The following is a 57671-nucleotide window of genomic DNA, read 5'->3' as shown; positions in this document are numbered from 1 at the left end:
CCACTTCAGTAACTAATGTTTGCATATGCCTAGGTTGGCTAATAATGTTAGGTGAAAAGTCAGCTTGTTTGCATTGCAAAATGGTTTCATCAAAAAGACCAAGTGCTTCCTCTCTATTAAAAATAATAAATGGCTCATTTTTTAGTTTAGCTAAATCAATATTTTTATAATTTGCCAGCGCATGGTTTTGATTAACGATGGCCACCAATGAATCTACATAAATAGTATGACTTACAAATTCATCATTAATTGAATCAGGTAAAGGCCGTGAAAAACCCACATCAATTAAATCATTTTTAAACGCATGTATTTGCTCAGTTGCAGTCATTTCAAACAATGTAACGTGTACGCTTGGGTATTGCTGTTTATATTCTCGAACCAGTGCTGCCATAAAGGTTAAACATGCCGAGCTTAAGTGCGCAATATTAAGTGTACCTACCTGCCCGTTGTGGGCACGTTTAACCTGAGTTTTAGCTTTGTCAGCTAGAGCCAAAATAGCGCGTGCATCTTTTAATAGCTGCTCACCCGCTTGAGTTATTGCAACATCGCGTGAATTTCTTATAAACAGCACAACATTAAGCTCGCTTTCGAGCTGTGCAATATGCCTACTTATTGCAGGTTGCACGGTGTGTAGCTCTTTGGCCGCTTCTGAAAAACTCTGATGCTTAGCCACGCTGACAAAACTTTTTAATGTTTTAATATCCATTACGCACCTTAAATACATTTTTTGTATAGATTCTATAAAATAATATCATTTTTGTTATAGGTAAAGAACTCATACCATAGCGGCATGAGTTAACAACACAAGACAGCTATGACCAAACCTGAACAAAATCAGTCATTAAGTCGATTTATTTTATTACTAATGACCACTGCAATTGCCGCAACAGCAGCAAACTTGTACTACAACCAGCCTATTTTACCGCTTATAGCTAACGAATTTAATTTAACTGATTCGCAACTAGGGAGTATTCCCGCGCTTACACAAATTGGTTACGCGTTTGCGTTATTATTTATTTCTCCGTTGGGTGACTCGATTGCTCGCAGGCGTTTAATTACTATTTTGTCGAGCTTATTAGTAGTGGCTTGTAGTGCAGCAATGCTTGCACCTAACTTACCTTTATTACTTATATCGGTATTTTTAATTGGTGTAAGCGCCAATATAACCCAGCAATTAATACCCTTTGCAGCATCGCTTGTATCGAGCGAGCAAAAAGGTGCCACATTAGGCACATTAATGATGGGCTTAACCATCGGTATTTTACTTTCAAGAACGTTAAGTGGGTTTGTAGGTGAGCAATTTGGTTGGCGAAGTGTATTTTTAATGTCGGCAGTACTCGCGGCATTATTTGGTATATTACTGCGCGTGTTTTTACCTAGCAATAAGCCACACACTAATTTGTGTTACTGGCCTCTCATTAAAAGTACGTTGGCGTTGTTTATTAAACATAAATCACTGCAGCACTTTACACTTTCGGGTGCATTTTGGTTTGCATCATTTAATGTGCTTTGGGCAACACTTGCAATTTATGTAAGTAACGAGCCATTTAACTACAACGCTCAACAAGCCGGTTTATTTGGTGTAATAGCATTGGCTGGCGTAATTGGGGCTAAGTCATCGGGTAAATGGGTCAGCAAACTGGGATCTAAAGCTCTAATTATGATTGCACTTACGCTTGCGGCAATCGGCTTTGCTATTACAGGTTTGTTTAATGGCAGTTTAGCGTCGTTAGTTATTGGCATTATTCTAATCGACTTTGCCATATTTAGTGCGCAAGTGGCTAACCAAGTGCGTGTTTTTAGTATTGACCCCACTGCGCAAAGTCGCATAAATGGAATTTACATGCTGGGTTATTACATTGGAGGCGCTGTTGGCTCAATGGTTGGTGTTAAAGCATTTGCACTTTATCAATGGCCTGGCGTTGTTGCTGTAAGCATTATATTTATTTTGCTAAGTGGCATTTTTAATTCATTTGCTAAAAAGTAATCGCTTAAAACTTAAGGAGTAAAAATGGGTATGTTAAAAACAGCGGGTAGCTTTACATTACTGTGTATCGCCAGCTTAACTATTATGGTGGGAACCCTACTTGCGCCAGGTTTAGTAAGTATTTCACAAGGATTAGGTATAACCGATAACACTGTACTTTTAATTACGTTGCCATCGTTAGGCGCTGTGGTTTTTGCGCCGCTAGCAGGAAAATTAATAGATAAATACGGAGCTTATAAACTTTTAGTAATTGGGTTATTTTTATATGGGGTTGCAGGTGCCAGTGCTTACTTTTTAAAAGGCCCAACGCTTGTATTTGCTAATCGATTTTTACTCGGCGGTATAACTGCTGTGGTAATGGCAAGTTGTACGGTTTTAATTTCTGCGTGGTACACAGGCGAAGCACGCCTTGGCATGATTGCAAAACAAGGCATGGCGATAGAGTTAGGCGGTGTTATATTTTTATTTTTAGGCGGATTATTAGCGTCGCAATTTTGGGCGCTGCCATTTTCACTTTATTTAATAGCGTGGGTATTTTTGGCCATGCTTTTATTGTTTGTGCCAAGTAAAAACTCACTGGCTAGTAATAGCGATGAAGTGTCAGAACATCTACGCCACAAAGCTAATAATGGTCTCTCGTTAAAAAGCGTTTATGTAATTTCAACACTCGCGATGACCATATTTTTTACGTCTACTGTGTTACTACCCATTACAATGAACGAAGAAAACTTTAACGAATCACAAATAGGCCAACTACTCGCATTTATATCTTTAGTGGCTGTAGTTACCGCAGGCTTTATGCCTAAAATAACAAAGAAGCTTGGTGAGCCCAAGGTTTTGGCATTTGCCTTTTTAGCGTTTAGTTTATCGTATATTTGTTTTACACAAGTAAGCACTCTACTTTTAATTTTAGGCGCAATATTAATAGGTATAGGATTTGGTTTTAGTATCCCGCTTTTAAACCATATGACGGTAGAGCTCAGTGATGTGAAAGTACGCGGCCGTAATTTATCGTACTTTACGATGGCTGTATTCTCGGGTCAGTTTTTTACCTCATTTATGCAATACATACCTGGTGGTGAGAAAAACGTATTTATAATTTGTAGCGTTTCAGCATTTATAATTGCACTGGTATTGTTTTTTAAACCGATCAAAGCAAAGTAGTAGTAACTTAAAAAAGAGCATTTTTATAAATGCTCTTTTTTACCTAAACCTCCCGCTTTATTATTTGCACTACCTTACTGATTACTTTTTTTAATTTGACTCTATTGCTAAGTTTAGCATTATAATAACATTTAGTATGATGTGTTCTTTTATTATAAAGCCACCAGCTAATTTATATTAACTGCATTAAGAGTGTAAAAAGATGGTGAAATTATATTGAAATTGCAAAGTACTTACACTGCTTATCACTGATCACAAAGCTGATTAAAAGCAGTAACAAATAGATGTGTATATGCTCATAGGTACTGACTGCATTCTAACTCAATAGCTGCGCACTGTATATAAACACAGTGAATATATTTCCTGTCAAAAATAACTTAAACCAACTTCCCTTTGTAAGTCGTTAATAATATTAAACTAAATAAAGTGCTATAAAACTGATTCGTTATCATAAATAGATAAAACAGCGGCACTGTATATACATACAGTTACCATTTAAACCTATCTAACCTACTTTTTAATAAACGCACTATAACCAGCTAATGCCTTTGATACACTAAGTGGTGGATTATCTGAATGCTCAGCACCTTCGTTTATAGCGCTTTGCCACGCGAGGTTATTATTAGGGTTTGCTTTTAAAGCAGACTCTAAATTATTAAACGCTTTTAACATTAACGGATGCTCTGCTCCACCCACCGAAAGATATAAATAAGTAGGCGCCTTAACTTTGTTAGCTTGAGTAGTTAAAAACGCTTCTACATTATTAACCACTGTCATGTCGTCATACCAAGCCGCTGGGCTAAATGCAAAGTAGCCATTAAACAGTTCAGGCCTCGTATGCAGTGTATAAAGTACAAAGCTACCACCGGCCGAAAAACCACTTAATACACGGTTATTACTAAGCTTATATTTTGCCGATAAATACGGGAATAACTCAGTTTCAATAAACGCTAAAAACTTGTCGGCTTCACCATTAGGCTCTATAAGTGTTTCGCCCTCAGGGCGCGCTTGTGTATTTACATCTTGGCGAGCATAAGGAGGCACTAAATCGCGATTACGTGTATCTGTAAAAAACAAATTAGGAATAGACACCAATATAGCCTTATCCCCTTTTTCGCTCTTAGCTTGTTTTGTAAGTGCTTTATCCCATGTATCTAAATTAAAGTTTCCATCGGTTTTAATAATTAACGGATACGCTTTTTTAGGATTGTAATTAGCGGGTAATCTTATAAACACTTTGCGCGACTCATTAAGCACGCTTGAGTTAATTGTTACATCTGTATAGGCCGATACATAATGGTTGTAATAACGTATGGCTAAAATACCTATAGCAAAAATGACTACGGCTAAACTTAAATTAATAAAATAGTGTTTTGTTATTTTTATTGCCATCCGGCATTCCTTTAAATGTTTAGGAGTTATTTAATCGAGCTTAACCCATTGTTTTATTTCAAGCGCGGTCATAATAAGCTCAACCGAAAACGCGGCTAAAATCATCCCCATCACACGCGTTAAAATAGACGCGCCGCTAGTACCAATAAGCTTAATTATTTTACCCGAAAGCAGCAATAGTATTAAAGTAATACCCAACACACCAATTGTAACAAGCGCTGTGCCTATTTGAGTCGTAATTGGGTGTATATGGTTGTCGGTAAGTAGTATCACCGCCAAAATAGCGCCAGGGGTCGCAGTTGCTGGTATAGCTAGCGGAAACACGGCTATATCGTGATCGGGGTCTTGTTTAGCTTTGTTAGAATCGTTTCCAAATATCATTTGCAGGCCAAACAAAAACAATATAATTCCGCCTCCTAACTGAAACGACACCAACCTAATTCCCATCGCATTAAGTATTAGCTGCCCTATTAAAATAGAACCCAATAGTACGCAACCAGCGTAAAGCACCGTTTTAAAGGCTGTTTTACGACGTTGCTGATCTGTTAAATGAGAAGTAAGCGCAGCAAACAGCGCCATAGTGCCTATTGGGTCAATGGTAGCCCAAATAACAAGCGCATCTTGAGATAGTTTTTCTAGCATATAAAATCCTTGTTAAGCGTAAATATTTAATAAAACACGGGTAACAAATTCATTTGCTTACGCTTAACTATAATAGAAAGCCGTTATTTTTTGTATTTTATTTACACTTGGAGGCGTTGACCTTTCAGGATTGAAAAAAGATAAACACTTATAATTGCCGTCATTCGTTAAAGTGATTTATGCCAAATAGAATTTTCTCTTAAGCTAAAACCTAACTTAATAAGTAAATTATGTGAACGTGCATTGTGTGCACTCACCTCAGCCGATAAATGTTTAAGCGGAATATCCTTAAGTAGCGCTTCAATAAAACCAGTGACTACTTCAAACATTACGCCTTTATCCCAAAAGTCGGGGTGCAGCTCAAATCCTATAAACGCACTACTTTTACACGGTGTTAAATTATAAAGCCCACAAGTACCCATTAACTTTCCAGATGTATTATGTTCAATTGCAACTCTAATCACTTCGCCTTCGTAGTAGGCACTAATATCATCTTGTATTAATTGTTTGATTTGTGTTTTGCTGAGCGGTGTTTCGTAGTCGTTAAATTCTGACACATGCGGGTGGTTTAAAATATTAAATAAACACGCAGCGTGTTTGTGGGTAATTAAACGCAGCGTAACGCGTTCAAGCTTTGTGGTATTAAACATTTTATTTAAGTGGTTAGTTAAATTAGCTCTTTATGGGCAGGCATTATTAACTTACCATACCCCATTAACAAGCATTATCTTTAAAGCAAAAAGAGTAGATAACGTAATGAGTGACGATTTTAAAGTAATACAACCCACTACCACAGTATATTGCCCAAAGCGCGGCGAAGGCTGGACCTTAACAGGCATTACTAATATTAACGAGTTTACCTCAGTAATGTTTGACGGCACACGCTATACACTTCCAGCACGCGAAATAGTAGAAGAACTTCTTCCTAACCAATTAGCGCGTGAGCAAAATAGCTAACCAAACACATACACAATAAAAAGGCTGCAATTTTGCAGCCTAATATCTAATTAACTAGTTAAAATGCTTCGTCTTCACTGTAAACATTAACGTTTAACTCGTCCTCATCTTCAAATACTACAAACGAAATAGGCTTACAGCATACTTGGCAGTCTTCTATGTATTGCTCATCAATATCTGCTGCATCAAGTAATACTTCTATACTTTCTCCACAATAAGGGCAGCTTATTGATTTTTCAGTTAACTGGTTCATTTATCACCTGCTAATTTATATCTCGAATGTTGTCACTTTAATGAACAAGCCAGCATAATTCAACACCCTATTAAATAACGCTTATTTGGCTAAACTAATTAAACAATGCTGCTAACTAAAAAGTGATCTAAATACCAGCTTTACGTTTATAAAACATCATAGGCACATTAGTTTGCACCATATATAAGTTAGCCAGCTAAAACTATGCCTCTACAATGAAATAGTATTAGCACTTAGCGGGTCTAACTTCATAAGTATTTAAACTCACACTTCAGGTGGATAATTTTATGAAAAAATCACTCGCACTCGCATTAACATCTGCCGCAATATTGTTTAGCACATTAACTCATGCAGCTAAAACCGAAAAAGCCGTTTTAGCTGGAGGTTGTTTTTGGTGTATGGAAAGTGACTTTGAAAAGCTAGAAGGCGTAACCGATGTAATATCGGGCTTTACAGGCGGCAAACTTAAAAACCCGACATACAATGGTAATCATAAAGGCCATTACGAGGCCGTAGAAATCACTTACGATCCAGCCATAGTAAGCTATAAAGGTATACTTGATCATTACTGGGTTAATATTGATCCTTTTGATGCCATAGGCCAATTTTGCGATAAAGGCCCTAGTTACCTAAGCGCTATATTTGTACAAAACGACGAACAACGTAAATTAGCTGAAAAAACAAAAGCAGCTGTTGTAGCCGAGTTTCCTAATCAAACTGTGGTTACACCTATACTAAACGCAAGTACCTTTTACCCTATTAAAGGGAGGGAAAGCTTTCACCAAGATTATTACAAAAACAACCCAATCCGATACAACACTTATCGTTGGCGTTGTGGTCGCGACAGCCGCCTAGAAGATATTTGGGGCGACAGAGCAACCCACTAGTATTTATTAAGCAACTTAAATTACACCAACAAGAGGCTGCATATTGTGCAGCCTTTTGCTTATCTACAAAGCTAGCTTTCTCTGCTTCAAAAAGTATACAAACCTTCATTATCAATAAATAGTATATTCTGTTTCCTAAAGCTGGCTGTTTATCTACTAAATCAAATGCAATAAATTGCACTCCTAGATTGATATAAACCAAATTCAACAACTGGAGTTACACAAAATGTTTGCCAATCAATTACAGCTAGCGCGTGCTCTAGAGTTACCTACACGCCAAGCCATGCTTTACCGTGAACCAGCAGTACAACACTTTTGGAATAGCAACACCGACCTAATTACAAACGCGTGGAGCGAATGGGAAACAACATCAATAGATGGCTCAATGTTTACGCTTGACGACACACTACTTGATAAAAACCTACGTGAAGCAGTAAAGCAAGCATGGGAAGATCCATCAAAAGAGCTGGCCGTAAAAGCGTTATTACACGAAGTTGCGCCTGATGTATTTCAATTTCAATTCTTTGATCCAGAGCGCCTTGCCGTATTACGCGGGTATTTAGAACAAGTATGGAATTCGAAAATTCCTATGCGCCCACCATATGGCATAGTGTTAAATCGCCGTGGTGCCATGCTTGATAGCCGATCAGAAGGTTATTTAGCAGCGCCAAGCTTTCAAGCGTTTTATAACGAAATACTAAACACTTACATGCGCCCTATTTCGCGTATGCTGTTCCCGGAGGTTACGGGGTTTGATACACAAACATTTGGTTTTTCTATTTATTATGAGCCAAACACAGATTCGTCAATTCGCCCACATACCGATGCATCGGCCGTAACGCTTAATATTAACTTAAACTTACCAGGCGAAGAGTTTACAGGGTCAGAAGTTGACTTTTATCACCCCTACACAGGCGACATTAAATCACTTACGTTTAAGCCCGGCACTGCCATGTTACACCGTGGCAATATTGCACACGCAGCAAAGCCTATTACCAGTGGTGAGCGAACTAATTTTGTTTTGTGGTTGTATGGAGAACGCGGGCGATTACCAGCACAAGGTGCACCACGCATTCCTATTGATGCTAAACAGCGCTGGATTAACCCTAAAAAGACGAACGACGGCTATGCACCATTTTAATCGAGTTATTAACTAAGTTTTTAACTAAGCAAAAAGGCTGCTTAATTTAAGCAGCCTTTTCGTTAGTATCGTTTTAGTTTACGTTTAAAACTTATACGTTGCAGATAGTCTTACACTTCTGGGTGTGCCCGGTTGAACCCATGCATCAGCAAATGAATTAGTGTAATAGGTTTCATCAAACAGATTATCTACCTCTGCACGCAAGCCAATTGCCTTAGTTACATCAATATCTATAAACGTGCGCGCTGTTGTATAGCTTGGTAACTCAAAATCGGTACCAAAAAAGCCGTTTCGAGAGTCTACATAGACTAAACCTGCGCCAAATTTAATTGCTTTGCCATATAACTCGGCTGATTTAACAAGCTGTAAACTAAGTTGATGTTTAGGAATATTTAATAAAGAACTACCCGCTTCAACGGTATAGCCAAAGTTAGCATCAAAAAATGAGTTTTCAATAGTTGCATCAACATACGCATACGATAACCATAGGTTTACATCATTCGTTAGCTCACCGTTTATATCAATCTCTATGCCTTTGCTTTGTGCTTCCCCTATTGCAGCAAAAGTAAATGCAGTGGGATCGTCAACCACCAGCATGTTGTCTTGCTCTACTTTAAACATCGCGATAGTGCCAAATAAAGCGCCATCGTTTAAAGTAAATTTAACTCCCAACTCTGTTGAAGTAGATTGATTTGGTTCAAACCCATCGCCATTTATATCAGTGCCTGATAAAGGCCTAAAGTTTTCGCCATAAGCGGCATAAACAGATACAAACTCGCTCGCCTCATACACAACACCTAACTGAGGGCTAACACGTGACTCATTTTGTTTTGATTGTGTATCAGCTAAACGATTATTGAGTGTTTGCTGGTAGTCATCAAAACGTATACCAATACGTACATCAAGCTTATCGGTTAGGCTTATTTGGTCTTGTATAAATACACCTAACGACTCTTGCACTTCTAACTTATCGGTATTGGCCGTTGGCGTAGGTAACTCATACGCTCCATATACAGGATTAAAAACATTTATATACTGATCGCCACGTACACGAAGAACAAATTGATCATTTTCGAACTTATCAGAATCAACCCCAATTATTAAACGGTGATCCAACCCTGCAGCCTCTAAATTACCTGTCACCTCTGCTCTAAATACCTGATATTTTGCATTGTAATCACGGTAGCGCCTAAAGCGATTTACTTCGCCATCAATCACGCCATCAAAACCAGTTTCGGTAGCAAACCCTTCCAGCGAGGTATCACGGTAGTTAGCGCCCAGCAATACGCTCCAATTATCATTAAAGTCATGAATAAACTCTAATTGATGGCCAAGTACGTCAGCCTCTATTGGGCCATCACCTGGCTCACCTAAAAAGCGGCTCTGTGGTATTAAACCAAGTTCGCCATCTATGGCTAATACGCCTCTATCAAAAGGGACCTCTTGGTCGCTGTATTCAAGCTCATATATTAGCTGGCTATTATCATTAATATTCCATGTTATTGATGGGCTAAAGCCTTGTTTAGTTGTTTCTATCGTATCGCGAAAGCTTTTTGCGTCTTCATAAAAACCAACCAGTCTAATTGCTACGTCGTCGCTAAGGGGCGTGGTGTAATCTACATCAGCGCGGTAGGTGTCAAAGCTGCCTACGCTTAGCTTTAGCTCGCCGCTTGTATCAAACGTTGGGCGCTTAGTAACGAGATTTACTGTACCGCCAGGTTCACCACGGCCAAATAAAGCAGCACGTGGACCTTTTAACACCTCAACCGATTCAATACCCGACAAATCACGTGAGCCACCAAAACCACGCCCGGCATTAAACCCATTAACAAGGTAATTGCTTGGTAAGTTTTCATCGCCTACAAAGCCACGTAGCGCAAAGCTATTCCAAAGTCCGCCAAAGTTATTTTGACGCGCTACCGATGCCGATAAATCAAGCGCTTGATTTAAATTTATAGCACCTGCGTTTTCAAGCGCTTCTAAATCTATTTTTAATTCTGATTGCGGTGTTTCTAAAGGGCTAAAATTGCCTTGATAAGCTTGGCGCGAGCCAATCACTGCCAATCTTTCTATAGGGCTATTATTTACGCTGTCATCCTTTGAGGTTTGTTCAGCAGCCATAGCGTGGCTGCTAAACAAACTGACTAAGCATGCGCTTAAATAGCTGAGCTTTAGCCCATTTTTATTGGTATTCATTATAAACCTTGTTAATTAGTTGACTCATAAATTTTCTTTTAGCTTAACGCCTGTAACGTCAGGCTCATCCGTTTCATTAAGCATTGTTTTTTTAAAGCTAGGCATACTCTTAAGCGCAGCTTTAGGTGGGTTGCCTTTTATAAACAGCCAAGGGTAGTAAAACTCCCTCAAACTTTTATGAAATCCTCGCATACGGTATTCATATCTAAATGCAGCTAAAGCATCAGTGCTCGCCAATCGGGTAAAACTGCGTTGTAGCAAAAGTGGTGGTGAAAACCACGATACAATCCCCGCTAGTTGATACTTTGTGTGCGCTGCATCACGATAAGCATGTGAAAGTTCACCTGCTTTTTCGTCTCCAACTTGCTGAAATGCGTAATACCATTTCCATTCAAACTCGCTTTGCATATCAACATGATCTTTCCACTGTGGATTTGATGCTACAAAAGCATCCATTGTGGTTTTCTTTGGTAAGTCCCATGCATCGTTAACCGCCTCACGCTGAGTAAGCACAATGTCGCCGCCCTTTGGTGAGTGAACCATTTTGTTTATAACTAAATCGCCTAAAATAGGAATAATAAAGGCAACTGACACCCAAAAACCGATTAATGTTGAAGCAACACCCGGCGCACTGTTGGCATTTTTGCCCCACCACACACTAAGCAAAGTCCAAAACGCAATGTAAATTACACATATAAAAGTAACAAACCCCACATCAGCAAGGGCCGAATGACTAAGCAATGTACCTACATAAAATGGCAACATTAAACACACTATTACTGCTATTAACCTTACAGCTATACGTGCCCCCCATAATGCAAAGTAAGACCTAGCAGTAGTTACTAATAAATCATGCCTACCACTTGTTCGCTCATTAGCAAATAAATCATGAAATAGTAAAATAACTATCAGCGGTGCTAATGCACTAATTACAAATACAAAATCAATTTTACCTGCCTGCGCTAGCTCTGCGTTTTGTGAATCGCTTTCGTAAATTTGTCCCTCTAGGGCAAGTAAATTTAAGCGGTGTTTCCACGGATAAATATCGCGCTCGCCTAAAGCAGCAAACGCTAAATTTGAAGGTGCTGAATACGTTAAATGAAAGCTGTAATAGGCAAGCGAACCAGCATCACTGTATTTATTTTGTACGTTAGCTAATTCAGTTAAATCAGCCGTTTTTAAACGCTCAATAGAATGTTGTTGCTGGCTTACTTCACTAAGGCCGCTGAAAACTGCAAACCCCGATATAGCAAATGTACATGCTAGTAATATCACTAAATATTTTTGGCGAAGTAAAAAACGCCATTCACGAATTAGCTGTGAAAATACATAACTCATAACAAACGCTTCCCTACAAATTTAATACCGCCTAACAGCACTGCAATCCAAAGAAATAACTGTAAAAATGCAGGGATACTTCGCTGCGCTCTTACTTGTGCGGTATCTACATTAAAAGTAAAGTTTTGCAGTACTTGCCAATTTTGTGCACTTACACGAGCTTGCTTAGTCGCTTCGGTACTGGCATTGCGGTTCATATCGTCTTGGTAGCTAAGCTTTTCTACATGAACTTTGTTAAGCCCTTGCACAAAGTCAAAACGCAACTGTTCGGTTTCACGCAAAAAGCGGTGATGAGTTTCAATACTCGTCCCTACTACTATCATCGATAACGACCGAATAGCCACCATAGGTGAAACCCAGCCAAAATAACGAGATACCTTCGTTTGTTTAAGCTCAGCTTGCATACGTTGCTGGGCAAATTTGTTTAGTACGTTAGTCAATTTTGCTTCAGATTCGCTGGCTACTAATCCTCTAAAATTAACGGGTAGCTCATCTATACTTTTAACGTTGTACTTTTTAAGAAGTGATTGTTTAAATTGCATAAAGGCAGGATCGTTTGCGTTATGGCCGTCGCCTAATTTTCTAAGTTGTGCTTTTACAGCAAAGTCTGTTTCTATTTTACCGGCAGATGGCACAGCCGTTGAGGCACTGGTACTTGCTACGCGTGGCATAACAATACACAGTAAAATCCACACAAAGGCAAGTGCGGTAAAGCTACCACTGTTTTTACTAAACACGCTCGATGCCAGTAAAATCAGTAATACCCACACAGTTAAATATAAAGCGTAGCCAACAACAAAACTTACAACTGCCAGTAAGCTTTCGCCCGCAGCAACCGTAAATAAAGCCGATACCGTAAGCGGAGTTAAAATTAAGCCCACAACAGAAAGTAGCGCCAATCCTTTACCTGCAATTAGCGTTACACCCGATGTACCTTGCGATAACAAATACGAAAGCGTTTGCGATTCGCGCTCTCGGCTAATACCGCTGTAGCCAATTAATATTAATAATAACGGTGCGAGTGTTTGCACAATAAATGCAGGCGTTAAACTGCCTAATTTAGTTAATGCAGTCCCTTGGCGACTATCTGCAAACATTGCGCTGTTTTGTCTGTGCCCTTCTAAAAATATAGAGTTGCCTGTGTAGGCATCAATACCCGGGTCAAGCGTACTCAGTGGTGAAGGCGTTCTAAATGCATAATGCCCATAATGCACCATTCTGTGTGGATGGCGGTCGGGTTGATCAACAAAGCTCTTATCGCTTGTTGTTTGTAACTCATGACGAGCATGGCTTAGCTCCATCATGGTAATAGCCGTTACAATTACCGAAGCAAGCGTGAGCACCAAACCAATAGCAAGCACGGTCATTGCTAGTTTTGAGCGTAGCCAATAACGCCACTCATCTTTGGCAACAATCACCACCTTTGAAAAGTTATTTATACTCATTAAGCACCTCTTTTAGCGTGATGCCCAAACGCAGCGTGTACTTGCTCGGTATCAATACGCCCACTTTGGGGCGCATCAAACTCTCCCACCAGCTCACCGTTTTTAAGTAAACCAATTCGATTAGCGACTTGGCAGGCACCGAATACATCGTGGGTAACCATTAAAATGGTCGCACCATTTAATGCAAGCTCTCGTACAAGTTGATTAAATTCATCAATAGCAACAGGATCAAGACCAGAGGTTGGCTCATCAAGTAAAAAAATGGGTGCTTCACGCAGTATCGCAAGTGCAATTGCTGTTTTTTGCCTCATACCTTTTGAATAAGTTTGCATGTGGCGATCCCACGCATCGTGTTGCAGTGCAACACGATTAAAAGCCGCGTTAATTTGCTCATCTGATTTTTTAATATCAGCGAGTGATAAAAAATATTCAACATTTTCACGAGCAGTTAAATGCGGATATAACGTAGCCGACTCTGGCAAATACGCTGTTTTACCTCGCACAAAATCAAGCGCTTTACTCACCTCTTTACCCGCTACTTTTACAGAGCCTTCGGTTGGTTTATTAAACCCAAGTAACGTTTTTAACGTGGTTGATTTACCTGCACCATTACCACCAAGTAGCGCATAAACCTCACCTGCAGCCACACTAAAGCTTAAGTTTTTTAAAATAGCGTCATTTTTAATACTAAAATTTAAAGAACTCACTTCAATCATCGCATCACTCAGGTCGGCTTCTGCATTGCTAAGTTGTTTATCAAAAGTTTTAGGGGCAATTGTTGGTGTTTTATTAATCGCGGTAGGTGTTGTCACACTCAAACTCTATTTAGGGAAATTAGATGGCGTGAATGTTATACTATATCAAATAGTAATTGCAACAATATAACATCCCAACAGTTAACAAATAATATAATTATGGTTACTTAGTTAATAAATTATTACTTTAGGAGGTAAAATTAAAGCAACTTTAATTACCCCTTTTATATGGAATTTATGATGGTGTTATGTGTGCTTATTTACAATTTAACGTAAATTAAAAACCAAGCATAAAGAGTGTAATTTTTTTAGCTTTGCCATGCTAACGCCTTTGGTAAAATCTTATGTTGAGTAAGTTGGTAATTTTAAAAAATGTGCTATCTTTTTATTATCCATATCATAAAAATAAGCGCTAACATGTTGTTCCGAGGTACAATTGCCATAGCTATATTGGTAATTTCTGCTGCTAATAAAAGCGATGCAAATGAAATAGACGTGCAATTTAGTGGTTTTGCATCTTTAACACTCAGTTACACTGACGATTCAGATATCGCCTTTGCATCTAATTATTTAAACGAAAACGATACCGGTTTTTCAGTAACGCGTGATTCAATTTTAGGTGGGCAAGCTAATATATCGCTCTCAAAAAACTGGGACTCTGTGGTTCAAGTAGTAGTACAAGATCATAGCTTCAAAAGTCTTGATAACTTTTTAGAACTCGCTTTCGTTCGTTATCGCCCCTCACGCCATTGGGCTATTCGTGCTGGCAGGCTAAACAGCGACCTTTACTTACTCTCCGAATATCCTTATGTAGGATACGCCTATTTGTGGATCCGCCCTCCTCACGAATACTACTCTTTTGCAAACATTGCAGGAAATTACGACGGTGTGGATATTGAATACAGTAAAGCCATTGATGAAGGTTTTTTACGTTTAAAGCTCGCATATGGAAGCTCTACAGCAAAGTTAAAAGCCTATAATGATGACTTTTTTATTGATTTTGATAATTTAACCACCTTTAGTGCCACCTATTCTCTAGATGCATGGACCGCACGTTTCTCTTTATCTAAATCAGATTTTGGAGGCTATAAGTTAACCTCATTGGATGAGTTTTTAGCCTTACTAGACGCAGTACCACAAAGTATATGGCCACAAGCACAAACGATATCTAACAAATTTAATACCAAAGGCCACAGTATAGAATACGCGGCTTTTGGACTTACCTACGATCATAATAATTGGCTTATTCAATCTGAAGTAGGTATTTCGGAATCCGATTGGATAATAGCTCCATCAGTATTCAGCACTTATATTAGCGCTGGTTATAGGGTAAATAATGCAATATTTTACACGAGCTTTTCAGCAGCAAAAAATCGTCACGATGTTATACAAGTAAACGAACCTGTTTTTTCACCAGGCATACCCGATCAAATTTCAGAGCCAATACAACAGCTAGCACTTGCAACACAAGCTGCTATTAAAGTGCCTTATGTTCATCAGCATTCAATTAATATAGGTGTAAAGTGGCAACTATCGGAGCGCTTAGCGCTAAAAGCCCAACTAGACCGCTTTGATATAAAGCCCGTAGGCGCGGGGTTATGGAGCCTTAGTAATCCTGCCGATGTAGACAAAGGCCACAAAGTACATATGCTAAGTTTGAACGCTAGTATGGTGTTTTAACAATGATGAGCTATCGTAACTCACTCCTTTATGTGTTGCTGCCGCTTTGCCTGCTCCTTGTTAGTGTTAATGCAAAATCTACAGAGTTTGTAGTGGTGGTAAATAAAAGCAATACAATTAACGCCTTGTCTAAGCGCGAAGTTATTGATATTTACATGGGCCGTTATTTAACGTTTCCTGATGGTGAAACCTCTAAGCCACTTGATTTACCGGCGCAATCAACATTAAAAAATGATTTTTACCTGCAACTGGTCAATAAAAATGAGCAAAAAATTAATGCTTATTGGGCAAGGTTATTATTTTCAGGGCGCGCAAAGCCCCCATCACCGTCAACATCCGTTGAGGATGCGTTAAACAAAATAGCTGCATCACAATTTGCAATTGGCTATATTCCTCAATCGCAAGTTACAGACGCAGTAAAAGTGGTATACACATTTGATAAAAATTAGCCAAGCACTCTACGTACGCGTTGCTCTATCAATCTCAATTGTCGCTATTGTAGTTACGTTAGTATCGTCAACACTTTCTTATTACTCGGGTCTTAAAGAAAAGAAAAACACCAATTACCTACTCGTGCAGCAGTTAGCTCAAACAATGGGAAAAACAGCCGCCATAGCAGCCTACCTAAACGACCGTGAATTAAGCCAAGAAATTATTAATGGCTTATTAAGTAACGATTTAGTGCAAGGCGCAAGCTTAGAAGGAGAAGTAAACCCAAAAGGAGAAATGGATTTATTTATTGCAAGTGGCTCTACTAACAAGAAAAAAGAAGCTGTTTTAATTAAATTAGTTCACCCTTTTATAGAAGACACTTTTATAGGTGTACTGGCCATATACCCCGACGATAACTTTATTGAACAACAAGCACAGTCATCACTTATAAAAGAATTTATTTTAATGCTGATTCAATCAATCGTCATCGCTTTTTTTGTGTCACTAGTAGTACGCAAATGGCTCACTCAGCCTATTCAAAACCTAACAGACAGCTTTGCGACAATTGATCCTACCAATCCCGAAACCATGACCATGCTAGAGTTTAAGCAAGGTAAGCGAGACGAAATAAGCAGGCTAACGCAAGGTATAAACGCCTTAATGCATGAGTTAAAGCTAACCATTAGTAATGAGCAATCCCTTCGTAAAAAAACTCAAGAACTAGAAGCTAAATTTAGACTTATTTTTGAACAAGCCAGCGCCGGAATTTGTTTATTAGATGACAAAAATATTATCACCACCTTTAATCCCGCGTTTAAACATTACTTTACCGTACCCGGCGAAGAAGAGTTATCAACATTGCACTTTCCTGCTCTATTAAATAACGTTGATGAATTACAAAGCCTGCTTGCAGATATTCGTTGTGATAAAAACCCACCACAAGCAACCCTAGATATAGAGTGCAAAGTGGGCTATAAAACCATTTGGTTGCACTGCTTATTTGTAAGACTAACAGAGCAACGTGAAACAAAGCGAAGCGCTCATCAAGAACATTTCGTTGAAGTAATTTTACATGATGTAACTGAGCGCGCCGAACGCGAATTTCAAACCCGCTTTGAAGCCGATCACGACCCACTTACCGATTTACTTAATCGTCGAGCCGGCGAAAAGCGTCTTAAAAAAGCGCTGCGCGAGTGCATTAAACACAATCAGCACCTAGTACTAATGATGATTGATTTAGATAAGTTTAAACCCATTAACGACACCTACGGCCACGAAGCCGGTGATAAAGTACTTATTGAAATAGCACACCGATTTAAAAAGCACTTTAATCAAGAAACCGACATATGCATCCGCCTAGGCGGTGACGAGTTTATAGTTGCAAGGCAGGTTAATACCTACAACAAAGCAGCAACGCGTGAGCAATCAATCGCTATGCTAAAAGAGTTACAACAAGACATTTATATTTCACAAAATAAAACATGCGCCGTGGGTGCAAGCATTGGTATTGCAGTAGGCCCTAATGATGGTGATGAACTACTCGAATTAATGATCAATGGTGACAAAATGCTCTACCACGTAAAAGAAACAGGTCGAGGGCAAATTGCATTTTATGACGAGTTTAAAAAGTAAGATGGTTAATTGAGCTCTTTCAACGCAGTTAGCACTAAAAATGGCTACTAGAGAGTGATTTATAAGCAGAGCTAAGGTTATTTAAGCCCAATTTTTAAAGAACATTGAACAATAAACTTTTCAATTGTTAGAATGCCCTACTTTTTCCCATCAAGAGATACAATGGCAAACTTCAATACTCATCTTAATACTGCCGTAATCATCACAGGCTTAGCCTCAGCCACCTTATTATCTGCAGGACATATTGAATTAAAGGGCGCACTCTGGTTATGGTTTTTAGGCTCAATCGGCGGCTTATTACCAGATATAGATTCAGATAACTCAACATCACTCGATACTATTTTTAACTTATTCGCACTCAGCGCTGTATTACTGGTACTGCATTACATAACCACCGAGCTCATTATTGAAATTAGCTTTATCGAGTTAATCGTAGTGCCATTATTGGTTTACGGATTTATGAAATATATTATTAGACCAATTTTTGAATGGATCACAGTACATAGAGGTAGTTGCCACTCTTTACTATTTATACTGTTATGCGCGCTATTAACGACTCAAGTAACATGGAAACTGAATGACCAATCAACCACACAAGCAGCTGTCTTTGCCTGGTTAACGGGTGGGTTTATTTTATTAGGCGGATTAATTCATTTATTGCTGGATGAAATTTACAGTGTAGATTTAAGTAATGTCAGAATTAAACGCTCTTTTGGCACCGCTTTAAAAATAGCTGACTTTGATAATAAGTTAATTACGCTAGCTTCAATTATTGCCATTGCAGGTTTAATCTATGTTGCGCCCCCTACAGAACAAACTATCACAGCGTTAAGTGATTGGTCTCACTTTATATTTCTATCTTAACAAAGTAGGTTTTAAGCTCTTTTACAGCATTGCCCGACTACAATAAGTGGCTTTTACAAAGTCACTTATGTCCATTGCTAGAATACGTGTAAAATGCCCTCTTAGTAATCTAAAGTTAATTCATAAAGAGAGTGTGAGACCCTGCGTTTTTAGAGGCATAAATGGCTTGAATCACAACGACTTTGCCGATTTAAGTTTTAATTAAAATCCGTAGCTTGAGCCTATTTGTTATTAATTATTACTTTTGTAGGTTTGAGTGAAATAATTAAATAGCTTTACCTGTCTTCTACCCAAGTATGAGAGCTATTACAGCTTTTTAAAGCATAAAATATAAAATTATAAGAGGTACATAATGGAACTTACGAATAAACGCACCATGCTAATTACGGCATCTTTATTGTTGGTGTTAGCGTTAACACAGGCTGTTTTTACTGCCCTTTACAGTGCAGAAATTAGTTTTTCAAGGCAGTATGTATGGGGGCTAGAAGCCGTGGTTTTCACTCTACTTGTTGCCTTTGCGGGTTCTGCTATGGTGCAAACACAAAACTCTCAGCTAGGATGGTCGGCTATAACATTTAGCGCGATTCTTAACATAGTGCAGGTGAGCATTGGCCTTACTTTATTTTCAACATTTGGAAAAGTAGCGGGTGCCGTAGAAGGCGCACAACCTTTAATAAGTGGCGTGGTATCTTTGTCATTCATGATTTACTACGCAGCTAAATTATTATTGGGATTAGCAGCTCTTGTTTTTGGCCTGTCTTTTATAGCTAAAGGTGGCAAAGCAATTGGCGGGCTTACTGCCTTAGCAGGCGGAGTTGCAATACTTGCCAATGCTATATTAATCATCTTTGGCCGTGATGGATTTATGCCATCAGGTGTTGCTGGCGCTTCAGGCATGATTGCTACATTACTTTTAGCAATCTGTTTGATTAGTCTTAACCGCAAACAAGACTAAGGCTTAATACCTTACTAATAAGGTAGTTACTTAAATAAGTTATAAACATCGGCGTGTATTAGAGTGCTAATTCGCCGATGTTTTACGTTTAAAGTATACGCTCAGCGCATTCCTAGTTTGTTCCCTCTTAGTAATCTAAAGACTAATTCACAAAGAGGATATGAGGCGCTTCGCTTTTAAAGGGTAAAATAGCTTATATCAAAGCGATTTAACTCAGTTAAGCTTTGGTGTGTGAAGTCAAGATTTGACTTCATTTATTCTCGTAAATTCTTGTTACTTACGCTTTTTAATAAATCGAATTTCGTAATGATATAAACAGGTTCTTTTTTACATTCGACTTTATAAAGATATTGATTTTTAAGAAAATTAGTTTTTTCTTTTATTAAACTAATTTGCTCCCATGGTATTAAAAAACTCCTGGGAAATAGTAGAATCAACATCCGTTTTTGGCTTATAAATATACCTTGCTGAAATGATTTGATATTTAGCCAAGTCCGATATTCACTGTTTTTCTCACGAGAAATATCTGCCACATTCGTCAAGTACATACTGCTTGATTTTAAAAGTGAGGAATCAGAAATAATTAAATCCGTTTTATATTCTCTAGCTAGTTTAGAGTAATACCCAATAATGCTTTGGATATAATTGACTAAAATATAGAACAATAAAAATAAAATTAAGCATATAACAAAGTCCATTTTTTAATACTCCGAAAACTTGCTCTGCACTGCTGACTAAGCTGAAATTTAAGATGGGTGTCTTATTAATTGTTGGACTAAGTGAGTGTGATTACTCATAACAGCATAAGCACACACATCAATACAAAATACCTTCGCTAATTCAAGCAGCTTATCTTCAACCCACCCTCGTCGATGCTCGTAAGATTGACCAGTAAAACGGTCTTCTCCACATAAAAATGCACGACGAACACAGCGTGAAATACAGTGATAGTATTTTGTATCAACCAAACTTACTTGACGCTTTCTTGCAATTGCCATAAGACACCCTGCTCGTTTTTTGCACTAACTAAAACGTAGACCTAAATTTTGAAAAGAGCAAAATTTAGGATGGGTGTCACTGTTAACTTGTTTGAATAAAAAGATCAAGAAAACACAGCTGCCTGCTTGGCCGGAACTTTCTAATGGGTGACCCCATTAAAAGCAACTTGCTAAAGCGCTATCCTAGGTGATCCAAATATGGGCTACAAAGTCTAATAAATGTAGTTTTCCAATCATTTGGTAAGTCACCAAACTCGTCTCCCCAATTTTCTTCTATAAAAATGTGAGCTTTATACGGTTTCTCATAACTTGGAGCTGGATAACCTAATAAATCTTCGATGCACTCTTCAATCATAATCCTTCGGTCTTCACCAGTTTGGGCTAATATAGGTGCATTCATTGCTTCCGCTCGTGCTGTGCCAGCATCACGGTCATGCATAAAAATATACTCTACATCCAAAGCATTTAAATATTTAGCAATAGATATTAATACAGCCTTTCCTCTGGCGCGTAAGAACTCACAATTTCCAACCACTTTAGCCTTATCTTCTACTGATAGCCTTTTTATTGTTTCTCTAACTACAACTTCCTCAGTGTCACCTTCAACAAAAATACATTTTTTAGTAAAAAACATTCTAGATATGTAATCATCTACTTTTAAAAGCATTTTTAAATTTTGCTTCTCATCTCCTTGAAGAGTTAAAAAAGCCTCTTCAAGGTTAAATGAGCTTGATGTAGAAAAGTTAGTCTCAGTTAAGCTGAACTTTGTGAGGCTCACGCTCTTTTCAGAACCAAGGTTTACCATGTAAGGTGAATGAGTGGTTGCAACGATTTGGCATCTAGGGCCAGCTAGATCATATAAGGAATCCCTCATTTGATTTGCAGCAGCTGGGTGTAAAAATATTTCAGGCTCTTCAAAACAAAATATTGTAGCTCGTGGGTTTTCAGCTGTTCTGTTTATAAAATCTTGAACGAATCTCAAGAGCTGAAAAGCCGTTGCTCTGATCATTCCATGACCTTGATAATTAACGGCAGTTTTTACGTTGCTTTCCATTTCTACATTAAATTGTGGTTTTATAGATTTATCAGGCACATCTAAAGTTGCACTTAAATGAACAGATGAATCTGGAAAGAGATTATCAACCATACCATTAAGACCATTAATTAACTGACCAAAATCGGTTGTAGCGTCGTTTGGGTTTAGTTCAGAGGCAAGATTATTAAGAAAATGTTGGGCTTGTGTATAGTTTTCTGAGCCACTTCTAACTTGTTCAAAAAGATCACCTAATAACGAGAACAATGCTCCGCCTGAACTGGTTAATTCTGAAATACAGGATTCGGCAGGTATTACAACGATTCTCGGTAACTTTGATAATACGTTTCCAGGTATCCCACCAGGATTTTCAACCCAAGTTGCCTCTTCATCGGTTTGTACATCCCAGCACTCTGCCAAATCCGAAAATTTTGATTTAGTTACAGCTGTAGTAAGTGCTTTTTCATAGTTACTTTCACCAAAATGTTCCTTTAAAAAATCTTCCGAATAATCTTCACCAACTAAATCTGAAACTTTTCTACATTCTGCGTATTGAGGGCTTCTTGTTCTAGGGTGCTCTTTCATGAATATTTTGGGTTTACTTTGAGTTAAACTCCAAATCTTCTTATAAATAATTGAGTTCCCAGTTTCTCCTTCAAGCCGCTCTTCCGATCTAATAATACGACCTTTAAAGCCAAGCCAACTATTAGCTTCAAATGGAACATTATGATATTCAGCAATAACTTCTACTTCACTTTCATAGGAATAACTTTCTTCTTCTGCATTATATTCTTTAGAATAATCTTCTCTATCAAGATTTGAGTTTTTATGAAGGTGGTTTAATGCGGCAAACACACTGGATTTACCTGCATTATTTGGCCCGATAAGAAATGTTGTATCTCTAAATTTAATGCAGCAATTTTTTAGTTTTCTGAAGTTATTTATGTGTAACTCATGTAATCTCATTTAAACATCCATATTTAAGTCGGGCTGAAGCCCTTTAACGCCGTTTTAAGCTGAAACTTAAGGTAGGTTATAATCGCCAAGTGCTTTAAGTTTTCGGATTGGAAACTCTTGTTAGTGGGCTTTAATCACGCATGAATGATTCTTTAGAATGAGCATCGGCAGATGCTTGAGCCTCGCAACTTTCACAATATTTCCCTTGTTCTTGATAATATTCAACAAGATCTTCATCATCTAAAGTAGCTTCACATTCACGATGAACCTCTTCAAACTCATGTGTATAACCAGAGCATTGGACATCTTCTATTAATGGTCTGATACAATTATCAAAGTAATATTTTTGTGAATCAGATAATTTCTCATATCCATTTTCAGCAGCAAACGAAGCAATTCCAACAATCGTTTTTTCGTCAGCTTTATTATCCCTTGCTGATTGCTCTAATATTTCAGGGTTATTCGTGCTTATCTCTTTTAGTGCTTCTAAGTTCATTGCAAATTCCTTGTAAAGTTTGATGATGTAGACTCAGCTTGCCCACTAACGCCTTGCTAAGCGGCGAAAAATAGTTGGCTAAAATTAGCGAGGAACGAGCAACAGCCAACTGTTTTTTGTCCGTTTAAGCAAATTGTTATACCTTTTCTACACTGAAGTTAATAGCTCTGATATTTCTTGAGCAATTTCCTCAGTAGTGTGAGTCGCGGTACTTCTTGCCACTTTGTCAGCTAATGACGGACTAAAATCAACAACTTGTTGTTTCGTGATGTTATGCCAAATAGGAAGTAATATTTGCTCACCAGAAACAGTTCTTGTAACCATTCCATCAAGCTCGTAGTTAGTCCAACCTTTTTTGATAAACGAAGGGGATAAGACAACTAAACCCACGCGACTATTAGCAAGACCTTTATCGATTTTTTGTCTTAAACTATCGCCAAGTCTTAATGTCATTTCGTCATACCAAACATTTAAGCCTAACTCAATTAAAGCGTTTGCTAACGGACGAACAAATTCATCCTTATCTTCAGATGCATGAGATATAAAAACATCATGTGTTTCTGCACCTGTCTCTGTAGATGGTGGAATATTGTCTCTGACAAGACTCGGCACTTCACTAAGAGGTCTTTCTCGAGTTTCAGGTAATGCACCAGGAAGTACTTGAACTGATGCTCTGGTTCCATTTCTTAAGCCTTGAGTGTCGACAGCAACATGCCAATGACCTGAACTTGGAATTTGCATTCTGTATGGCGATTGTTTTACTAGTCCACCAATATACTTATGTCTTCTGCCATTCTTATAATTATTGAAGTTTGGCGAATCCATTAAACGCACATTCGCGCCACTCGTCAGAGTAACTTGTACTATTTCACCTCTTGTCCTTTGACCAAGGTCATTATGTATAAATTGCAATTCAAATACTCCATATTCGCAAAAAGGTATAGCAGCTTATTGAACCCTACTTTGGTGGTTTATAACACCCCAAAACGGCGTATATTACGTTGTTCGATACTTACACCAAATAACTCTATCAGTAACAACTAACTACAAGAGTTATTCAATGACCTTTGTTATTTAACCCCAAAACGACTTTTAATAATGTTATGGGACAAACCTTACATCGCTGTATTTATACACAGCAACTAATTCTATTTTTATTTAAAGCTTTATAGCCCTAGCCTTTAAAACCTTGTATCCCTCTCACAAGGGTCACCATCTCCGTCGCCATCCATTTTTGTATTCGGGCAATTATTAATAAAAAATACGGCTTCGGCTCGCGAACTCATTTGAGTACAATACTGCCTGCCATCACACGTAAAATTTTGCGTGCTTTTAGGAGTAACGAGTTTTGGGTATTTTTCATCAAAGGTAGCTAAATCGTCATTAGTGGCTAAATCGTCATTGAAGATAATGGGAGTTTGACTGCTTGAGTGAGTGTTGTATTTATTAATCGCATAAAAACAAAGTGCAGCAATAAGCGCAATTGAGGCAACTTTACCTAAAAAGCTATTGGCAAAATTAGATTTTGCTATGCGGTATGGCTGTTGTTTGTGTTTTTGATAAGGTGCTTTAAGCTCTGCAACGCCTTCTATGCGGCAGTTGATTGCTTTGGTTTTACCGTCGGGCTGTGTTGCCACTTCAAAGTAAATGGTGTCGCCTACTTTGGGCTTGCGGTTCATGTGTTTGAGGGCTGATATGTGTATAAACGTGTCGTGCTCTAGGGTGTCTGATTTAATAAAACCAAAACCTTTGTCGGTTTTCCACGTCTTTAACAATCCTTTGTGCATGTATCCGCCTATTATGCTTAAGCTGCGTTTTACGCAAATTCCATTTAGTTAACACTTGTTATTATACGTTCCTAAATTAAAACCATGCAACCAATTATTCATATTGCGTTAATTTTCACGTCTTATCTATTAAACTTAGCTGAAAAATAAGCGTGCTAAAAACAACTAAACCTCAACTTATTTTATTTATAATTTACGGCCAAATGTCCTTTAATTCACATCAACCATTACGCACTCACCTACCAACTTAACAGCTTGTTTACACTAGGTTTTGTCATTAGCTATTTCTATCTGAATTAACCGTTTTTAGTACGATTTTTCATTCGTTATTTACTTAATTTATCTATACAATCCACACCTTATTTTTACGCACGTATTTTAAGTGATTATCTCATGCTATTAACGATTGTTTATATTATTGGTATTACCGCAGAAGCCATGACTGGCGCACTTAGCGCAGGACGAATGAAAATGGATTGGTTTGGCGTAGTGCTAGTAGCCAGCGCCACGGCAATTGGCGGTGGTAGCGTACGAGATATATTACTAGGCAATTACCCGCTTACGTGGGTACAACACCCAGAGTATTTATTAATTACGTGTATTGCCGGTATTGTCACTACGTGGCTGGCTAAATGGGTAGTTAAATTTAAAGGCATATTTATGCGCCTAGACGCCCTGGGTTTAGCTGCCTTTAGCATTATTGGCTGCCAAGTGGGGCTAAATATGGGGCTGCATTACGGTATTTGTGTAGTGGCCGCCGTTGTTACTGGCGTATTTGGTGGATTACTGCGTGATTTAATATGTCGCCAAGCACCGTTGGTATTACATAACGAGCTATACGCGAGTGTATCGTTACTTGTAGCGTGTTTATACTTAGTGCTACACCATTACAATATTGACGACAACATAAGCATTATTGTAAGCCTTGTTGCAGGCTACTTAATACGTATGGCGTCAATACGCTTTAAATGGCGCTTACCTACCTTTAGTTTATTAGAGCAGCACGCTAAATAAAAATAACCTTCAATACAAAATAAGGCAGGTAATATACCTGCCTTAGTTAATATAACTATTAGCGTATTAATTTAATGCCCGCTTACATCGCTTAACGCGGTTTTTAACCCGCTGTTATTTTGCTTAAGTACGCTAAAACTGCCATCAGTTTCTAGCACTACGGCGGCTACATCTTCTATTGCTAATATTCCCGCACCACGAATAGCGGCGCGAATTTCTGATTTTGTTACGCGCTGCGATTTAAGTGCAGCCGTGCAGTATTCACCATCACTCAGTAAAAGCGTGGGTTCTGCTTTTATAAGCGCTGCAAATTTTGACGAGCGCACACTAAGCCACGTAATAATATATTGCAGCCCTATTAATACTACAAAGGCGAGTATGCCCTCAGCTAACGGAACACTTTTTGAAATAATAACAGACGCTAATATAGAGCCCAGCGCAATGGTGACTATAAAGTCGAACACGTTCCACTTTGAAAGCGTACGTTTACCCGATACACGTAACCAAAACACCAGTGCAATATAACCCAGTACGCCTATTGTAAGTACACGTAATAACCCCTGAATATCATCGTAAAACATAGTGGCTCCTTTTTTGTAAGTGCTCGTTATTTACTTACACTTTTTAATCTAATTAATTGCTTAATACCTAAAAACGTACCAAGTGGAATAAATAAAATCCACAGGTAGGCATAAAATTTTGAAATATTTATAAACATGGCTGAGCTGTTTATGTTTTTATTTAACCTACTATTTAGCACGTACGTATTTATAAAAAGCCCAATTAAAGCAGGGATAATTTGTATAAGTGATACAACAATGGCTGATGAAATATGCCCCGCGATTAACTTAGGATCGCCACCAGCAAATACTGTATACGCATTATAAAACCCACTAAAAAAACTCGTGAGTGCGAGTAATAAAAAAGCCTGTAATATTAGACTTAGTAAAGGTAAAAGTGTTTTCAAAAAAACGTCCTAGTTTGTGTTAATCATATGCACAAGAAATGTTTAACAGCCCATTAGTTTTAATTATACGCTTTGCAAATACTGTGCAAGTAATTTAAAGGCAATTATAACGCGTTGAATTACCTAGAATGGTTTTAATTTAAGTGGGGGTTGATTATGATGGAACACGTAATACTTACACCCTTTTTATAATTTTCAGTAAGGATCACCATGTCTAACTATAACGAATCTCCAGAACAAGTTGAACAGGCCACTCAAGGCTTTGTTATGCAACAAACTATGTTACGTATTAAAGATCCAAAGCCGTCGCTTGAATTTTACCAAAATGTATTAGGTATGAAGCTGTTAGGTAAGTATGATTTTCCTGGTATGAAGTTTACGCTTTACTTTTTAGGCTACGAGCAAGAATTGCCACAAGGTGATGATAAAACTAAAGCAGAATGGGTGTTTCGTCGCCCTGCGCTAATTGAGTTAACCCATAACTGGGGCACTGAAAACGACGACAGCTTTGAGGGATACCACAGTGGTAACCAAGAACCTAAAGGATTTGGGCATATTGGTATTAGCGTACCGGATGTTTACGAAGCCTGTGAGCGCTTTGCAAAATACGATGTTGAGTTTGTTAAAAAACCAGATGATGGCTCAATGAAAGGCTTGGCATTTATTAAAGACCCTGACGGCTACTGGATTGAAATACTATCTGCTGAAGGTATTACTGAAATTATTCTTTCTCAATAACAATGAGCTGCTATAAAAAGAGCTTAGTTGTAATCTCCACCAGCAACTAATTACCAATTTAGAACCACTGGTTTTGTTACCTTGCTTTTAAGTGAGGTAACCCATTTAAAACGTTTTAGGTAATTAGTTACCCGCCCCGCTGTATTTTAAGCATAAAAGGAGATTTAAATGCTCATTGGCATCATAGAAGATCATCAATTAGTAAGAGACAGCTTTAAAAAGCTTTTAGAGTTACAACCAGATTGGAAAGTAATTATTGAAGCCTGCAGCGTGACAGAAGCCAAGCTGGCTGTAGAACTTGAACAACCTGATATATTTATTGTTGATATATCGCTTAACGACGCTGAAACCGGCCTTTCTTTTTTGTCGTACCTTGAAGGGTCTTTCCCGCATATTAAAAGTATTGTTGCCTCCATGCACGACCACGAACCTTATGTAAGCAATGCTTTGCGATTAGGTGCTTTAGGTTATGTGTCTAAGCGCTCTGCCTCTGATGAGCTAATAGATGCAGTTAAAGCGGTCGCTTTAGGTAAAAGGTACATTAGTGAAGACGTAAATTTTTCGATGAGTAGCGAAAATTTAGCATTAACTGTGCTTACTAACAGAGAGCTTGAAGCCCTTCCGTTATTTTCTAAGGGATTAAACGCTAAACAAGTGGCGCAAATACTAGAAATAATGCCTAAAACAGCGCATGTACACAAAGCAAACATATACAGCAAGCTTAATGTTACGACCTCGTTTGAACTGCTAAAAATTGCAATTGATGCGGGAGTAATACAGTTAGATGAACTTACCTAACGTTTCTTCTTTATCTAATGTTAGTTTTACTACCGCATACAAAGAGGTAGCTAAACAGTTATTGGTGGGGCTAATTTACTTTATTGCTTCTCTCGCCGCTTTTTGGGTTAGCCAAAACCTTGAAACCGTACCCGAGAGTAGCGCGATATTTATTCCCGCAGGCGTAAAAATTGCGTTTTACTTACTCACTCCAACACGCTATTGGCTCACCTTATGGGTTGTGTCGCGCGCTTTAGCTGCACAGCTTGGTTTAACATACAGCGGGATTTGGGAGTTTGATTTATTTCATGGCTTTTGGCAGGAGCTTTGCTTTATAGCGCTTGTTTATGTGTTTAAAAATAGCCGCTGGCCGCCAAGCATTAACGACAGCCTAGGTATACTTTCGTTAATACTGCTTTGTGTTGCGAGTACATCTATAAAGTGGTTTTTGTTTGCCAGTGCGTTTGAATTTACAAATGTATTGGTTGCAAAAGAGCTACTGCAGTATCAGTTAAACATGTGCTTGGGCGATATTACTGGCTCGTTGTTAATTGCCCCTTTTATTATGTTAATTTACGATTCTAAATACAGTTTTAACACAGTCAGGTTCACTAAGTTATTTGGCCTAGTAGCCACTTTAGTGTGTTTTATATTAATTGTACTTTTTGTCTATGCGGTTCGCCCAGACACCTACCCGCTATTAAGGCTTGCATCGTTATTACCTATTATTTGGTTTTCGTATAAGTATGGCTCGTTAGGGGCTGTAAGCAGTGCAGCGCTAATTAACGCGTTATTAATTGTTGAAGCAAGCATTACGCACGAGCCTAGCAATACCTACATTAGCCAGTTATTTATTTTAGCAAACGCAATTACCAGTATGGTTTTAGGCGCTGCAATTACTGAGCTTAAACGTAAAAACAACGAGTTAAAGCAAACCAATAAAGAGCTTAAAAAGCAGCTAACTCAAAACACGGCGCTGGCTGCCAAAATGGTGTCGGTGCAAGAAAACGAGCGAAAGCATCTTTCGCAAGAGTTGCATGACGAATTAGGGCAAAACCTAACAGCATTAAAAACAGATTTAGCTATTTTGTCGCACCTTAGTAACGAAGATACCCAATCGTTTGTGACTACATTAAAAAACAATGCTAATTCGATGTATGACTCTGTTTATCAATTAATGCATTATCTTCGCCCGCGTGAGCTAGATGAACTCGGTTTAGAAAAGGCAATAACACAAGGGCGACTAAAAAGCTTACTGCACAAGGCAAATATTAAGTATCAGCCACAATTTAAGTTAGATAATAGCCTTTCAAAAGATCACGAAATAGCTATTTACCGAATTTGCCAAGAAGCAGTAACCAATTGTATGAAGCACAGCAATGCCAGCAAACTGGTTATAAATATAATAAACAGCGACGAATTTATTGAGTTAACAATTAGCGATAACGGGACTTTAGTAACCCCAACAGATAACTCAGGTCACTACGGTTTGGCGTTTATAGAGGAGCGAACTACGGCATTAGGCGGAACTTTTAAGGTGTTTAAACAAAATGGCTTTACCATTAAAGTAAAGCTGCCTTTGAGTTTTGATGGCGCAATTAATTAGCAAACATGAACTTGTTTGGTATAAAACTTTTGCCTTAATTGGCCTTCGTCAAGGTGGTCGGAATTAACTTGAATCTCGGCTTGATTACCTAATAGCTGTAATAGCATTCCTTTTGATATTAGATAGTTGCCTAAACTTGATTTTACAATGACTTCTTTGCCTATGGCTTCTTGTAAGCGTGGCGTAGGTAGGCTCGGATGGCTAATTGGTTTTAAGCCCTCAGCTGAGGTAAATAAGTTTATGCAATGCTCTTTAGCGGCAACAATGCTTTCGTTTTTACTTTTAATTACATCAACATTATTTAAAAAATGAATTAGTGCTTGGTTAGCCCGATCAAACTCTGCTGATACGTCATCTATATTGCGGGCGGTTGCCCATTTGCGCACAACTATATATTCGTTTTTTTTAACACGAATTAAGCTTATTGAGGCTCCGGTCATTCTGCTATTCCACTCAATGCGGTAGCAATCAGTCCCTAGGCTGTGAAGCAACACGCTCATGCTTCCAAAATCCTTTGTACTTTCATCAATCAAGCTCATTTTCGTTCCCTCACTTGCAAGTTACAAGGAGTGTATAAACGATTGCTTAAGTAATAAATCATCCATATTCTTAATCGCTCTAGGAAAATGGCTTATATAAATTTTGGATTTAGTGGCTTGCAAGTTAATAACTAATATTACAAACAAAAAAGCGAGTGGTTTGGCTAACTGCTAATAATTAATTTGTAAGTGATTTATAGCTTATTTATAAGCCCAGGCATCGGTTATTGTTACTTGGCAATTGTTATAACTGGCCGCTTTTTTTGCGCAATACCTCTTACTCTAAAGTTTGTTGAGTCATTAGGAAGTATAATTAGGTCTTCGTCGGTTATTGATAACGTATCGACTAGCGTGTTTTGCTCGGTTAAAAAATCGACCTTAAACTTTATATTTTTAAAGGTGAAGTCCGACTCGTTTTTTACCTGCCCTATGCATGCAACATACAATGCATCGTTTTCATTTTTAGTATGAATTTGGCTAACATTAGCGATTAAGTTTTTTTGTGCTTGCTCTTCAAGCCCTGCTACATAAATATTTTGATAAAAAATAAACCCAAAAATACCAACAATACTAAGTGCTAATACACCAATAATAATGGGGTTGTTTTCTAAGTTAGAGTATTTGGCTTGAAGTGAGGTGCATTGCGGGCATTTTTTAGCCCGTGAATCTATGGCGCTAAAGCACATAATACATTCTTTAGTGTGTTGCACCTTTTCCATTACAATAAGCATCCTTGTTAAGTATTAAATGTTAAGTATTGCTGACTTTAAAGTATTTTACTTTACTCGTACCTAGTAACCCCGTAAACACATATAGCTTAAAAAAGTAACGATTTTATAAAGCAATACAAGGCTCTGTATATAAACACAGTGCATGCGTGTTTTGGTATTTTAACGTAAACATAAAAAAGCCAGCAATTAAGCTGGCTTAGAATATTAACTATTTTACATAATTACTTACGAAGTGCGTCGATTCGAGCATCAAGCGGTGGGTGCGACGAGAACAACTCAGCAACACCTTTCCCACTTGCAATACCAAAGGCCATCATTGAACCTTCTAATTGCGACGGATGGTTTTGCTTTAAACGCTCAAGGGCTGATCGCATTTTATCGGCACCAACTAGTTTTGCCGCGCCGCTGTCGGCTGCAAATTCACGTTTACGGCTGTAACTTGCCACTACTATACTTGCTAGCACACCAAATAATACTTGGAATAACATATCGAATAAGAAGTATGTCCAGCTACTGCCACCCTCTTCTTCATCGCTATTAATAAAGTTATCTACTATGCCAGCCAGTACTTTTGCGGCAAATATTACAAAGGTGTTTACCACGCCTTGTATTAGCGTAAGCGTTACCATGTCGCCGTTAGCCACGTGCGATACTTCGTGGGCAAGTACGGCTTCGGCTTGATCTTTGGTCATGTTGTGCATTAAGCCTGTGCTTACTGCCACTAATGAGTTGTTTTTACTTGGGCCCGTTGCAAAAGCGTTCATTTCTGGGCTGTCGTAAATAGCCACTTCTGGCATTTTAATACCTGCTTTTTGTGCTTGCGCAGATACCGTTTGTACAAGCCAATGTTCGGTTTCGTTTCGAGGCTGCGTAATTACATGCGCGCCTGTTGATTTTTTAGCGATCCATTTCGACATAAATAACGAAATAAACGATCCACCAAAACCAAATACGGTGGCTATAAGTAAAATTCCGCCAAGGCTACGATGGCTTAAGCCCAGCGCACTCATTATTATTGAAAGCACTACACCTAATACCAACATAACCGCTAGGTTAGTTAATAAAAACAAAAATATACGTTTCATATTGTCCTCACAAAAATAGGTTTGATCACCGAACATAAAATTAAATTAGGTTAAAGCAATCACTGCGTTATGACACACTATGTCATAACGTTAGCGCTATTCTGTGACAAACTATGTCATAACACAAGTGTTATTTATGTGTTTATTGATAATTTTTTTAAGAAGGGTTTTACAGCAAATTTAAGTATGAGGTTTACTTATAGATCAACTTTTAACAAGCTGTTATTTAGCTCTGCCATATCAATTGGAAAACCACGCTCGTGTGCCAACATGCGTGCAACTTCGTCAATTTTGTCACCGCTATTATGTTTAAGGTACGACCATTGGTGGGTACTGCGGTGATGATTTACAGCAGGATCGCTACTTATTATTCCTAATTTTATAAACTCACTCACTATTTGATCTGCCGCTATTAACGTTGACGATGCTTTAACATTTTCGGCCCGCGCATAATTAATATGCGAATATAAACTTACATCGGCTACGCGCAAGGTGTCGTCATCACCCGGGATTTGTTGCCCGCCATACAAGGCATTATTTTGTGTGCTAGCAGTTTTAAACGCAGGGACAAACTCGGCTACATAATCAATTGCTGTTTGGGTACGTGTTTGCAATGCTGCTTCATCCCAGCCATCTTTAATATAATGCAGGTATTTATTGGGAAGTTTAGGCTGTGCGCTCATTGGCGTGGCATCAGCTAAGCCATCATTAAACAATGTAATGTTGTTAGTCATGCCATGTATTTGAAAGTAACCATTAGGGTAAGGGGTTAGCTGCGCCATACCTTCTGGCGTACCACGGTTACCATAAATAATTATTTCGGGTATTTGCCCACCAGCACCTTGCCAATGAGTAATGTAAGAGGCTTTAAATTCAACCATGCGTTTTACATCTACCCCAACGAGGTCGTCAATAATACCGGTTTGAAAACCACACGCATTAATAAGGTAATCTACCTCAATGGTTTGTGTATCGGCTTGTGTATCGGTTTTAGTATCAGGTTGTTCATCAAGGCTTGGCTCTGATTGGTATTCAATGTGCCATTTAAGTGTTTGCTTATCATTATTGGTATTTATAACTGGCGATACGTTTTTAACACTGGTGCTTGTTAAAACATGAGCGTGTTTGTACTGTGCAAGGGCGAGTTGTGCACTGGCTGATAAACGAAATATATTCCAGCCATATTCTTGTGCAACAATAAGCGGAAACTTTAACTTATCTAAATCTAAATGCTTAGCAACGGGTATCATCCACTCATCTAACGACGTGGGCTTGGCTACTTGTTTTTGCTTAGCAAGCCTTAGCATTTGCTCATAACTATATAACTGATAATAATACTCAGGCTCGCCTAATACTTTGTTAGCGCTGTCTTGCTCTACAAGCTCGCTGTAGGCTTTTACTAATTTATCTAAACGCGGAAATAAGTCCTCCGGTGAGTCGTCATCACGTTTAGGCACTGCAAATACTGTGGGGCGAACATCGATGGTGTGAGGATAAAGGCGCGCAATATCTATACATTGCTTGAGTAAATCTATGCAGTCTTCGTCGGGTATTTCACGATATAAGTTGCCACCCGAATGCAAATGGCACATTGGAGGGCCATCAATTAACGACTTTTTCTTTTCAAGCACATAAGTTTCTAGCCCTAACGCAGCAAGTCTAATGGCTATTGTGGCGCCAGCTGTGCCTCCACCTATTATACCTACGCGTTTTTTAGGTAAGCCATAGTTTAGTGCTTTTGGCTCAGCGCTTACGTGCGCATCTGGGGCGTAGTTTTCAATAAATGGGTGCGTCATATAGTCGTTATGTCCTTAGTAACATTGTCTTTAAGCAAGCTATGTATTTATAAACGTTTATATGTGTACTAAGGCTGACTATTTCAAGATTTACCTAAAAAAGTAACTTTTTTTAAAAACCACTTAAGTGTTTATAGATAACGCACTAAGCAAGCTTTTGTATATTTGTAACTTAGGAGTTTGCTCGCTGTAGGGGCTTATAGCAAGTATTGGAAACGGTAAACGTGCTTTAAGTGAATCAAGGTTTGCTTGGTACTCGTCCATGTTTTTATCTACTTGGTTTGCAATCCAGCCAACGCAGTTTATTCCTATACTTTGCATATGCGCAGCGGTTAGTAATGCATGATTTAAGCAACCTAGCTTCATACCTACAACGAGTATTACCGGCATTTTTTCTGCTTTAACCCAGTCGTATAAATAATCGTTTTTATTAATTGGTAACGCCCAGCCACCAGCGCCTTCGGTAAGTATGTAATTAGCGCCCTGCTGTTTTACATCTTTATAAGCATCACTTAGTTTATCTACAGTAATACTAATCCCAACTTGCTCAGCGGCTATGTGCGGCGCAATAGGTGGTGCAAACGAAAACGGATTTACTACGTCGTATTTAGCGCTCACTGTTGCGCTTTCCATTAGTATTAGAGCATCGGCGTTTACTAGTTGATCGAACGCCATTTCGCAGCCAGCAGCAAGAGGTTTAAAGCCAATGGCTTGTTTTTTGTGTTGGGCAAGTAACTTTAATAGCAAACTGGTAACGTGGGTTTTTCCGGCATCGGTGTCGGTGCCTGTTATAAAAAATTCTTTCATGCGTTGCCTTTAATGTCTTTGGGCTTATTTAGTGTTTTTCTAATGATAACAGCACCACATGATAAGACACACATGCTTTGTTATTTATAAGCGGATACGCACTGCATACTTTTTGTAGCGCCGATTTAGTAAGTAACCCCTGACGTGTATTGGTATGATTTTGCGTAGTTGCACCTATAGCTTTAATTGAGGCAATAGCTTTTAAAGGTGTTGTGTATTCATCGGTGTAAATACGTTTTTGAGCGCTGTTAATAGTAAACCCTGCTTTTTGGACTGATTGGTTTATATGCAACTCACTATTAAAGGTATTTATGTGGCTGTTAGAATCAAGCGCTGCAAAGGCTGTTTTTATTTCGTTAAGTGAGCCCTCTACCACAGTGCTTATATACGCCTGCCCGCCTGGTTTTAATATGTTGTAAAGTGACTGCATTAAAGCCGAAAAATTAGCAGACCACTGCACTGCAAAGTTACTGTAAATAACATCAACACTGTTTGCTTGTAGCGGTAAGTTATCCATATCGGCGCATATTTTTGGTGCGGTTAAATTACTACTTTGCAGCATGCTTATGCTCAAATCCATGGCAATAACGCTTGCAAACATACTTTGTAAGGTATGTGTATTAACAAGCGGGCCTGCGCCTAAATCAACACAAAGCTTATTTTTATTAAAGCCTGGTTTTATGAGTGAAAATAGATCGCTCGCAGCATGTTTTTGTACATTTGCATGGGTGTTATAACGCGCTGCCGCCTTTGAAAACTTACTTTGTGTAGACTTTCTAAGCTCCTTGCTTAAATCCTTGTTTAACTCTATATCCAATTCGCTACTTACTAGGCACGGTTTTACAAGTTGTGTTTGCACTAGGTCTGTTTTTAATACTGGCTGAGCAGTCATGCTATTGCACCTACTAAATGCTTAACTAAGTGCGTTATGTCTTGCTCGGTATGTGCGGCGGTTAAAGTAATGCGTAAACGTGAGGTGTTATGTGCAACCGTCGGCGGTCTAATTGCAGTGAGCCAAATACCCTGTTGTTTAAGTTTATCTGCCGCTTGCAACGTTTGCTCAGCGCAGCCTAATACAATGGGTTGTATGGCTGTGTTTGATTGCATTACAGCAATATTGTGAGTTTTAGCAAGTTGCTTAAATAACGCAATATTGGCATTTAGCTTATCGCGTTTATAATCAGCTGTTTTTATGCTTTTAATACGCGCAAATGTGTGACTTGCCATAAGCGGCGACATAGCGGTTGAATAGGTGTAATCGCGATTAAATTGCAGCATATAATCAATAAACTGTTTACTGCCTAATACACACGCGCCGCTACTAGCCACTGCTTTACCAAAGGTAATGACTAATATATCTGGCAGCGTTTGAGTAATAAACGCTTCGCAACTGCCCAAACCGGTTTTACCTAATGCACCAAAGCCGTGTGCGTCATCAATCATCAGCCATGCGTTGTGCTGTTTTGCAAGTGCGAGTAATTCTTTAAGAGGCGCGCTATCGCCATCCATCGAAAACACGCCTTCGCTTATAATAAGCTTGTTTTGCGCTTTTGATTTTTCGAGCCGTGAACGTAAATGGTTCATGTCGTTGTGATTAAAACGCACTAAAGCCGCGTTAGAATGCAGAGCACCGTCAATCAAGCTTGCATGATTTAACTTATCTTGAAAAATAGCGCTGCTTTGCGCAGCCGCTTTATCTTGAAATAACGCTTTAATTACGCTGCTATTAGCGCTAAACCCTGAGTTAAATAGCATAGCTGCGCCATAACCAAATTGCTCACACAAGTATTGTTCGAGCGTTTTTTGTTGCGCCTGATAACCTGTAACCAATGCTGAGCTGTGACTCCCTAATGCGTGGGAGTCATTAAGGTTAACAGCCTCATCTCCAAAGCCTAAGTAATCGTTACTGGCAAAGTTAAGGTAGGTTTTATTATTAACCGTTATGGTGCGCGCTGTTGCATGTTGTACTACGTGGCGTTTACGAAGTAACGCATCTTGCTGGCGATCCTGCAGATGCGTATTTATAAAATCAAAAGGCATTGATATAAGCCTACGCTTCGTAAAACAATTCAGACGTTGCTTTGTCGGCTACTTGCGATGAAAGCGAAGCTTCTACTGCTTCGTCTGAATAGTCGTGACGCTTTTCTGGGTTCATGCCTAATTTTTTTATTAGGTTCATATCGGCATCAGCGTCTGGGTTTTCGGTGGTAAGAAGTTTGTCGCCATAAAATATTGAGTTAGCGCCTGCAAAAAAGCACATTGACTGCATTTGCTCGTTCATGGCGTTACGCCCTGCCGATAAACGCACATAACTGTGTGGCATCATAATGCGCGCTGTTGCAATGGTACGTACAAATTCAAAGTGATCTAAATCGTCTGCGTTTTCAAGCGGTGTGCCTTTAACTTTAACGAGCATATTAATAGGCACGCTTTCTGGCTGTTGTGGCAAATTAGCTAGCTGCATCAGTAACCCATAACGGTCGCTTGCTTGCTCGCCCATACCGACTATTCCGCCCGAGCATACTTTCATACCAGCATCGCGTACGTGGTCAATGGTATTTAATCTATCTTGAAAAGTACGGGTTGATATAATTTGCTCGTAATACTCAGGTGACGTGTCAAGGTTGTGGTTATAGTAATCAAGCCCAGCGTCGCGAAGCTCATGAGCTTTTTCGTTAGTGAGTTTACCCAGCGTCATGCAGGTTTCTAACCCTAGCTCTTTTACTTCTTTAACCATTTGCGAAATGTATGGCATGTCTCTGTCTTTTGGATCTGACCATGCAGCGCCCATACAAAAACGGGTCGCGCCTTTTTGTTTTGCAAGGCGCGCTTGCTCTACTACTTTTTCTACTTCTATTAAGCGTTCGCGTTCTAAATCAGTTCTGTAATGGCCCGATTGCGGGCAGTACTTACAATCTTCTGGGCAAGCGCCTGTTTTAATTGATAACAACGTAGAAATTTGCACTTCATTTGGGTTGAAGTTAGCACGGTGAACCGATGCGGCTTTAAAAAGTAAATCGTTAAATGGCATTTCAAATAATGCTTTAACTTCAGCGTGGGTCCAATCGTGACGAACAGGTGCAAGTTCCATAATACTCTCTTATTTTTTCTCAACGGTGATATTGGCTTAGTCTACGAGTTGAAGTAACATTGTCAACGAAGCCCATCAAGTTAAAGTTTACATATGATTAAAAAGAATACGATTGACCTTGATTTTGATCGTGAGCACATTTGGCATCCATATACATCTATGACTAAGCCAATTCCGGTATACCCTGTTACACATGCAAATCACAACATTATTCACCTCGAAACTGGCGAGCAATTAATCGATGGCATGGCCTCGTGGTGGAGCGCAATACATGGCTATAATCACCCTGTTATAAATAACGCCATGATTGAGCAAATTAATAATATGAGCCACATTATGTTTGGCGGAATTACGCATAACAGCGCGGTAGAGCTGTGCAAAAAAATAGTAAATATAACGCCGCCTAGTTTAACTAAAGTGTTTTTAGCCGACAGCGGATCGGTAAGTGTTGAAGTAGCAATAAAAATGGCGCTGCAGTATTGGTTAAGCCAAGGTATTACAACAAAACAAAAATTAATGACGCCTTACAAGGGCTACCATGGCGACACCTTTGCAGCCATGAGCGTATGCGATCCCGTTAACTCAATGCATAGTTTATATTCAGGCTTTTTACCTGAACACATTTTTGTACCTGCACCGGTTAGTCAATTTAGGGGCGAGTTTAACAAAGCTGAAGCCAAAGAGCTTGAAGAATACTTTAAAGCAAATCACAGCCAAGTTGCCGCCTTCATAATTGAGCCTATTGTACAAAACGCGGGTGGGATGAACTTTTATCACCCTGATTATTTAGCCTGCGTGCGTAAGTTATGTACGCAATATAACGTATTGCTAATTTGCGACGAAATTGCCACAGGCTTTGGCCGTACAGGTAAATTATTTGCTGTAGAGCACGCCAATATAGAGCCCGATATAATGTGTATTGGTAAAGCATTAACTGGCGGCTCAATGACGCTATCGGCCACTATCACTAGCAATAAAATAGCCATTGGCATAAGCGAAGGTGAAGCAGGTGTTTTAATGCACGGCCCCACTTTTATGGGCAACCCGCTTGCCTGTGCTGCGGCCTGCGCAAGTATTGATTTATTACTTGAGCAAAACTGGCAACATCGAATAAAGCAAATAAACACCCAGCTACAACAACTTAATAAATGCAGTGAACTAGATGCGGTTGCCAATGTGCGTACCTTAGGTGCAATAGGCGTTGTTGAACTAAACGAGGCTGCTGGCAATGTTGATGTTGCTAAAATTCAGGCTTATTTTGTAGAGCAAGGTGTATGGATACGTCCATTCGGTAAACTAATTTACCTTATGCCACCGTATATAAGTGACGATGCAAGTATAAAAACACTGTGTGATGCCATTTATAATGCCATTAAAGGCAAGCATTACGCTTAATAGTCGGTCTCAATAACTAATCCTAATACAGGTTATAGCGCTATTTACTGTAACCTACCGCTACATTTAGTGTTTTTATCTATTAAGCGAGTTTGTGGTTATTGATCTCGTTAACTATTAGCTATATGATAATGTCTATCATTTACAATTACCTTTTTGGACTTCTTTGCTATGAAATTACTATTTAAACCAGCCAAAACTTTAGGTGCAAGCCTTTTACTAGCCTCGGCGTTTATGGCTCAACCAGTATTAGCTAACGGCCCTATTGGCGAGCATGTTAATCATCTTCAAGCTAACCTTAAAAGTTACGCAGAAGAAGTAGAATGGATGGTAGGCAAAGTTGATACCATGGTAAGCGACTACGACACTAAAGGCGCAAAAGCTGTAAAAACTGATGATTTAATTGAATACTGGGAATCAGTTAAGTTTCACAGCGCAATAGAAACTAACTTTGTACCGGTATACGCTTCTATTTGGCAGGGTCTTTATGGCGTAAAAATGGCCATTGATAATAAACAGCCTGCTGAGGAAGTTCGTAAACAGCAAAAAGCGATGAACATAGCCTTGTGGCAAGGCCTTGGGGCTGTTAAGCTTGCTGCAAAATTCCAGCAAAAAGGCTTGTTAGACACTGTAAAAGCAACCGCTACAACTCAAATGACACAAAGTGCCACAATTGATGAAATTAAGCACAAATTAGACCGTGTAGTAGCTAAGTTTGCTGAGCGTTTACAAGACGAAGCAACTGAAATTGTTCACGATACTTATCTACACCTGTTTGAAGGCGTTGAAGGTACACTTATTGAGCAAGACGCTAACCTAGTTGAAGTGCTGGAAAAAGACTTTAACGTAACACTGCCACTAGCAATTAAAAACAGCAAAAGCGTAGATGAAGTACGCGATGTGATCAGTGATATGCAAACAAAATTAGACCGCGCTAAGGTTTTAATAGAAAAAGCCGAAAAAGCCCGTAAGGATGTATTTTAAGTGAAGCGTAGGACCTTTATTCAAGGCCTAGCTGCGTTAGGGGTGGTTGGCTCATTGCCACTGCCTCTTTCTCGTGCGCTAGCCGCTGATATAGCAAACCCAGTTTCTGTTGATGATTTACCAAAGCTTAAAGGCGAGTTAACCCTTTATTTAGGCCGAGGCGAAGGTGGTTTGTATGAAAACGTATTACAAGCAATCCAGAAAAAAAATCCAGACTTTAAACTCGGTATACGCCGAGGTCCTACTGCTGCTTTAGCAAATACGATTGTTGCAGAAGCTAAAGCCGGCGTTCGCCGCGCTGATTTATTTTGGGCGGTTGATTCAGGCGCGATTGGTTTAGTAACCGATGCAGGCCTTGCACAACCTATCCCAGGTGATTTATCTGCTCAGTTACAACCACAATTTAGATATAAAGAGTGGGCTCCAGTAACTGGCCGTATTCGTACATTGCCATATAACACGTCGCGTTTGACCAAAGATCAAATTCCAACAAGTATTATGGAAATTGCCGACAGCGATTTAAGTATTGGCTGGGCACCCGCCTACGCTTCTTTTCAATCGTTTGTAACCGCAATGCGAATTTTAGAAGGCGATGACAAAACCGCTAAGTGGCTTAAAAAGATTAAAAAACGCGCTAAAACATACGCTGGTGAATTAGGTGTTGTTATGGGCGTTGAACGCGGTGAAGTTGATATTGGTTTTGCTAATCATTATTACACATTGCGTTTAAAATCAGGCAAGCCTGATGCTAAGCTTGATTTAGCATTTACACAAAATGATGCGGGCTGTTTAGTTAATGCATCGGGTGTATTAGCGCTTAACGACGATCCGCTTGCTACTAACTTTATGCGTTACTTACTAAGTAAAGAAGTACAAGGTTACTTAGCCAGTGAAGCGTACGAAATTCCGTTAGTAAATGGTATTACCCAACCTGAGGGTCTACCATCACTTGCTAATATTTCTCCACCTAAAGTAGATTTAACACAGCTTGCTGATTTACGCCCTACTATAGATTTGATGCGTAGCAGCGGCGTATTGTAATGAGAATACCTGCCTCTTATCCAATGGCGCTGCTTGCAGCGCTTGTTGCGCTTACCCCTGTTTATGTATTAATAGTGCTTGCAAGCGATGCAAGCTCAGTGTTTGACACCCACAATCTTCAAATTTTAGGTAACACGTTATCGTTAATGGGTTTAACGGTACTCGGATCTATTTTAATTGGTGTGCCACTGGCGTTTATTAGCGCGTATGTGCATTTGCCATTTAAAAAACTCTGGCTGGTTGTATTTGCAGCGCCGCTGGCAATCCCCAGTTATATTGGCGCGTTTACACTTTATGCTGCTTTTGGCCCCGGTGGCGAAATAAACACCTTAACAGGAATAGAAACACCATCAATGTATGGCCTAACAGGCGCTGCAATTGTGATGACGCTTTATACTTTCCCGTTTGTAATGATGACAACTCGCTCATCCCTACTAAGCCTTGATGCAAGCATGGTTAATGCCGCGCGTACGCTGGGTATGTCGATGACGCAAAGTATATTTAAAGTTATATTACCGCGCGTAGTTAACGGTATTGCAGCAGGCTCTTTGTTAGTAGCGCTTTATACGTTATCAGACTTTGGCACGCCCGCAATGATGCGCTTAGATACGTTTACCCGCGTAATTTACGTTGAATACAACGCTTTTGCGTTAGGGCGCGCAGCCATGCTTTCGCTTCAACTGATGGTTATTGTTGGCTTTTTACTTTTAGTTGAATCACAAATAAAAACAGCCCCTGAGCGCCAAGGTCGCCCGTTAATTTTATTCCCAAGCAAACTACAGTTAAGTGCAATATTTATTACGTTTGCACCTGTTTTGCTACTCGCTATTGGCTTGCCTTTGGCTATATTTTCGCTTTGGTTAGCTCGTGATGGTTTTAGCTCATTTGATTTTAATATTGCGTGGAACTCTACGTATGCATCGGGTATTGCGGCAATTGTAGCCGTTATCGTTGCGATCCCCGTTGCACATGCCGCACTTAGTGGAAAAGCGGGTCGTATAATGGAGCGTGTTACTTACTTTGGTTTTGGTATTCCGGGTATAGTAATGGGCACAGCGCTTGTTTACGGTGGTTTGCAGTTACCGTTTTTATACCAAACACTGGGATTGCTTATTATTGCTTATATGCTGCGATTTTTACCACTTGCTGTAGGCTCTGTTAGAACAAGCACCGAACACTTAGATCCAAGCTTAGTAAAGTCTGCGCGCGTATTAGGGGCAAGCCCACGTGAAGTATTTACTCGTATAACACTGCCTTTAACTATGCGCGGTATTATCGCCGGTGCAGCACTGGTGTTTTTAGAGTCAATGCGCGAACTAGAAGCCACGCTATTACTTGGCCCAACAGGGTTTGAAACCCTTTCTACCTATTTATGGCGTGTATACGAAGCGGGCTATTTTGGTCGCGCCGCTATTCCAGGATTATTGTTAGTAGTGATATCTGCCTGCGGGTTAGCTATTATGATGTCTGGCGAAAAACGCAACCAGTTTGAACATTAAGGATTTAATAAACAATGCTATCTGTAAGTCAGTTGTCTATAGATTATGGCAGTAACCGCGTAGTAAGCGATTTAAACTTATCGCTAGGTGAAAACGAAATCCTTATGCTTGTAGGGCCAACAGGTTGTGGTAAAAGTACAATTTTACAAGCCCTTGCTGGCCTTATACCTATTAGCGAAGGCGAAATAAACACGGGTAAATGGCGCGCTACACCCAAATTAACAATACCTCCTGAAAAACGCAGTGTAGGTATGGTGTTTCAAGATTTTGCGTTATTTCCGCACTTAACCGTACAGCAAAACATTTGCTTTAGATTAAAAGATACAGCCCCTGCTGAGTATTGGATAAACCTACTTGGACTGAGCGATTTTAGAGATAAAAAACCAGCAACACTTTCTGGCGGACAAAAGCAACGTGTAGCACTTGCGCGCACCCTAGCCCACCAACCTGACTTTGTTTTGCTTGATGAACCGCTTTCTAACTTAGATGCAGCCCTTAAAGACATGCTTCGTTGGGATATTAGAAACGCACTTAAAGCCGCTGGCGTGCCTGCGATTTGGGTAACACACGACCAAGAAGAAGCACTCTCAGTTGGCGATCGTGTTGGTGTACTTAAAGGCGGCAAAATTCAGCAAATCGATACACCCGAGCGCTGCTTTAGTACCCCAAACAATCGCTTTGTGGCACGTTTTTTAGGTGAAGCCAGCTTTATTAGCGGCCAATTTAGCCAAGGACAAGCCACTACCTCAATTGGTAATGCGCCAGCTCATGGCGTTGACTGTGAAAGTGGCGACGTTGATGTACTACTTCGACCAGACGATGTGTTACTTGTACAAAGCAGTGTTGGCAATAACGGCGAAGTAATTTGGGTACGTTTTGAAGGTGGCAGCCGCTTGTGCGCTGTAAAACTTGCGTGCTCTACTGTTGTAACTAGTCGAGTAAGCCATGAAGTTGTGGTAAACCCTGGCGACGAAGTGCATGTATCACTAAGTACCTCGCACCCACTAGCGGTTTATAAACAAGAAGCTTAACTACTTTTTTACTTACATAAACCAAAAAGCCCATATATATGGGCTTTTTAATAGGTATTGCTATGTATGTTACTAACTAAATTCGAAGCACTACCACTCAAACATGTAGGCCATTTTGCTTATTGTTTTAAGCGGGACATTATGCGAGTTACGTTTAGCATATAAGTGCTGCATTGATTTGTCTTTCACTTCACCCACTATCACTTCTTTTACTTGATAACCTAAAGCAACAGCAGCTTGAGTGTAAGCTATAAATTCCCACTTTTTAATATTGGTGTTATCTACAATTACCAATGGCATACCTTGAGCAAGTGCATTTATAAAGCGCGCTAAATTTAAATTATGAAATTGCGACAATTTAAATTTATCGAAATGATATTCGCCCTGCTCATTAATAAAGTAATCATCAGTTGAGCAGATTAGGTATTGGCTTTCGTCAACTCCACCTAATTCGTCAGCAAGGCTTTGCGCGTAGTAAGACTTACCGCTTCCTGGTAGTCCTCGTAAAATAAAAACTTGTTTCATAGCATCGATTTTTTAAGTGTGAATAAATAGTAATTTGATTTGTTTGTTAATAATGCCACAAAATCATTAAATTTAAGAGCAACAAATCATAATAGTAGCAATTAAACTCTAAAAACTGTTTAAAAATAAACCGCATGCATAAAAACTTTTAAAGAGTTGCCCACAATAGTTTTTTTATTCAACTTTACTAGGTAAGATACAGGGTTCAAGTGCAGCGCCGTTTATGTGCAATTTATGCCCGAGTGCTGCGCACAGTTAAAATAAAATAGTTAGGCAACTTATATCATTGGAGTGAAGATGAGCCATTTAGCGATTTCAGAGCTATTAAAAGGCAATGTTGCGGTAGACAGCCAAGTAACAATTAAGGGCTGGATCCGTACTCGCCGCGATTCAAAAGCAGGAATTTCATTTTTAGCCGTTCATGACGGTTCGTGTTTTGATCCTATTCAAGCGGTAGTTCCTAATTCACTGAATAATTATGATGAAGTTACTAGCTTAACAGCCGGTTGTTCTGTGTCGGTTACTGGTGTTTTAGTACAATCTGCTGGTCAAGGTCAATCTTACGAAATTCAAGCTAATACAGTGACTGTATTAGGTTGGGTAGAAAACCCAGATTCATACCCAATGTCGGCAAAGCGCCACAGCATTGAGTACTTACGTGAGCACGCTCACCTTCGCCCTCGTACAAATATGATTGGCGCGGTAACTCGTGTACGTAACTGTTTAGCACAAGCTATTCACCGTTTTTACCACGAGCAAGGCTTTTACTGGATCAGCACGCCAATTATTACAGCAAGTGACTGTGAAGGCGCTGGCGAAATGTTTCGTGTATCTACGCTTGATATGCAAAACTTACCGCTTACAGACAAAGGCGAAGTTGATTACAGCGAAGATTTCTTCGGTAAAGAAGCATTCCTTACTGTATCTGGCCAGTTAAATGGCGAAACTTACGCTTCTGCAATGTCAAAAATTTACACGTTTGGCCCAACATTCCGTGCAGAGAATTCAAATACATCACGCCACCTTGCAGAATTTTGGATGGTAGAGCCTGAAGTTGCGTTTGCTGATTTAGAAGACATCGCAAAACTTGCTGAAAATATGCTTAAGTATGTGTTTAAAGCCGTACTTGAAGAGCGCCGTGATGACATGGAATTTTTTGCACAACGTGTAGAAAAAACCGCAATTACGCGTTTGGAAGAATTTGTAGAAAAAGACTTCGCGCAGGTAAATTACACTGAAGCAGTAGAAATCCTTAAAAACTGTGGTAAAAAGTTTGAGTACGCTGTTGAATGGGGTGTAGATTTACAGTCTGAGCACGAGCGTTACTTAGCTGAAGAACACTTTAAAGCACCGGTAGTTATTAAAAACTACCCACGTGACATTAAAGCATTCTACATGCGCCAAAACGAAGACGGTAAGACCGTTGCCGCAATGGACATTGTAGCACCCGGTATTGGTGAGATCATTGGTGGTTCACAACGTGAAGAACGCCTTGATGTACTTGATGCACGCTTAGAAGAAATGGGCTTAAACAAAGAAGATTACAGCTGGTACCGCGATTTACGTAAATACGGTAGCGTGCCGCACTCAGGCTTTGGTTTAGGCTTTGAACGCTTAGTTGCTTATGTAACAGGTATGGGCAACGTACGTGACGTTATTGCCTTCCCTCGTACTAAAGGCAGCGCAACTTACTAATACTAAGTTAGCCGTTTATAAATACTAAAAACCAGCCAATTGGCTGGTTTTTTTGTGTCTTTAATTTACCGAATAAAAAAGCCGCAGCACTCAAAGAGCACCACGGCTTTCAACCAGAATAAATTTTGCTTAATTAAGCGCTATAAAGCACTTTCGAGCTGTGGCAGTACTTCAAATAAGTCAGCCACTAACCCGTAATCTGCAACTTGAAAAATAGGTGCGTCAGGGTCTTTATTAATCGCGACGATTACTTTTGAGTCTTTCATACCGGCTAAATGCTGAATAGCACCGCTAATACCTACTGCAATGTATAAATTAGGTGCTACAATTTTACCTGTTTGCCCAACTTGCATGTCGTTAGGTACAAAGCCTGCATCAACCGCTGCGCGCGACGCACCAATCGCAGCACCGAGTTTATCGGCAATACCATTAAGTAGTGCAAAGTTTTCACCGTTTTGCATACCGCGACCACCCGATATAACCACAGTGGCAGCCGTAAGTTCAGGGCGTTCAGACTCTGTTTGTTCAACACTTACAAAGCTACTTAATTGCGAATCAGACACTGTATCAATGCTTGTTATAGCCGCTGCTGATTGCTCGCCTTGTAAATCAAAGCTACTAGCACGTACGGTAATTACTTTTTTACTGTCGAGTGATTTAACTGTTGCGATTGCATTACCTGCATAAATTGGACGTTTAAATGTATCGGCGTCCACTACTGCGATAATTTCAGAAATTTGCGCAACATCTAATAACGCAGCAACACGTGGCATAAAGTTTTTGCCTGTTGTAGTAGCACTTGCAACAATGTGGCTGTAGATGTCGCTAAGCGATAAAACTAAATCGGTCATGCTCTCAGCTAACTGATGTTCATAAACGCTATTATCGGCAACTAAAACATTAGCTACGCCATCAATGCTGGCCACTTGTGAGCTCATTGCGCTTAGGCTGTTACCTGCAATAAGTACATCAACAGGAAAACCTATTTTTACTGCAGCGTTAATAGTTTTTGAGGTTTCTGGTTTTAAGGCACCGTTGTCGTGCTCTGCAATTACGAGTGTTTTCATTTAAATCACCTTTGCCTCTGTTTTTAATTTTTCTACAAGCTGTGCAACGTCTTCAACAATAATTCCTGCGGTACGTTTAGCTGGCTCTTCTACACTTATTAATTGAATACGCGGTGTTAAATCAACACCAAGCGAATCAGCTGCTATTACTTCAAGCGGCTTACGTTTGGCTTTCATAATATTTGGCAGTGATGCGTAACGAGGCTCGTTTAAGCGTAAATCAGTTGTAACAACCGCCGGTAAATTAAGTGCTACCGTTTGCAGGCCCCCATCAACTTCGCGGGTCACGTTTACTTTGCCATTTTCAATAACAACCTTGGATGCAAATGTACCCTGCCCACGTTTAGTTAAAGCCGCTAGCATTTGACCTGTCTGGTTATTATCTGAATCGATTGACTGTTTACCTAAAATTATAAGTTCAGGAGATTCTTGCTCTACAATTTTAGCGAGTAGCTTTGCAATATGGAGTGACTCGAGCTTTTCATCGGTTTCGATGTGAATGGCTTTGTCGGCACCCAGTGCTAATGCTGTGCGCAATTGCTCTTGAGATGCTTTTGGACCAATAGTTACGGCAACCACTTCAGTGGCGGTACCGGCTTCTTTAAGGCGAATTGCTTCTTCTATAGCAATCTCACAAAACGGGTTCATTGCCATTTTAACGTTGGTTAAATCAACGTCGCTGTTATCACTTTTAACGCGTGCTTTTACGTTGTAATCAATCACTCTTTTTATTGGTACGAGAACTTTCATAGGAACTCCATAATTATTTAAACCTACAAGGTAACGTGCACGTCAACCTATTTATTTTATGAAATTAGACTACTTCCTGTTGACGTAAACGTCAACCTAAAATAACCTTTAACTATTCACAGTCTGTAACGTTTAATTTGCAAAGTTATAAATAGGCTGTACACCTTATTTAAATGCGTAGTAAACATTCAAATAAGTCCGTCATAGATAAAGAGGTTATTATGGTCGAACGTGAAACCATGGAATTTGATGTAGTAATTGTTGGTGCAGGCCCTGCTGGGCTTTCAAGTGCAATTAAACTCGCGCAATTAGCACAAGAAAAACAACAAGAGTGCATGATTTGCGTAGTCGAAAAAGGTTCTGAAGTAGGTGCACATGTACTCTCTGGTGCTGTATTTGAAACCAGAGCTTTGGATGAACTACTACCTAATTGGCAAGCGCTTGGCGCACCGGTTACAACCAAAGTAACTAATGATGAAATTTATTGGTTTAATAACGAGCAAAAAGCGACATCAATCCCCCACTTTGCTACACCAAAAACATTTCATAATGACGGTAACTACATTGTATCTATGGGTAATGTATGTCGATGGCTTGCTGAGCAAGCTGAAAGCTTAGGCGTAGAGATTTTTCCAGGATTTAGCGCACACTCTTTAATAATTGAAGATAAAGCAGTAAAAGGCATTATTACTGGTGATATGGGTGTCGACAAAGACGGTAATGAAAAAGACGGTTACATGCCTGGCATGGAGCTTCGTGCAAAATACACTATATTTGCAGAAGGCTGCCGAGGTCACTTAGGTAAGCAGCTAATTAATGAGTTTGCACTTGATGCAGATTCATCGCCGCAGCATTACGGTTTAGGCTTTAAAGAAATTTGGCAAATTGATGAAAGTAAGCATGAGCTTGGCAAAGTTGTTCATGGTACAGGTTGGCCACTTAGCGGCGATACTAATGGTGGTGCATTCATGTATCACAGTGAAAACAACCAAGTCGTTGTAGGTTTAATTGTTGACTTAAATTACTCAAACCCACATTTAAGCCCGTTCGATGAGTTTCAGCGAATGAAGCACCATCCAGTATTTAAAAACGTACTTGAAGGCGCAGAACGCATTGCTTACGGTGCGCGTGCTATTGCTAAGGGCGGTTTACATTCATTACCAAAAATGCATTTTGCAGGTGGCTTACTTGTAGGGTGCGATGCAGGCACACTTAATTTTGCAAAAATTAAAGGTAATCACACTGCAATGAAATCGGGAATGGTTGCCGCTGAAGTTATTTTTGAAGCATTGCAAAATGAGTTGGCAAATACCGATTTAACTCATTATCAAACTGCGTTTGAGCAATCGTGGGCATATAAAGAGTTATATCAATCTCGTAACTTTGGCCCTGCAATGCACAAGCTCGGTAAGTTTGTAGGTGGTGCGTATAACACGCTTGATCAAAATATTTTCAATGGCGGTTTACCGTTTACATTTAAAGATAATACGCCCGATCACTCTACCCTTGTTGATGCTAACGCCGCTGACAAAATAGCGTACCCAAAGCCAGATGGACACCTTAGCTTTGATAAACTCTCAAGTGTGTTTTTATCAAATACTAACCACGAAGAATCACAGCCGTGTCATTTAAAGCTCAAAGATGCGTCAATTCCTATTAACGTGAACCTAGTGAAATTTGATGAACCTGCACAGCGTTATTGCCCTGCTGGCGTTTACGAAGTACAAGAAATAGCAGGCAATAAAGAGTTTGTTATTAACGCTCAAAACTGTGTGCATTGTAAAACCTGCGATATTAAAGACCCAAGCCAAAACATTACCTGGGTAACTCCAGAAGGTGCTGGTGGGCCAAACTACCCAAATATGTAACTAAATTATGCGTTATATACACATATAGTCACTTTTTTTACATATAAATTATAAACATATCCTAAATTGCAGGGGCTTCGGCCCCTTTTTTACGTTATGCTAATAGTAGTTTTAATAATAAGAGTGTTATCTATGCCGTCGTCAAAAGTTGTTTTTCGTTTTTTAGCAGAGCCTACCGATGTTAATTTTGGTGGTAAAGTTCATGGTGGGGCCGTCATGAAATGGATTGACCAAGCAGGCTATGCATGTGCTGCGGGTTGGAGTGGTCACTACTGCGTAACGGTTTCGGTTGCGGGTGTTAAATTTAGACGCCCAATTTTAGTGGGTCAAATAGTCGAAGTAGAAGCTAAAATTGCCCATACGGGTAGAAGTAGCATGCAAATATTTATACAAGTGCGTTGTGGCGATCCAAAAACACAAAATATGGTTGAAACAAATCATTGTGTTATCAGCTTTATTGCAATGGATGAAACGGGCTACCCTATAGAAGTGCCTTCGTTTAAAGCTGTAACAGAAGAAGATATTAAATTAGAAAATTACGCTATAAAAATGAAAGAAATAGCAATTGAAACAGAAAACTTGCTTCATACAGTGTAATTACTAGTTTAAATAATTCAGGCTATGTAAAAAACTCATTATACTTTGTAAAACATACAACTTATTTTAGAGTACTCAATTACACAAAAGTTCACTTTGATTATAAAACACGCTAAATACCGTAAAAACCAATACAAAAGAATTAATTAAGGCGTGTTTTTAATTCATTTTAATATTGGCACGCTCGCTGCAAGTAGATAATTGAAGTTTGATTAATGAAATCAAGCATTTGATTATTTTTTGTAAAGGAGCTATTCAATGATTAAAACACTTTCTCTTTCAGCTATTGCACTAGCAACACTGGGTTTTAACTCTGCAGCACACGCTGACATTTCTGATTTCGATTCTCCACGTATTTATACTGGTATCGGTTACGGTCAATATTCTTTTGAATTTGAAGACAGTGACAACGACACTGACTTTGACGACGATGCACAAATGCTTAAGGGTTACGTTGGTGCACAATTTAATGAGTACTTAAGCTTAGAGCTTGCTTATCAAAACTTTGATGAAGTAAGTGATATAGACAGCAAAGCTGAAATTGATGGCGTATCGCTTGCCGCACGTTTGGGCTACCCTATAACAGAAAGCTTTTCTGTGTATGCAAAAGGCGGTTGGCTTGAATGGGATGCAGATTACACACAAGATTTACCAGTAGGTGGCGTATCAGCGTCTACAGATGGTGGTGATGCATTTTACGGCGCTGGTATTGAATACGCGCTTACAACAAATGTACAGTTTCGTTTAGAGTACGAACGCTATAAACTTGATGACGATATTGACCCAGATATGGATGTAGCGTCTGTATCAGTTCAATACATGTTTTAATTAGTTTTTAGCATGTATAAAAGGTAAGCCTTAGGGCTTACCTTTTTTGTTTTAGGCCCTCTTTAAATATATTAATATAAACCAATCAGTCTAATAAATAACTTTAAACCGTGTGGTCTATAATGCCAAGTGCATTAAATAAGTATTCTATTATAGCACTAAGAAAATAGCGCAATAACAAGGCAAAATTATAATATATAGTTGTTATCACAAATTGCTCCCTGCATTGCTCTACCTCCTGCATCCATGCAGTCAGCTATGAATAATTCCTAACAAAGTAAGTGCGCTATTTAATGCAGTAGAATAATCATATTTTTAATAAAATTGTATACGCAATAAACTTGCTTACATTAATGCCATAAATGCTAAATGCGGGTAGAATAGCGCTCTATTTTATTTGTACCCGAGTACTATGAGCGATTATACCATTTCGGCTATTGGCCACATTCAATCTCCTTATAAACAAAAGTTTGCTATACCTAGGCAACCACGTTTAGTGCCACAAGCTAAAGCAAAGCTTATATTTGCCCCCGATTTTAATCGCGAAGAGTTTGTACGTGGTTTAGATGAATTTACTCATATTTGGTTGTTATTTCGTTTTCATGAAACAGCTGATAAAGGTTATTCTGCCATGGTGCGCCCGCCTCGTTTGGGTGGCAATGAGCGAAAAGGTGTATTTGCGACCCGCGCTACATTCAGACCAAACGCAATTGGAATGAGCGCCGTAAAACTTGAAGGTATTGAATATAAAAACGGACAACTTAGCTTATTACTCGCTGGTATTGATTTACTTGATGGCACACCGATTATTGACATAAAACCGTATTTGCCGTACTCAGACTCTATGCCGGATGCAAGTGCTGGCTTTGCTGACACGCGCCCAGAAACACAAATGACGGTTGAATTTAGCCCTCAAGCAATTGAGTTTGTTAATGCGCAAACACAATACCCAGATTTACATGATTTTATTGCCAATGTTTTAAAACAAGATCCCCGCCCTGCATATAAAAAACAAAAAGACGGCGAGCAGAGCTATGGCATGACTTTGTATAATTATAATATTTGCTGGCAAGTCAATGGCGAACATAACGTAGTTACAAGTATAGAAAAAAACTAAATAACTCAGTTAGCGCTTTAGTGTAAAAGCATCCGCTGGTAAACTTAAGCTCTATTAAAAGAATATAATTACTCTATTTCGGAAAAAACATGCGTACAAGCCAATATATACTCGCAACACTTAAAGAAACGCCATCAGATGCTGAAATCGTATCGCATCAGTTAATGCTTAGAGCCGGTATGATCCGCCGCGTCGCTTCGGGTTTATACACTTGGTTACCCTCTGGTTTACGCGTGCTACGTAAAGTAGAAAACATTGTACGTGAAGAGATGGACAAAGCGGGTGCAATTGAAATGCTAATGCCTGTTATTCAACCGGCTGATTTGTGGGAAGAGTCTGGCCGTTGGAATGAATTTGGTCCTGAGCTTATGCGCTTTACAGACCGTCATAACCGTACGTTTGCACTTGGTCCAACACACGAAGAAGTAATAACTGATTTCGTACGTAAAGAAATAAGCAGCTACAAGCAATTACCAGTTACTTTATACCAAGTACAAACTAAAGTACGCGACGAACGTCGTCCTCGTTTTGGTGTAATGCGTGCTCGTGAATTTACAATGAAAGATGCCTACTCTTTTCACTTAAGTGAAGAGTGTTTAGATGCGACTTATCAAGCGATGCACAAAGCATATTGTAATATTTTTGAGCGTTTAGGCCTTGATTACCGCCCTGTTATAGCCGATACAGGCTCTATTGGTGGTAGCGTATCGCACGAGTTTCATGTACTTGCTGAGTCGGGCGAAGATGCAATTGCATTTAGTGACGGCAGTGATTACGCCGCTAATATTGAAAAAGCAGAAGCACTGGCACCAAGCGAGCCTCGCCCTGAAGCATCAAAAGAGCTTAAAGCGTTTCCAACGCCTGATGCTAAAACGATTAACGAGCTTAAAAAACACTACGGTGTTAAGCCACATCGCGGTGTTAAAACGTTAATTGTTTATGGTACGCCTGATGAAAACGAAGTACGCGGTTTAGTAGCCCTAGTACTGCGTGGCGATCACGAATTAAATGAACTAAAAGCTGAAAAGCACCCATTAGTAGACTCTCCGCTTGAAATGGCAACAGAGACAGATATTGTTGCTGCTATTGGCGCAAAACCTGGCTCATTAGGCCCTGTCGGCTTATCTATGCCTATTATTGTTGATAGAACAGCTAACATACTTGCTGATTTTGTTGCCGGTGCAAATAAAGACGATGAGCATTACAGCGGTATTAACTGGGATCGTGACGTAACTGATTACGAAGTTGCTGATATTCGTAATATTGTTGAAGGCGATATGAGCCCATGTGGCCAAGGCGTTTTACAAATTAAACGTGGTATTGAGGTAGGTCATATTTTCCAACTTGGCACTAAATACTCAGAAGCGATGAAAGCGGGTGTATTAAACGAAGGTGGTAAAAACCAAACCATGACTATGGGTTGTTACGGTATTGGTGTTTCACGTATTGTTGCCGCTGCTATTGAGCAGAACAACGATCAATACGGGATCATTTGGCCAAAATCAATCGCGCCATTCGATTTAGCAATTGTTCCAATGAACATGCACAAATCGCATCGTATTCCTGATATTGCAAATAACCTTTACCAAGGTTTAAAAGATGCAGGTCTTGATGTGTTATTTGATGATCGTAAAGAGCGCCCTGGCGTTATGTTTAATGACATGGAGCTAATTGGTGTGCCATTTACGCTAGTAATTGGTGAGCGTAACCTTGACGAGAATAAAGTTGAGCTTAAAAACCGCCGTACAGGTGAAAAGCTAATGATTGATATCGATACAGCAATTGATGCAATTAAAGCAGCCGTTAAAGGTTAATAACACCCACGCTTAGAACAGACTATAAGGCCGCATTTAAAATGCGGCCTTTTTTATGCGCAATTAATAGCAATGCGTAATGGTAGCTGATCATCAACTCACCTTTCCTAAGGCGTGTTGATCTCGTGGGTTGAAATTTGTTCAATCTAGGGACGATTTAATCGCAGCTCGAAGTTTGCAACCTAGTAGACTCGATAATTGCTCCTGCGTTATTCTACTGACTTACATCCATGTAAGAATAAGTAAAGCCGAGCAAAGCTTCCGCGTCCTGCTTACGCCCCTTACCGACATCTATGTAGGCAACAAAGAGCTAATAGTCCCTATAAGAACTCAAAGGGCAGCGCATGTTTGGCATTTATACTGCGTTATCGCCTATTTATGGGGAATAACCACGCTACATATGATCTTCCATGCCTAAAAACCAAACAGTCTGCTGTAAAATCAATCACGAAAGGTCAACACGCCCTAGCTCTATATAAATATTTTAATTTCATGACTTTGTATAAATTGTCATAGAGACTTCGCTAAAGTGTCTCATAAGTGTCATTGGGTTTATCTACAGTGTTAATTATTACACTATGGATAACGGGCATGACAAACAATCAACAGCGTAAGAAACAACACTACCCTACTATTTGGATATCAGATGTTCATTTAGGTTACAAAGACTGTAAAGCCGATTATTTGCTCAATTTTTTAAACTCGGTAGAATCCGACACACTTTATTTAGTGGGTGATATTATTGATTTATGGTCGATGAAAAGACAGTTTTATTGGCACCCTTCGCATTATCAAGTATTGAGCTGTATACAACAAAAAGCAGTTAATGGTACACGCATCATTTATATACCCGGTAATCATGACGAAACGTTTAGGAACTATATAAATCAAACGTTATTTGGTATTGAAATCCACCAGCAGTTTATTCACACCACTAAAGCTAATAAACGTTTTTTACTCGTACACGGTGATGATTTTGATTCCGCGACACGCTATAACAAACTTATTAGTATCGCGGGCGATGCAGGATACGACTTTTTATTATTTTTAAACCGCTGGACCAATCGTATTCGAAAGCTATTTGGTGGTAATTACTACTCGCTTGCATCATGGATAAAAGCTCGCGTACACAAAGCACGTGAAGCAATTAAAGCCTTCGAAGATGCCGCAATTCATGAAGCTAAAAAGCAAAACGTAGACGGTATTATTTGTGGACACATTCATCATCCCAAAATAAAAATTGATGACGGAATTATGTATTGTAACGATGGAGATTGGATTGAGAGCTGTACAGCGCTGGTAGAGCAGCAAGATGGAAAAATTGAATTACTACATTGGTCAGACACACAATCCGTACTCGATAGCACCGACATAACAAAGTTAAATATATCAACAAATGCTAAACCAAAAAAATCAGCTGCATAAGCAGCTGATTCTCAATTAATAACTATTAACTTAGCCAGGTGATTAACTTATCTTTTAGCGTTCTTGGCTTGATTGGTTTAGTAATATAGTCGTTCATGCCTGCAGTTAAACAACGCTCTCTATCACCTTCCATCGCGCTTGCTGTCATAGCAATAATAGGAATGTGTGTGTAATCGACTCCGGCTTTACTATTTCTGATTTCACTTGTTGTATCGTACCCATTTAGATTAGGCATTTGGCAGTCCATTAAAATTACATCAAAGGATTGTTCTGTGTTTTCTCTCAATGCTTCTAATGCTTCTACGCCATCTGATGCACAGGTGATTTTTACTTTAGTACGTTTTAAAATCGCCTTAGCTACTTCAATGTTTATCATATTATCGTCTACTAATAATATATGATAAGCAGAAAGGTCAGGCTCTACTTGTTCTTCTGTTAAGCCCTTGGGTGGCGCTATAATACAGTCATTACTAGCACCAAATAAGCTGGCTAACTTATAGCTGAATTGATCTTGGGTAAGCGGTTTATTTAAAATATGGCTACCTTCAGGTAACACCATTTTAGTTGGTTTATCGGTCACCATGTCGCGTAAAATTAAGACGTACTTTTTATTAAACTGCTTACAGTAATCAATTAACGCATCAATTTGAGGATGCTCATCGTCAATCAATAATAAGTCAGCTTCAAACTCTTTATGCTCACTAAAGTAGTCGAGTCTTACAATGTTTTCTGCATTTACTTTACAGGTTAGTAGCAATAAATCGCACACGTTTTTATAAACGTTATCGCGCGCTATTAATGCCGCTACGTTAATACTTGTAGCAAGTTCAATACCTGTGTTTAGTTTTTTCTCTTGTGCTACATGTAGCTCAACTGTTGCGGTAAAGGTACTACCAGCACCCTTTTCACTTATAACCGTAATATTACCACCCATTAACTGAGCAAGTTTTTTACATATAGATAAGCCTAAGCCTGTACCACCAAAATGACGGGTTGTACTTGAATCTTCTTGTGTAAACACTTCAAATAGTTTGTCTATGTTCTCTGGCGCTATACCAATACCCGTGTCTTTTATTGTAAAGCTCATTAATAACTTTGAGTCGGTAATGTACTTAGAGCCGACAGTTAAACTTACTTCGCCTCGGTGGGTAAATTTAAATGCATTATTAACTAAGTTAATTAAAATTTGTTTTAGTCGATGGCTGTCGCCAATAACCATTCTATCTACTACATCTTTTGTATCTAAGAATACTTCAAGACCTTTGCGCTGGCCCTGTAACGCTAAAGAGCTAATCATATCGCTACATACTGTAACAACATCAAATGTATGATTATCAATATCAAGCTTACCCGCTTCAATTTTAGAAAAATCGAGAATATCGTTAATCAAATTCATCAGAGAGTTAGCACTACTATTAGCTAATTTTAAGTAATGGTATTGTTGTTCACTTAAGCCATCTTCTTTGAGCATTTCAAGCATACCCAAAACGCCATTCATCGGTGTGCGTATTTCGTGAGATATATTTGCTACAAAGTCACTTTTTGCTTGGCTCGCTGCTAATGCTTGATCAATTGCTCGCTCTAGCTCAACAGTTCTTTGTGAGACTTTTAGCTCTAAAGTACTGTTTAAGCCTTCAAGCTCTGATTGAGTATTTTTTAATGAACTAATATTTCTTAAAATAGCCGCTACCTGATAACGGTTATTGTAGACATCAAAAATACTACTGAGTGTAATTGAAAAGTATTGTTTGTTGCCATAACCATCTGTGTAGATAGCTTCAAACGGCATTTTTGATCCGTTTGAAATAGTCTCTTCTATACAGTTATTATCGGCTTCATTTAAGTTAAATAAAGAAACAAAGTCAGGGCTAGTGCCTGAGATTGAATTACCAA

Annotated in this window: 54 protein-coding genes and 1 pseudogene (1 of these 55 running past the window's edge); 26 read left to right on the top strand and 29 right to left on the bottom strand. The window is 39.2% G+C overall.

The window, feature by feature from the left end; translation table 11 throughout:
- A protein-coding gene (locus CXF64_RS06980; protein ID WP_101216669.1) for a LysR family transcriptional regulator crosses the window boundary here: on the bottom strand, nt 1–706 show its 5' portion. It extends 206 nt beyond the left edge of the window; only the first 706 of its 912 coding nucleotides appear in the window; the start codon lies at nt 704–706; the stop codon falls past the left edge of the window.
- 108 nt (nt 707–814) lie between these two features.
- On the opposite strand from CXF64_RS06980, the gene CXF64_RS06975 reads away from it, so the two are divergent.
- Together CXF64_RS06975 and CXF64_RS06970 are read left to right on the top strand one after the other, a co-directional pair.
- Nucleotides 815–1987 carry an MFS transporter gene (locus CXF64_RS06975; protein WP_101216668.1) on the top strand — a complete coding sequence of 391 codons (1173 nt, stop codon included), beginning with the start codon at nt 815–817 and terminating at the stop codon, nt 1985–1987.
- A 24-nt stretch (nt 1988–2011) separates the two neighbouring features.
- On the top strand, nt 2012–3151 hold the full coding sequence (locus CXF64_RS06970; RefSeq protein WP_101216667.1) for an MFS transporter: 1140 nt from the start codon (nt 2012–2014) through the stop codon (nt 3149–3151).
- Nucleotides 3152–3661: 510 nt separating this feature from the next.
- Here CXF64_RS06970 and CXF64_RS06965 read toward each other — a convergent pair.
- The 3 genes from CXF64_RS06965 to CXF64_RS06955 all read right to left on the bottom strand — a co-directional run bounded on the left by CXF64_RS06965 (nt 3662) and on the right by CXF64_RS06955 (nt 5835).
- Nucleotides 3662–4543, bottom strand: coding sequence for an alpha/beta hydrolase (locus CXF64_RS06965; protein WP_010552777.1), 882 nt, complete (start codon nt 4541–4543; stop codon nt 3662–3664).
- 30 nt (nt 4544–4573) lie between these two features.
- Nucleotides 4574–5185, bottom strand: a complete 612-nt coding sequence (locus CXF64_RS06960; protein ID WP_101216666.1) for a MarC family protein — start codon at nt 5183–5185, stop codon at nt 4574–4576.
- A 167-nt stretch (nt 5186–5352) separates the two neighbouring features.
- Nucleotides 5353–5835, bottom strand: coding sequence for a GNAT family N-acetyltransferase (locus tag CXF64_RS06955; RefSeq protein WP_101216665.1), 483 nt, complete (start codon nt 5833–5835; stop codon nt 5353–5355).
- Between the two features lie 106 nt (nt 5836–5941).
- Here CXF64_RS06955 and CXF64_RS06950 point away from each other — a divergent pair, with 106 nt between their 5' ends.
- Nucleotides 5942–6142, top strand: coding sequence for a hypothetical protein (locus tag CXF64_RS06950; RefSeq protein ID WP_002962626.1), 201 nt, complete (start codon nt 5942–5944; stop codon nt 6140–6142).
- 58 nt (nt 6143–6200) lie between these two features.
- Here the strand turns inward: CXF64_RS06950 and CXF64_RS06945 are convergent, their stop codons facing one another.
- Nucleotides 6201–6395 (bottom strand): CPXCG motif-containing cysteine-rich protein, encoded by a 195-nt coding sequence (locus CXF64_RS06945; protein WP_024593951.1) that lies wholly within the window; start codon nt 6393–6395, stop codon nt 6201–6203.
- A gap of 287 nt (nt 6396–6682) precedes the next feature.
- On the opposite strand from CXF64_RS06945, the gene msrA reads away from it, so the two are divergent.
- Nucleotides 6683–7282, top strand: a complete 600-nt coding sequence (gene msrA, locus CXF64_RS06940) for a peptide-methionine (S)-S-oxide reductase MsrA (protein WP_101216664.1) — start codon at nt 6683–6685, stop codon at nt 7280–7282.
- A gap of 226 nt (nt 7283–7508) precedes the next feature.
- Entirely contained in the window at nt 7509–8423 is a 915-nt protein-coding gene (locus CXF64_RS06935; protein WP_101216663.1) for a 2OG-Fe(II) oxygenase family protein, read from the top strand.
- An 84-nt stretch (nt 8424–8507) separates the two neighbouring features.
- Here CXF64_RS06935 and CXF64_RS06930 read toward each other — a convergent pair whose 3' ends face one another.
- The 4 genes from CXF64_RS06930 to CXF64_RS06915 are packed head-to-tail and all read right to left on the bottom strand — an operon-like array spanning nt 8508 to nt 14118.
- Complete coding sequence (locus CXF64_RS06930; protein WP_101216662.1) at nt 8508–10619, bottom strand: TonB-dependent siderophore receptor; 2112 nt, start codon at nt 10617–10619, stop codon at nt 8508–8510.
- A gap of 24 nt (nt 10620–10643) precedes the next feature.
- Nucleotides 10644–11957: a DUF3526 domain-containing protein gene (locus CXF64_RS06925; protein WP_101216661.1), complete on the bottom strand. Its 1314-nt coding sequence runs from the start codon at nt 11955–11957 to the stop codon at nt 10644–10646.
- A complete protein-coding gene (locus tag CXF64_RS06920) occupies nt 11954–13402 on the bottom strand; it encodes an ABC transporter permease (protein WP_101216660.1) in 1449 nt (482 codons plus the stop codon). Before CXF64_RS06920 ends, CXF64_RS06925 begins: the two co-directional genes overlap by 4 nt.
- On the bottom strand, nt 13402–14118 hold the full coding sequence (locus CXF64_RS06915) for an ABC transporter ATP-binding protein (RefSeq protein WP_101216682.1): 717 nt from the start codon (nt 14116–14118) through the stop codon (nt 13402–13404). Before CXF64_RS06915 ends, CXF64_RS06920 begins: the two co-directional genes overlap by 1 nt.
- A gap of 456 nt (nt 14119–14574) precedes the next feature.
- On the opposite strand from CXF64_RS06915, the gene CXF64_RS06910 reads away from it, so the two are divergent.
- From CXF64_RS06910 to CXF64_RS06890, 5 genes are all read left to right on the top strand, one after another.
- Nucleotides 14575–15837, top strand: coding sequence for a hypothetical protein (locus CXF64_RS06910; protein WP_101216659.1), 1263 nt, complete (start codon nt 14575–14577; stop codon nt 15835–15837).
- Between the two features lie 2 nt (nt 15838–15839).
- Entirely contained in the window at nt 15840–16286 is a 447-nt protein-coding gene (locus CXF64_RS06905; protein ID WP_101216658.1) for a hypothetical protein, read from the top strand.
- Nucleotides 16273–17901, top strand: a complete 1629-nt coding sequence (locus tag CXF64_RS06900; RefSeq protein ID WP_101216657.1) for a sensor domain-containing diguanylate cyclase — start codon at nt 16273–16275, stop codon at nt 17899–17901. Before CXF64_RS06905 ends, CXF64_RS06900 begins: the two co-directional genes overlap by 14 nt.
- 162 nt (nt 17902–18063) lie before the next feature.
- Nucleotides 18064–18765 (top strand): metal-dependent hydrolase, encoded by a 702-nt coding sequence (locus CXF64_RS06895; RefSeq protein WP_024593761.1) that lies wholly within the window; start codon nt 18064–18066, stop codon nt 18763–18765.
- Between the two features lie 352 nt (nt 18766–19117).
- Nucleotides 19118–19720 (top strand): thiamine biosynthesis protein ThiC, encoded by a 603-nt coding sequence (locus CXF64_RS06890; RefSeq protein ID WP_101216656.1) that lies wholly within the window; start codon nt 19118–19120, stop codon nt 19718–19720.
- Nucleotides 19721–19974: 254 nt separating this feature from the next.
- On the opposite strand, the gene CXF64_RS06885 is transcribed toward CXF64_RS06890, so the two are convergent.
- The 6 genes and pseudogenes from CXF64_RS06885 to CXF64_RS06860 form a co-directional block, all read right to left on the bottom strand.
- Entirely contained in the window at nt 19975–20418 is a 444-nt protein-coding gene (locus tag CXF64_RS06885) for a hypothetical protein (RefSeq protein ID WP_101216655.1), read from the bottom strand.
- 75 nt (nt 20419–20493) lie between these two features.
- A pseudogene (locus tag CXF64_RS06880) lies at nt 20494–20718 on the bottom strand (transposase); the annotation flags it as partial.
- 178 nt (nt 20719–20896) lie between these two features.
- Nucleotides 20897–22717, bottom strand: coding sequence for an AAA family ATPase (locus CXF64_RS06875; protein ID WP_101216654.1), 1821 nt, complete (start codon nt 22715–22717; stop codon nt 20897–20899).
- 121 nt (nt 22718–22838) lie between these two features.
- Nucleotides 22839–23204 (bottom strand): hypothetical protein, encoded by a 366-nt coding sequence (locus CXF64_RS06870; RefSeq protein ID WP_101216653.1) that lies wholly within the window; start codon nt 23202–23204, stop codon nt 22839–22841.
- Nucleotides 23205–23351: 147 nt separating this feature from the next.
- Nucleotides 23352–24116 (bottom strand): DUF1883 domain-containing protein, encoded by a 765-nt coding sequence (locus CXF64_RS06865; RefSeq protein ID WP_101216652.1) that lies wholly within the window; start codon nt 24114–24116, stop codon nt 23352–23354.
- Between the two features lie 269 nt (nt 24117–24385).
- Nucleotides 24386–24991 carry a cold shock domain-containing protein gene (locus CXF64_RS06860; RefSeq protein ID WP_101216651.1) on the bottom strand — a complete coding sequence of 202 codons (606 nt, stop codon included), beginning with the start codon at nt 24989–24991 and terminating at the stop codon, nt 24386–24388.
- Nucleotides 24992–25384: 393 nt separating this feature from the next.
- On the opposite strand from CXF64_RS06860, the gene CXF64_RS06855 reads away from it, so the two are divergent.
- On the top strand, nt 25385–26005 hold the full coding sequence (locus CXF64_RS06855; RefSeq protein WP_101216650.1) for a trimeric intracellular cation channel family protein: 621 nt from the start codon (nt 25385–25387) through the stop codon (nt 26003–26005).
- 71 nt (nt 26006–26076) lie between these two features.
- On the opposite strand, the gene CXF64_RS06850 is transcribed toward CXF64_RS06855, so the two are convergent.
- Together CXF64_RS06850 and CXF64_RS06845 are read right to left on the bottom strand one after the other, a co-directional pair.
- Entirely contained in the window at nt 26077–26586 is a 510-nt protein-coding gene (locus CXF64_RS06850; protein WP_010552749.1) for a DUF421 domain-containing protein, read from the bottom strand.
- Nucleotides 26587–26612: 26 nt separating this feature from the next.
- Nucleotides 26613–26972: a hypothetical protein gene (locus CXF64_RS06845; RefSeq protein ID WP_101216649.1), complete on the bottom strand. Its 360-nt coding sequence runs from the start codon at nt 26970–26972 to the stop codon at nt 26613–26615.
- 210 nt (nt 26973–27182) lie between these two features.
- Between CXF64_RS06845 and gloA the strand changes: the two genes are divergently transcribed.
- The 3 genes from gloA (at nt 27183) to CXF64_RS06830 (ending at nt 30093) form a co-directional block, all read left to right on the top strand.
- Nucleotides 27183–27710 (top strand): lactoylglutathione lyase, encoded by a 528-nt coding sequence (gloA, locus tag CXF64_RS06840; RefSeq protein ID WP_002961250.1) that lies wholly within the window; start codon nt 27183–27185, stop codon nt 27708–27710.
- A 168-nt stretch (nt 27711–27878) separates the two neighbouring features.
- On the top strand, nt 27879–28508 hold the full coding sequence (locus CXF64_RS06835) for a response regulator transcription factor (RefSeq protein WP_101216648.1): 630 nt from the start codon (nt 27879–27881) through the stop codon (nt 28506–28508).
- Nucleotides 28495–30093, top strand: coding sequence for an MASE1 domain-containing protein (locus CXF64_RS06830; protein WP_101216647.1), 1599 nt, complete (start codon nt 28495–28497; stop codon nt 30091–30093). Before CXF64_RS06835 ends, CXF64_RS06830 begins: the two co-directional genes overlap by 14 nt.
- Here the strand turns inward: CXF64_RS06830 and CXF64_RS06825 are convergent.
- The 8 genes from CXF64_RS06825 to bioB all read right to left on the bottom strand — a co-directional run bounded on the left by CXF64_RS06825 (nt 30090) and on the right by bioB (nt 38142).
- Nucleotides 30090–30632 (bottom strand): hypothetical protein, encoded by a 543-nt coding sequence (locus tag CXF64_RS06825; RefSeq protein ID WP_039487923.1) that lies wholly within the window; start codon nt 30630–30632, stop codon nt 30090–30092. The two genes, CXF64_RS06830 and CXF64_RS06825, sit on opposite strands and share 4 nt — an antisense overlap.
- Before the next feature lie 230 nt (nt 30633–30862).
- A complete protein-coding gene (locus CXF64_RS06820) occupies nt 30863–31351 on the bottom strand; it encodes a hypothetical protein (protein ID WP_232783793.1) in 489 nt (162 codons plus the stop codon).
- Nucleotides 31352–31584: 233 nt separating this feature from the next.
- Nucleotides 31585–32448, bottom strand: coding sequence for a protease HtpX (htpX, locus tag CXF64_RS06815; protein ID WP_002961248.1), 864 nt, complete (start codon nt 32446–32448; stop codon nt 31585–31587).
- Between the two features lie 197 nt (nt 32449–32645).
- Nucleotides 32646–34244, bottom strand: coding sequence for an FAD-dependent oxidoreductase (locus CXF64_RS06810; protein ID WP_101216646.1), 1599 nt, complete (start codon nt 34242–34244; stop codon nt 32646–32648).
- A gap of 123 nt (nt 34245–34367) precedes the next feature.
- Nucleotides 34368–35051 carry a dethiobiotin synthase gene (bioD, locus tag CXF64_RS06805; protein WP_101216645.1) on the bottom strand — a complete coding sequence of 228 codons (684 nt, stop codon included), beginning with the start codon at nt 35049–35051 and terminating at the stop codon, nt 34368–34370.
- 28 nt (nt 35052–35079) lie between these two features.
- Entirely contained in the window at nt 35080–35943 is an 864-nt protein-coding gene (locus tag CXF64_RS06800; protein WP_101216644.1) for a methyltransferase domain-containing protein, read from the bottom strand.
- Nucleotides 35940–37091 carry an aminotransferase class I/II-fold pyridoxal phosphate-dependent enzyme gene (locus CXF64_RS06795; protein WP_101216643.1) on the bottom strand — a complete coding sequence of 384 codons (1152 nt, stop codon included), beginning with the start codon at nt 37089–37091 and terminating at the stop codon, nt 35940–35942. The genes CXF64_RS06800 and CXF64_RS06795 overlap by 4 nt, the downstream gene beginning before the upstream one ends.
- A gap of 10 nt (nt 37092–37101) precedes the next feature.
- Complete coding sequence (bioB, locus tag CXF64_RS06790) at nt 37102–38142, bottom strand: biotin synthase BioB (protein ID WP_010552743.1); 1041 nt, start codon at nt 38140–38142, stop codon at nt 37102–37104.
- A gap of 93 nt (nt 38143–38235) precedes the next feature.
- Between bioB and bioA the strand changes: the two genes are divergently transcribed.
- The 5 genes from bioA (at nt 38236) to CXF64_RS06765 (ending at nt 44092) form a co-directional block, all read left to right on the top strand.
- Nucleotides 38236–39537: an adenosylmethionine--8-amino-7-oxononanoate transaminase gene (gene bioA / locus CXF64_RS06785; RefSeq protein WP_101216642.1), complete on the top strand. Its 1302-nt coding sequence runs from the start codon at nt 38236–38238 to the stop codon at nt 39535–39537.
- 171 nt (nt 39538–39708) lie between these two features.
- Nucleotides 39709–40521: a hypothetical protein gene (locus CXF64_RS06780; protein ID WP_101216641.1), complete on the top strand. Its 813-nt coding sequence runs from the start codon at nt 39709–39711 to the stop codon at nt 40519–40521.
- On the top strand, nt 40522–41562 hold the full coding sequence (locus CXF64_RS06775) for an extracellular solute-binding protein (protein WP_010552741.1): 1041 nt from the start codon (nt 40522–40524) through the stop codon (nt 41560–41562).
- Nucleotides 41562–43061 (top strand): ABC transporter permease, encoded by a 1500-nt coding sequence (locus CXF64_RS06770; RefSeq protein ID WP_024589223.1) that lies wholly within the window; start codon nt 41562–41564, stop codon nt 43059–43061. Before CXF64_RS06775 ends, CXF64_RS06770 begins: the two co-directional genes overlap by 1 nt.
- Before the next feature lie 14 nt (nt 43062–43075).
- Nucleotides 43076–44092, top strand: coding sequence for an ABC transporter ATP-binding protein (locus CXF64_RS06765; RefSeq protein ID WP_101216640.1), 1017 nt, complete (start codon nt 43076–43078; stop codon nt 44090–44092).
- A gap of 90 nt (nt 44093–44182) precedes the next feature.
- Here CXF64_RS06765 and CXF64_RS06760 read toward each other — a convergent pair whose 3' ends face one another.
- Nucleotides 44183–44617, bottom strand: coding sequence for an ATP-binding protein (locus CXF64_RS06760; protein ID WP_007586798.1), 435 nt, complete (start codon nt 44615–44617; stop codon nt 44183–44185).
- A 297-nt stretch (nt 44618–44914) separates the two neighbouring features.
- Here CXF64_RS06760 and asnS point away from each other — a divergent pair, with 297 nt between their 5' ends.
- Entirely contained in the window at nt 44915–46312 is a 1398-nt protein-coding gene (asnS, locus tag CXF64_RS06755; protein WP_010552735.1) for an asparagine--tRNA ligase, read from the top strand.
- Nucleotides 46313–46452: 140 nt separating this feature from the next.
- Here asnS and CXF64_RS06750 read toward each other — a convergent pair whose 3' ends face one another.
- Both CXF64_RS06750 and CXF64_RS06745 read right to left on the bottom strand, forming a co-directional pair.
- The gene (locus CXF64_RS06750) at nt 46453–47379 is read right to left on the bottom strand and encodes an electron transfer flavoprotein subunit alpha/FixB family protein (protein WP_101216639.1); all 927 of its coding nucleotides are present in this window, start codon (nt 47377–47379) and stop codon (nt 46453–46455) included.
- Entirely contained in the window at nt 47380–48129 is a 750-nt protein-coding gene (locus CXF64_RS06745; RefSeq protein ID WP_101216638.1) for an electron transfer flavoprotein subunit beta/FixA family protein, read from the bottom strand.
- A gap of 221 nt (nt 48130–48350) precedes the next feature.
- On the opposite strand from CXF64_RS06745, the gene CXF64_RS06740 reads away from it, so the two are divergent.
- From CXF64_RS06740 to CXF64_RS06715, 6 genes are all read left to right on the top strand, one after another.
- Nucleotides 48351–49997, top strand: coding sequence for an electron transfer flavoprotein-ubiquinone oxidoreductase (locus CXF64_RS06740; RefSeq protein WP_101216637.1), 1647 nt, complete (start codon nt 48351–48353; stop codon nt 49995–49997).
- A 132-nt stretch (nt 49998–50129) separates the two neighbouring features.
- Entirely contained in the window at nt 50130–50594 is a 465-nt protein-coding gene (locus tag CXF64_RS06735) for an acyl-CoA thioesterase (protein ID WP_007586808.1), read from the top strand.
- Between the two features lie 258 nt (nt 50595–50852).
- Nucleotides 50853–51422, top strand: coding sequence for an outer membrane beta-barrel protein (locus CXF64_RS06730; RefSeq protein ID WP_007586810.1), 570 nt, complete (start codon nt 50853–50855; stop codon nt 51420–51422).
- A 412-nt stretch (nt 51423–51834) separates the two neighbouring features.
- Entirely contained in the window at nt 51835–52539 is a 705-nt protein-coding gene (gene tsaA / locus CXF64_RS06725; RefSeq protein WP_101216636.1) for a tRNA (N6-threonylcarbamoyladenosine(37)-N6)-methyltransferase TrmO, read from the top strand.
- A gap of 89 nt (nt 52540–52628) precedes the next feature.
- Complete coding sequence (locus CXF64_RS06720) at nt 52629–54353, top strand: proline--tRNA ligase (RefSeq protein WP_101216635.1); 1725 nt, start codon at nt 52629–52631, stop codon at nt 54351–54353.
- Between the two features lie 591 nt (nt 54354–54944).
- A complete protein-coding gene (locus CXF64_RS06715) occupies nt 54945–55778 on the top strand; it encodes a UDP-2,3-diacylglucosamine diphosphatase (RefSeq protein ID WP_101216634.1) in 834 nt (277 codons plus the stop codon).
- A gap of 25 nt (nt 55779–55803) precedes the next feature.
- On the opposite strand, the gene CXF64_RS06710 is transcribed toward CXF64_RS06715, so the two are convergent.
- A partial coding sequence (locus CXF64_RS06710; RefSeq protein WP_157823664.1) for an ATP-binding protein occupies nt 55804–57671 on the bottom strand: 1868 nt, incomplete at its 5' end.

This window comes from Pseudoalteromonas sp. GutCa3 (genome assembly GCF_002836155.1).
GTDB classification, from domain to species: domain Bacteria; phylum Pseudomonadota; class Gammaproteobacteria; order Enterobacterales; family Alteromonadaceae; genus Pseudoalteromonas; species Pseudoalteromonas arctica.
The sequence above is the reverse complement of the archived record's forward strand: the minus strand, read 5'-3'. Positions and strand labels throughout refer to the sequence as shown.

Coding starts and splice junctions, on each gene's coding strand:
- CXF64_RS06745 (WP_101216638.1), bottom strand. CDS start 48,129: ATGAAAGTTCTCGTACCAATAAAAAGAGTGATTGATTACAACGTAAAA.
- CXF64_RS06850 (WP_010552749.1), bottom strand. CDS start 26,586: ATGTTTTACGATGATATTCAGGGGTTATTACGTGTACTTACAATAGGC.
- bioA (WP_101216642.1), top strand. CDS start 38,236: ATGATTAAAAAGAATACGATTGACCTTGATTTTGATCGTGAGCACATT.
- CXF64_RS06855 (WP_101216650.1), top strand. CDS start 25,385: ATGCTATTAACGATTGTTTATATTATTGGTATTACCGCAGAAGCCATG.
- CXF64_RS06740 (WP_101216637.1), top strand. CDS start 48,351: ATGGTCGAACGTGAAACCATGGAATTTGATGTAGTAATTGTTGGTGCA.
- msrA (WP_101216664.1), top strand. CDS start 6,683: ATGAAAAAATCACTCGCACTCGCATTAACATCTGCCGCAATATTGTTT.
- CXF64_RS06925 (WP_101216661.1), bottom strand. CDS start 11,957: ATGAGTTATGTATTTTCACAGCTAATTCGTGAATGGCGTTTTTTACTT.
- CXF64_RS06930 (WP_101216662.1), bottom strand. CDS start 10,619: ATGAATACCAATAAAAATGGGCTAAAGCTCAGCTATTTAAGCGCATGC.
- CXF64_RS06960 (WP_101216666.1), bottom strand. CDS start 5,185: ATGCTAGAAAAACTATCTCAAGATGCGCTTGTTATTTGGGCTACCATT.
- CXF64_RS06895 (WP_024593761.1), top strand. CDS start 18,064: ATGGCAAACTTCAATACTCATCTTAATACTGCCGTAATCATCACAGGC.
- CXF64_RS06735 (WP_007586808.1), top strand. CDS start 50,130: ATGCCGTCGTCAAAAGTTGTTTTTCGTTTTTTAGCAGAGCCTACCGAT.
- CXF64_RS06860 (WP_101216651.1), bottom strand. CDS start 24,991: ATGCACAAAGGATTGTTAAAGACGTGGAAAACCGACAAAGGTTTTGGT.
- CXF64_RS06770 (WP_024589223.1), top strand. CDS start 41,562: ATGAGAATACCTGCCTCTTATCCAATGGCGCTGCTTGCAGCGCTTGTT.
- CXF64_RS06965 (WP_010552777.1), bottom strand. CDS start 4,543: ATGGCAATAAAAATAACAAAACACTATTTTATTAATTTAAGTTTAGCC.
- CXF64_RS06945 (WP_024593951.1), bottom strand. CDS start 6,395: ATGAACCAGTTAACTGAAAAATCAATAAGCTGCCCTTATTGTGGAGAA.
- CXF64_RS06820 (WP_232783793.1), bottom strand. CDS start 31,351: ATGGAAAAGGTGCAACACACTAAAGAATGTATTATGTGCTTTAGCGCC.
- CXF64_RS06830 (WP_101216647.1), top strand. CDS start 28,495: ATGAACTTACCTAACGTTTCTTCTTTATCTAATGTTAGTTTTACTACC.
- CXF64_RS06800 (WP_101216644.1), bottom strand. CDS start 35,943: ATGACTGCTCAGCCAGTATTAAAAACAGACCTAGTGCAAACACAACTT.
- CXF64_RS06870 (WP_101216653.1), bottom strand. CDS start 23,204: ATGAACTTAGAAGCACTAAAAGAGATAAGCACGAATAACCCTGAAATA.
- CXF64_RS06905 (WP_101216658.1), top strand. CDS start 15,840: ATGATGAGCTATCGTAACTCACTCCTTTATGTGTTGCTGCCGCTTTGC.
- CXF64_RS06760 (WP_007586798.1), bottom strand. CDS start 44,617: ATGAAACAAGTTTTTATTTTACGAGGACTACCAGGAAGCGGTAAGTCT.
- CXF64_RS06975 (WP_101216668.1), top strand. CDS start 815: ATGACCAAACCTGAACAAAATCAGTCATTAAGTCGATTTATTTTATTA.
- CXF64_RS06970 (WP_101216667.1), top strand. CDS start 2,012: ATGGGTATGTTAAAAACAGCGGGTAGCTTTACATTACTGTGTATCGCC.
- CXF64_RS06915 (WP_101216682.1), bottom strand. CDS start 14,118: ATGATTGAAGTGAGTTCTTTAAATTTTAGTATTAAAAATGACGCTATT.
- htpX (WP_002961248.1), bottom strand. CDS start 32,448: ATGAAACGTATATTTTTGTTTTTATTAACTAACCTAGCGGTTATGTTG.
- asnS (WP_010552735.1), top strand. CDS start 44,915: ATGAGCCATTTAGCGATTTCAGAGCTATTAAAAGGCAATGTTGCGGTA.
- CXF64_RS06750 (WP_101216639.1), bottom strand. CDS start 47,379: ATGAAAACACTCGTAATTGCAGAGCACGACAACGGTGCCTTAAAACCA.
- CXF64_RS06875 (WP_101216654.1), bottom strand. CDS start 22,717: ATGAGATTACATGAGTTACACATAAATAACTTCAGAAAACTAAAAAAT.
- tsaA (WP_101216636.1), top strand. CDS start 51,835: ATGAGCGATTATACCATTTCGGCTATTGGCCACATTCAATCTCCTTAT.
- CXF64_RS06910 (WP_101216659.1), top strand. CDS start 14,575: ATGTTGTTCCGAGGTACAATTGCCATAGCTATATTGGTAATTTCTGCT.
- CXF64_RS06810 (WP_101216646.1), bottom strand. CDS start 34,244: ATGACGCACCCATTTATTGAAAACTACGCCCCAGATGCGCACGTAAGC.
- bioB (WP_010552743.1), bottom strand. CDS start 38,142: ATGGAACTTGCACCTGTTCGTCACGATTGGACCCACGCTGAAGTTAAA.
- CXF64_RS06730 (WP_007586810.1), top strand. CDS start 50,853: ATGATTAAAACACTTTCTCTTTCAGCTATTGCACTAGCAACACTGGGT.
- CXF64_RS06885 (WP_101216655.1), bottom strand. CDS start 20,418: ATGGACTTTGTTATATGCTTAATTTTATTTTTATTGTTCTATATTTTA.
- CXF64_RS06795 (WP_101216643.1), bottom strand. CDS start 37,091: ATGCCTTTTGATTTTATAAATACGCATCTGCAGGATCGCCAGCAAGAT.
- CXF64_RS06720 (WP_101216635.1), top strand. CDS start 52,629: ATGCGTACAAGCCAATATATACTCGCAACACTTAAAGAAACGCCATCA.
- CXF64_RS06890 (WP_101216656.1), top strand. CDS start 19,118: ATGGAACTTACGAATAAACGCACCATGCTAATTACGGCATCTTTATTG.
- gloA (WP_002961250.1), top strand. CDS start 27,183: ATGTCTAACTATAACGAATCTCCAGAACAAGTTGAACAGGCCACTCAA.
- CXF64_RS06920 (WP_101216660.1), bottom strand. CDS start 13,402: ATGAGTATAAATAACTTTTCAAAGGTGGTGATTGTTGCCAAAGATGAG.
- CXF64_RS06835 (WP_101216648.1), top strand. CDS start 27,879: ATGCTCATTGGCATCATAGAAGATCATCAATTAGTAAGAGACAGCTTT.
- CXF64_RS06765 (WP_101216640.1), top strand. CDS start 43,076: ATGCTATCTGTAAGTCAGTTGTCTATAGATTATGGCAGTAACCGCGTA.
- CXF64_RS06935 (WP_101216663.1), top strand. CDS start 7,509: ATGTTTGCCAATCAATTACAGCTAGCGCGTGCTCTAGAGTTACCTACA.
- CXF64_RS06780 (WP_101216641.1), top strand. CDS start 39,709: ATGAAATTACTATTTAAACCAGCCAAAACTTTAGGTGCAAGCCTTTTA.
- bioD (WP_101216645.1), bottom strand. CDS start 35,051: ATGAAAGAATTTTTTATAACAGGCACCGACACCGATGCCGGAAAAACC.
- CXF64_RS06825 (WP_039487923.1), bottom strand. CDS start 30,632: ATGAGCTTGATTGATGAAAGTACAAAGGATTTTGGAAGCATGAGCGTG.
- CXF64_RS06715 (WP_101216634.1), top strand. CDS start 54,945: ATGACAAACAATCAACAGCGTAAGAAACAACACTACCCTACTATTTGG.
- CXF64_RS06955 (WP_101216665.1), bottom strand. CDS start 5,835: ATGTTTAATACCACAAAGCTTGAACGCGTTACGCTGCGTTTAATTACC.
- CXF64_RS06950 (WP_002962626.1), top strand. CDS start 5,942: ATGAGTGACGATTTTAAAGTAATACAACCCACTACCACAGTATATTGC.